54 protein-coding genes, 1 tRNA gene and 5 pseudogenes (1 of these 60 cut by a window edge) are annotated in these 57671 nt (G+C 38.5%); 30 read left to right on the top strand and 30 right to left on the bottom strand.

Annotated features, from left to right (window positions below; all coding sequences use genetic code 11):
* Positions 1-90: the 3' end of a phosphohistidine phosphatase SixA gene (gene sixA, locus BTO22_RS08960; RefSeq protein WP_105055181.1), read on the top strand. 381 nt of this gene lie to the left of the window's left edge; only the last 90 of its 471 coding nucleotides appear in the window; its start codon lies beyond the left edge, outside the window; it ends in the stop codon at positions 88-90.
* Between the two features lie 78 nt (positions 91-168).
* On the opposite strand, the gene smrB is transcribed toward sixA, so the two are convergent.
* The gene (gene smrB / locus BTO22_RS08955; protein WP_060991522.1) at positions 169-702 is read right to left on the bottom strand and encodes an endonuclease SmrB; all 534 of its coding nucleotides are present in this window, start codon (positions 700-702) and stop codon (positions 169-171) included.
* Positions 703-754: 52 nt separating this feature from the next.
* On the opposite strand from smrB, the gene prmB reads away from it, so the two are divergent.
* Positions 755-1687, top strand: a complete 933-nt coding sequence (prmB, locus tag BTO22_RS08950) for a 50S ribosomal protein L3 N(5)-glutamine methyltransferase (RefSeq protein WP_105055180.1) — start codon at positions 755-757, stop codon at positions 1685-1687.
* Between the two features lie 611 nt (positions 1688-2298).
* Positions 2299-3384 (top strand): chorismate synthase, encoded by a 1086-nt coding sequence (gene aroC, locus BTO22_RS08940; protein WP_105055178.1) that lies wholly within the window; start codon positions 2299-2301, stop codon positions 3382-3384.
* 184 nt (positions 3385-3568) lie between these two features.
* Here aroC and BTO22_RS08935 read toward each other — a convergent pair whose 3' ends face one another.
* Both BTO22_RS08935 and BTO22_RS08930 read right to left on the bottom strand, forming a co-directional pair.
* Positions 3569-4207, bottom strand: a complete 639-nt coding sequence (locus tag BTO22_RS08935; RefSeq protein WP_105055177.1) for a trimeric intracellular cation channel family protein — start codon at positions 4205-4207, stop codon at positions 3569-3571.
* A gap of 111 nt (positions 4208-4318) precedes the next feature.
* Positions 4319-4846 carry an MgtC/SapB family protein gene (locus BTO22_RS08930; RefSeq protein WP_105055176.1) on the bottom strand — a complete coding sequence of 176 codons (528 nt, stop codon included), beginning with the start codon at positions 4844-4846 and terminating at the stop codon, positions 4319-4321.
* Positions 4847-5018: 172 nt separating this feature from the next.
* On the opposite strand from BTO22_RS08930, the gene BTO22_RS08925 reads away from it, so the two are divergent.
* Positions 5019-5549, top strand: coding sequence for an elongation factor P hydroxylase (locus BTO22_RS08925; RefSeq protein ID WP_105055175.1), 531 nt, complete (start codon positions 5019-5021; stop codon positions 5547-5549).
* Between the two features lie 7 nt (positions 5550-5556).
* Positions 5557-5817 (top strand): YfcL family protein, encoded by a 261-nt coding sequence (locus BTO22_RS08920; RefSeq protein ID WP_105055174.1) that lies wholly within the window; start codon positions 5557-5559, stop codon positions 5815-5817.
* Between the two features lie 81 nt (positions 5818-5898).
* Here the strand turns inward: BTO22_RS08920 and BTO22_RS08915 are convergent, their stop codons facing one another.
* On the bottom strand, positions 5899-6324 hold the full coding sequence (locus BTO22_RS08915) for an HIT domain-containing protein (protein WP_105055173.1): 426 nt from the start codon (positions 6322-6324) through the stop codon (positions 5899-5901).
* Between the two features lie 78 nt (positions 6325-6402).
* On the opposite strand from BTO22_RS08915, the gene lpxM reads away from it, so the two are divergent.
* Positions 6403-7344: a lauroyl-Kdo(2)-lipid IV(A) myristoyltransferase gene (lpxM, locus tag BTO22_RS08910; RefSeq protein ID WP_105055172.1), complete on the top strand. Its 942-nt coding sequence runs from the start codon at positions 6403-6405 to the stop codon at positions 7342-7344.
* A gap of 222 nt (positions 7345-7566) precedes the next feature.
* Positions 7567-8979 carry a H(+)/Cl(-) exchange transporter ClcA gene (clcA, locus tag BTO22_RS08905; RefSeq protein ID WP_105055171.1) on the top strand — a complete coding sequence of 471 codons (1413 nt, stop codon included), beginning with the start codon at positions 7567-7569 and terminating at the stop codon, positions 8977-8979.
* Here clcA and BTO22_RS08900 read toward each other — a convergent pair.
* Together BTO22_RS08900 and rlmA are read right to left on the bottom strand one after the other, a co-directional pair.
* Positions 8956-9558: an outer membrane beta-barrel protein gene (locus BTO22_RS08900; protein WP_181044584.1), complete on the bottom strand. Its 603-nt coding sequence runs from the start codon at positions 9556-9558 to the stop codon at positions 8956-8958. The two genes, clcA and BTO22_RS08900, sit on opposite strands and share 24 nt — an antisense overlap.
* 265 nt (positions 9559-9823) lie before the next feature.
* Positions 9824-10633 (bottom strand): 23S rRNA (guanine(745)-N(1))-methyltransferase, encoded by an 810-nt coding sequence (gene rlmA / locus BTO22_RS08895; RefSeq protein WP_105055169.1) that lies wholly within the window; start codon positions 10631-10633, stop codon positions 9824-9826.
* A gap of 499 nt (positions 10634-11132) precedes the next feature.
* Here rlmA and BTO22_RS08890 point away from each other — a divergent pair, with 499 nt between their 5' ends.
* The gene (locus tag BTO22_RS08890) at positions 11133-12182 is read left to right on the top strand and encodes a porin (protein WP_105055168.1); all 1050 of its coding nucleotides are present in this window, start codon (positions 11133-11135) and stop codon (positions 12180-12182) included.
* 216 nt (positions 12183-12398) lie between these two features.
* On the opposite strand, the gene BTO22_RS08885 is transcribed toward BTO22_RS08890, so the two are convergent.
* The gene (locus tag BTO22_RS08885) at positions 12399-12899 is read right to left on the bottom strand and encodes a YfbU family protein (protein ID WP_105055167.1); all 501 of its coding nucleotides are present in this window, start codon (positions 12897-12899) and stop codon (positions 12399-12401) included.
* A gap of 103 nt (positions 12900-13002) precedes the next feature.
* On the bottom strand, positions 13003-14757 hold the full coding sequence (locus tag BTO22_RS08880; RefSeq protein ID WP_105055166.1) for a formate--tetrahydrofolate ligase: 1755 nt from the start codon (positions 14755-14757) through the stop codon (positions 13003-13005).
* 316 nt (positions 14758-15073) lie between these two features.
* Here BTO22_RS08880 and BTO22_RS08875 point away from each other — a divergent pair.
* The 3 genes and pseudogenes from BTO22_RS08875 to BTO22_RS08865 all read left to right on the top strand — a co-directional run bounded on the left by BTO22_RS08875 (position 15074) and on the right by BTO22_RS08865 (position 17184).
* A pseudogene (locus BTO22_RS08875) lies at positions 15074-15749 on the top strand (response regulator).
* A gap of 39 nt (positions 15750-15788) precedes the next feature.
* Complete coding sequence (ybaK, locus tag BTO22_RS08870; protein ID WP_105055165.1) at positions 15789-16259, top strand: Cys-tRNA(Pro) deacylase; 471 nt, start codon at positions 15789-15791, stop codon at positions 16257-16259.
* Positions 16260-16293: 34 nt separating this feature from the next.
* Positions 16294-17184 carry a patatin-like phospholipase family protein gene (locus tag BTO22_RS08865; protein ID WP_181044583.1) on the top strand — a complete coding sequence of 297 codons (891 nt, stop codon included), beginning with the start codon at positions 16294-16296 and terminating at the stop codon, positions 17182-17184.
* 185 nt (positions 17185-17369) lie between these two features.
* Here BTO22_RS08865 and BTO22_RS08860 read toward each other — a convergent pair whose 3' ends face one another.
* The 5 genes and pseudogenes from BTO22_RS08860 to BTO22_RS08840 all read right to left on the bottom strand — a co-directional run bounded on the left by BTO22_RS08860 (position 17370) and on the right by BTO22_RS08840 (position 22401).
* Positions 17370-18566, bottom strand: coding sequence for a DEAD/DEAH box helicase (locus BTO22_RS08860; RefSeq protein WP_105055164.1), 1197 nt, complete (start codon positions 18564-18566; stop codon positions 17370-17372).
* A gap of 125 nt (positions 18567-18691) precedes the next feature.
* Complete coding sequence (locus BTO22_RS08855) at positions 18692-19579, bottom strand: tripartite tricarboxylate transporter permease (protein ID WP_105055163.1); 888 nt, start codon at positions 19577-19579, stop codon at positions 18692-18694.
* Positions 19580-19595: 16 nt separating this feature from the next.
* A pseudogene (locus BTO22_RS20070) lies at positions 19596-19802 on the bottom strand (tripartite tricarboxylate transporter TctB family protein); the annotation flags it as partial.
* Positions 19795-20015 (bottom strand): annotated as a pseudogene (locus BTO22_RS08845) (tripartite tricarboxylate transporter substrate binding protein); the annotation flags it as partial. The pseudogenes BTO22_RS20070 and BTO22_RS08845, both read right to left, overlap by 8 nt.
* A gap of 292 nt (positions 20016-20307) precedes the next feature.
* Entirely contained in the window at positions 20308-22401 is a 2094-nt protein-coding gene (locus tag BTO22_RS08840) for a methyl-accepting chemotaxis protein (protein WP_105055162.1), read from the bottom strand.
* 269 nt (positions 22402-22670) lie between these two features.
* Between BTO22_RS08840 and BTO22_RS08835 the strand changes: the two are divergent.
* Positions 22671-23100 (top strand): annotated as a pseudogene (locus BTO22_RS08835) (hypothetical protein).
* A 61-nt stretch (positions 23101-23161) separates the two neighbouring features.
* Here the strand turns inward: BTO22_RS08835 and BTO22_RS08830 are convergent.
* Positions 23162-23356, bottom strand: coding sequence for a hypothetical protein (locus tag BTO22_RS08830; protein ID WP_181044582.1), 195 nt, complete (start codon positions 23354-23356; stop codon positions 23162-23164).
* A gap of 165 nt (positions 23357-23521) precedes the next feature.
* Here BTO22_RS08830 and BTO22_RS08825 point away from each other — a divergent pair, with 165 nt between their 5' ends.
* Positions 23522-24379, top strand: coding sequence for an AraC family transcriptional regulator (locus BTO22_RS08825; RefSeq protein WP_105055160.1), 858 nt, complete (start codon positions 23522-23524; stop codon positions 24377-24379).
* Positions 24380-24445: 66 nt separating this feature from the next.
* On the opposite strand, the gene purB is transcribed toward BTO22_RS08825, so the two are convergent.
* The 4 genes and pseudogenes from purB to BTO22_RS08805 all read right to left on the bottom strand — a co-directional run.
* Positions 24446-25816, bottom strand: coding sequence for an adenylosuccinate lyase (purB, locus tag BTO22_RS08820; protein WP_105055159.1), 1371 nt, complete (start codon positions 25814-25816; stop codon positions 24446-24448).
* A gap of 71 nt (positions 25817-25887) precedes the next feature.
* The gene (gene hflD / locus BTO22_RS08815; RefSeq protein ID WP_060991496.1) at positions 25888-26505 is read right to left on the bottom strand and encodes a high frequency lysogenization protein HflD; all 618 of its coding nucleotides are present in this window, start codon (positions 26503-26505) and stop codon (positions 25888-25890) included.
* 11 nt (positions 26506-26516) lie between these two features.
* Positions 26517-27641, bottom strand: a complete 1125-nt coding sequence (gene mnmA / locus BTO22_RS08810) for a tRNA 2-thiouridine(34) synthase MnmA (protein WP_061002951.1) — start codon at positions 27639-27641, stop codon at positions 26517-26519.
* 117 nt (positions 27642-27758) lie between these two features.
* Positions 27759-28316 (bottom strand): annotated as a pseudogene (locus BTO22_RS08805) (sigma 54-interacting transcriptional regulator); the annotation flags it as partial.
* On the opposite strand from BTO22_RS08805, the gene BTO22_RS08800 reads away from it, so the two are divergent.
* The 3 genes from BTO22_RS08800 to BTO22_RS08790 all read left to right on the top strand — a co-directional run bounded on the left by BTO22_RS08800 (position 28243) and on the right by BTO22_RS08790 (position 29729).
* On the top strand, positions 28243-29001 hold the full coding sequence (locus tag BTO22_RS08800; RefSeq protein ID WP_374954014.1) for a ferredoxin--NADP reductase: 759 nt from the start codon (positions 28243-28245) through the stop codon (positions 28999-29001). The pseudogene BTO22_RS08805 and the gene BTO22_RS08800 sit on opposite strands and share 74 nt — an antisense overlap.
* Before the next feature lie 58 nt (positions 29002-29059).
* Positions 29060-29395: a DUF1971 domain-containing protein gene (locus BTO22_RS08795; protein WP_105055156.1), complete on the top strand. Its 336-nt coding sequence runs from the start codon at positions 29060-29062 to the stop codon at positions 29393-29395.
* A 61-nt stretch (positions 29396-29456) separates the two neighbouring features.
* Positions 29457-29729 (top strand): hypothetical protein, encoded by a 273-nt coding sequence (locus tag BTO22_RS08790; protein WP_105055155.1) that lies wholly within the window; start codon positions 29457-29459, stop codon positions 29727-29729.
* A gap of 90 nt (positions 29730-29819) precedes the next feature.
* Here the strand turns inward: BTO22_RS08790 and BTO22_RS08785 are convergent, their stop codons facing one another.
* Together BTO22_RS08785 and BTO22_RS08780 are read right to left on the bottom strand one after the other, a co-directional pair.
* On the bottom strand, positions 29820-29993 hold the full coding sequence (locus BTO22_RS08785; protein WP_105055154.1) for a hypothetical protein: 174 nt from the start codon (positions 29991-29993) through the stop codon (positions 29820-29822).
* A gap of 100 nt (positions 29994-30093) precedes the next feature.
* On the bottom strand, positions 30094-30714 hold the full coding sequence (locus BTO22_RS08780; protein WP_105055153.1) for a pseudouridine synthase: 621 nt from the start codon (positions 30712-30714) through the stop codon (positions 30094-30096).
* Between the two features lie 170 nt (positions 30715-30884).
* Between BTO22_RS08780 and BTO22_RS08775 the strand changes: the two genes are divergently transcribed.
* Positions 30885-33113 carry an NADP-dependent isocitrate dehydrogenase gene (locus tag BTO22_RS08775; RefSeq protein ID WP_105055152.1) on the top strand — a complete coding sequence of 743 codons (2229 nt, stop codon included), beginning with the start codon at positions 30885-30887 and terminating at the stop codon, positions 33111-33113.
* Between the two features lie 100 nt (positions 33114-33213).
* Here BTO22_RS08775 and BTO22_RS08770 read toward each other — a convergent pair whose 3' ends face one another.
* The 4 genes from BTO22_RS08770 to folD form a co-directional block, all read right to left on the bottom strand.
* Positions 33214-34731: a SpoVR family protein gene (locus BTO22_RS08770; protein ID WP_105055151.1), complete on the bottom strand. Its 1518-nt coding sequence runs from the start codon at positions 34729-34731 to the stop codon at positions 33214-33216.
* Positions 34732-34739: 8 nt separating this feature from the next.
* Positions 34740-36008 (bottom strand): YeaH/YhbH family protein, encoded by a 1269-nt coding sequence (locus tag BTO22_RS08765; protein ID WP_105055150.1) that lies wholly within the window; start codon positions 36006-36008, stop codon positions 34740-34742.
* Between the two features lie 77 nt (positions 36009-36085).
* Positions 36086-38020 carry a PrkA family serine protein kinase gene (locus BTO22_RS08760; RefSeq protein ID WP_105055149.1) on the bottom strand — a complete coding sequence of 645 codons (1935 nt, stop codon included), beginning with the start codon at positions 38018-38020 and terminating at the stop codon, positions 36086-36088.
* Between the two features lie 188 nt (positions 38021-38208).
* Complete coding sequence (gene folD / locus BTO22_RS08755; RefSeq protein ID WP_105055148.1) at positions 38209-39066, bottom strand: bifunctional methylenetetrahydrofolate dehydrogenase/methenyltetrahydrofolate cyclohydrolase FolD; 858 nt, start codon at positions 39064-39066, stop codon at positions 38209-38211.
* Between the two features lie 264 nt (positions 39067-39330).
* Between folD and BTO22_RS08750 the strand changes: the two genes are divergently transcribed.
* A tRNA-Arg gene (locus BTO22_RS08750) sits at positions 39331-39407 on the top strand.
* Positions 39408-39516: 109 nt separating this feature from the next.
* Positions 39517-40974: a protein adenylyltransferase SelO gene (locus BTO22_RS08745; protein WP_105055147.1), complete on the top strand. Its 1458-nt coding sequence runs from the start codon at positions 39517-39519 to the stop codon at positions 40972-40974.
* A gap of 50 nt (positions 40975-41024) precedes the next feature.
* Here the strand turns inward: BTO22_RS08745 and BTO22_RS08740 are convergent, their stop codons facing one another.
* Together BTO22_RS08740 and cspD are read right to left on the bottom strand one after the other, a co-directional pair.
* Entirely contained in the window at positions 41025-41561 is a 537-nt protein-coding gene (locus BTO22_RS08740; RefSeq protein WP_105055146.1) for a DUF4136 domain-containing protein, read from the bottom strand.
* A 118-nt stretch (positions 41562-41679) separates the two neighbouring features.
* The gene (gene cspD / locus BTO22_RS08735) at positions 41680-41901 is read right to left on the bottom strand and encodes a cold shock domain-containing protein CspD (RefSeq protein WP_105055145.1); all 222 of its coding nucleotides are present in this window, start codon (positions 41899-41901) and stop codon (positions 41680-41682) included.
* Between the two features lie 396 nt (positions 41902-42297).
* Here cspD and clpS point away from each other — a divergent pair, with 396 nt between their 5' ends.
* Together clpS and clpA are read left to right on the top strand one after the other, a co-directional pair.
* On the top strand, positions 42298-42618 hold the full coding sequence (clpS, locus tag BTO22_RS08730; protein WP_105055144.1) for an ATP-dependent Clp protease adapter ClpS: 321 nt from the start codon (positions 42298-42300) through the stop codon (positions 42616-42618).
* Positions 42619-42660: 42 nt separating this feature from the next.
* Positions 42661-44913 carry an ATP-dependent Clp protease ATP-binding subunit ClpA gene (clpA, locus tag BTO22_RS08725; RefSeq protein WP_105055143.1) on the top strand — a complete coding sequence of 751 codons (2253 nt, stop codon included), beginning with the start codon at positions 42661-42663 and terminating at the stop codon, positions 44911-44913.
* 94 nt (positions 44914-45007) lie between these two features.
* Here clpA and infA read toward each other — a convergent pair whose 3' ends face one another.
* From infA to aat, 3 genes are all read right to left on the bottom strand, one after another.
* Positions 45008-45226 (bottom strand): translation initiation factor IF-1, encoded by a 219-nt coding sequence (gene infA, locus BTO22_RS08720; protein WP_005420180.1) that lies wholly within the window; start codon positions 45224-45226, stop codon positions 45008-45010.
* 89 nt (positions 45227-45315) lie between these two features.
* On the bottom strand, positions 45316-46008 hold the full coding sequence (locus tag BTO22_RS08715; protein ID WP_105055142.1) for an arginyltransferase: 693 nt from the start codon (positions 46006-46008) through the stop codon (positions 45316-45318).
* Between the two features lie 2 nt (positions 46009-46010).
* Complete coding sequence (aat, locus tag BTO22_RS08710) at positions 46011-46724, bottom strand: leucyl/phenylalanyl-tRNA--protein transferase (RefSeq protein WP_105055141.1); 714 nt, start codon at positions 46722-46724, stop codon at positions 46011-46013.
* A 196-nt stretch (positions 46725-46920) separates the two neighbouring features.
* On the opposite strand from aat, the gene aroA reads away from it, so the two are divergent.
* The 7 genes from aroA to pyrF all read left to right on the top strand — a co-directional run bounded on the left by aroA (position 46921) and on the right by pyrF (position 53509).
* A complete protein-coding gene (gene aroA / locus BTO22_RS08705; RefSeq protein ID WP_105055140.1) occupies positions 46921-48201 on the top strand; it encodes a 3-phosphoshikimate 1-carboxyvinyltransferase in 1281 nt (426 codons plus the stop codon).
* Positions 48202-48356: 155 nt separating this feature from the next.
* Positions 48357-49031 carry a (d)CMP kinase gene (gene cmk, locus BTO22_RS08700; protein WP_061036600.1) on the top strand — a complete coding sequence of 225 codons (675 nt, stop codon included), beginning with the start codon at positions 48357-48359 and terminating at the stop codon, positions 49029-49031.
* Positions 49032-49126: 95 nt separating this feature from the next.
* On the top strand, positions 49127-50800 hold the full coding sequence (gene rpsA / locus BTO22_RS08695) for a 30S ribosomal protein S1 (protein ID WP_060991473.1): 1674 nt from the start codon (positions 49127-49129) through the stop codon (positions 50798-50800).
* Positions 50801-50857: 57 nt separating this feature from the next.
* Positions 50858-51139 (top strand): integration host factor subunit beta, encoded by a 282-nt coding sequence (ihfB, locus tag BTO22_RS08690; protein WP_045102545.1) that lies wholly within the window; start codon positions 50858-50860, stop codon positions 51137-51139.
* 134 nt (positions 51140-51273) lie between these two features.
* A complete protein-coding gene (locus BTO22_RS08685) occupies positions 51274-51558 on the top strand; it encodes a LapA family protein (RefSeq protein ID WP_061036601.1) in 285 nt (94 codons plus the stop codon).
* A 7-nt stretch (positions 51559-51565) separates the two neighbouring features.
* The gene (gene lapB, locus BTO22_RS08680) at positions 51566-52735 is read left to right on the top strand and encodes a lipopolysaccharide assembly protein LapB (RefSeq protein WP_061036602.1); all 1170 of its coding nucleotides are present in this window, start codon (positions 51566-51568) and stop codon (positions 52733-52735) included.
* A gap of 69 nt (positions 52736-52804) precedes the next feature.
* Entirely contained in the window at positions 52805-53509 is a 705-nt protein-coding gene (pyrF, locus tag BTO22_RS08675) for an orotidine-5'-phosphate decarboxylase (protein WP_061036603.1), read from the top strand.
* 112 nt (positions 53510-53621) lie between these two features.
* Here pyrF and metG read toward each other — a convergent pair whose 3' ends face one another.
* Positions 53622-55682, bottom strand: coding sequence for a methionine--tRNA ligase (gene metG / locus BTO22_RS08670; protein WP_105055139.1), 2061 nt, complete (start codon positions 55680-55682; stop codon positions 53622-53624).
* A gap of 132 nt (positions 55683-55814) precedes the next feature.
* Between metG and apbC the strand changes: the two genes are divergently transcribed.
* Both apbC and udk read left to right on the top strand, forming a co-directional pair.
* Entirely contained in the window at positions 55815-56882 is a 1068-nt protein-coding gene (gene apbC / locus BTO22_RS08665; RefSeq protein ID WP_061036605.1) for an iron-sulfur cluster carrier protein ApbC, read from the top strand.
* Positions 56883-56986: 104 nt separating this feature from the next.
* The gene (gene udk / locus BTO22_RS08660; RefSeq protein ID WP_060991467.1) at positions 56987-57634 is read left to right on the top strand and encodes a uridine kinase; all 648 of its coding nucleotides are present in this window, start codon (positions 56987-56989) and stop codon (positions 57632-57634) included.
* Positions 57635-57671: the final 37 nt, after the last annotated feature.

Raw genomic sequence — 57671 nt, 5'->3', positions numbered from 1 at the left:
CCGCCAATGTTCCCTACTTCTGCTATTTCTTGTGTTGAATTTTCTCATGCAACAGGAAAAAGTGAGCTTTTGTGGTTGCAGCAACCGTAGAATAAAGTATTAGAACAGTAAGGCTTAATAAAAAAGATCCCTACATGCTTTTTGCACTTATTTGGGATCTTTTTGTTTTTATCGATCAGGAATTGAAAGCAGAACTAAAATAGCACCAGCGCCACCAAATTCTAATGGGGCTTGATGGAAGGCCATTACATCAGGATGTTGAGCTAACCATAAAGGCACTTTTTGTTTAAGGATGTGCTTTCCAATACCGTGCATAACACTCGCACATGAAATGTTCTCTTTTAAACAATAGGCGATCATTGACCCCAATTCGCGCTTTGCTTCATCTTGTTTCATTCCATGCATATCTAAAAAGACATCAGGGACATAAACACCACGACGCAGACGCTTTACTTCGTATTTTGATACATCATCGCGGGCATAACGAACGGGTCCTTCTGTATTCAGAAGTGGTACAAATTCGTCAGAAAAGAAAAACTCTTCATTTTTCCCTTCTTTTAATGATTTTCTTTGCTGTTGTTGCTCGCTAAAGTTCTTACTCGGTTGATGGATTATGGTATCCTGTTGCAACTTTTTAGAGCCTTGTACTGCTTCACGGAACAGCGAAAGTTCGTCATCTGATAGGTGGTCGTTTTTGCTCATTTTAAGATTCCAATAATTAACAGCAGTATTATAACTTGTTTTGGGGGCAATTTTGGATAAGATTTTTGTAGAAGAGGCCGTTTCTGAGCTTCATACGTTACAAGATATGTTACGTTGGACGGTAAGCCGCTTTAATGCTGCGGGTCTTTTTTATGGTCACGGCACAGATAACGCATGGGATGAAGCTGTTCAATTAGTTCTTCCTACTCTGTATTTACCTATTGATGTTCCTGCGCACGTTCGTGAATCTCGTTTAACCTCAACAGAGCGTTTGCGTATTGTTGAGCGTGTCGTTCGTCGTATTAATGAGCGCATTCCTACTGCTTATTTAACCAATAAAGCATGGTTCTGTGGTCTTGAGTTCTTTGTTGATGAGCGTGTTCTTGTACCTCGTTCACCAATTGCTGAATTAATTGAAACGCAATTTGAACCGTGGTTAAAAGAAGAACCAACTCGTATTATGGATCTTTGTACAGGCAGTGGTTGTATTGCGATTGCTTGTGCTCATGCATTCCCAAATGCAGAAGTAGATGCGATTGATATCTCAACTGACGCCTTAATGGTTGCAGAGCAAAACGTACAAGATCATGGCATGGAGCAGCAAGTGTTCCCTATGCGTTCAGATCTTCTGCGTGATATCCCTAAAGATCAGTATAACTTTATTGTTTCTAACCCACCTTATGTGGATGAAGAAGACATGAATAGCTTACCTGAAGAGTTTGAGCATGAGCCTGAATTAGGTTTAGCAGCTGGATCTGATGGTTTGAAATTAGTTCGTCGTATTCTTGCTAATGCACCTGATTATCTTACAGATGAAGGTTTCTTGATCTGTGAAGTAGGTAACTCTATGGTTCATATGATGGAGCAATACCCAGAAATTCCATTTACTTGGATTGAGTTTGCTGAAGGTGGACATGGTGTATTCATGTTAACTAAACAGCAGCTTCTTGATTGTGCTGAAGAGTTTTCTCTTTACCGCGATTAAGCTAGAAATACTTAATTATGATAAAAAGCCTAATGTTCGCATTGGGCTTTTTTTATGCGTTTTTACTTTGTGACATGGCAAAATCAAGACGATTACGAAGAGTTTGTTGCTTTTCGCTGATGTTATTTTTACGCAATGCTTTTTTTACTAGACGAAGTAGTTTCATTTTCTTCTCTTAATCGTTAATGATATTAAGTAATTAGCAGGAATGATGCCAATTATTTTTTGCTATCCTTTCGTTAAAAACTTCATCCATGAATTGTTTATTTTATCAACATCTTTGTATTTATTTTAAGTTTTTGGCTCATTAATGAATCAAGTGTTAATTATACGTTGTAGCATCGATGTCAGTAAAGGGATATTCCTAAAATTGAGAGTCTTATCAATTAATATTACTTTTTGGATCAAAGTCACAAATTGCCGCTTTTGTTTTTTAAAACCATAATTATGGCAAAGAAAATTAGGAGTAAGAAAAAGGTGCATCCACTAATTTAGAGAGAAAGCATTGCTAGGGGCTTTACTCTTACTGAGATTCAAGACAATATGGTTTTATTGAAAACTGATTATTAGTCAGTTAATAGTGGCGAATCAATTTATTTACAGAGGAAGTAATGGCTGGAAACTCTATTGGACAACATTTTCGAGTAACAACATTTGGTGAAAGCCATGGTTTGGCATTAGGTTGCATTGTTGATGGCTGCCCTCCAGGGTTAGAATTAACAGAGGCAGATCTACAAATCGATTTAGATCGCCGTAAACCAGGAACATCAAAATATACAACTCAACGCCGTGAAGCGGATGAAGTTAAAATTCTATCGGGTGTTTTTGAAGGTAAAACGACAGGCACTTCAATTGGTTTATTGATTGAAAATACCGATCAACGCTCTAAAGACTATTCTGAAATTAAAGATAAGTTCCGTCCGGGACATGCAGATTATACTTACCATCAGAAATATGGACAACGCGATTATCGTGGTGGCGGTCGCTCATCAGCTCGTGAAACCGCGATGCGTGTAGCGGCAGGTGCTGTAGCAAAGAAATACTTAAAACAAGAGTTTGGTATTGAGATCCGCGCTTACTTATCACAAATGGGTGATGTTGCCATTGATTCTGTTGATTGGAATGAAATTGAAAACAACGCCTTCTTCTGTCCTGATGCGAGTAAAGTTGACGCCTTTGATGAGCTTATTCGTAAGCTAAAGAAAGAGGGTGATTCTATTGGTGCTAAAATTACCGTCGTAGCACAAGGTGTTCCGGTTGGTTTAGGTGAACCTGTATTTGATCGTTTAGACGCAGATGTTGCTCATGCTTTAATGGGAATCAACGCGGTTAAAGGCGTTGAGATTGGCGATGGCTTTGAAGTGGTTCAACAACGTGGTTCTGAGCATCGTGATCCATTAACACCTGAAGGTTTTAGTTCAAACCATGCGGGTGGTATTTTAGGTGGTATTTCATCTGGCCAAGATATTGTGGCTCACATTGCGTTAAAACCAACTTCTAGTATTACTGTTCCGGGTGAAACGATTACTCGTAGCGGTGAAAAAACAGAGCTAATTACGAAAGGACGTCATGATCCTTGTGTTGGTATCCGTGCGGTTCCGATTGCAGAAGCGATGTTAGCGATTGTGGTTATGGATCATCTAGTTCGTCATCGTGGACAGAACTTTGGCGTACAAACAGAAACGCCTAAGATTTAGTGGTAGGAGATAGGGACTAGTTTTTAGGGACGAGTTAAGAGCGGAAGAACCTTCCTCTACTATTAATAGACATAAATAAAAAGAGCCAGATTGAAGTTACATTCGATCTGGCTCTTTCTGTTTGTATTTGATATTTAGCTCTTCCTAGCCCCTAAGATCTCGTCCCTAGCCTCTTTAACGTTTATCACTTCTTAACGCTTTCAGGCTGATCTTCGGTAATATCTAAATGAAACACTGGTAAGCACCAACCAAATTTTACTGCTGCCATACGAGCAGAGAAACCGATAATAATGGTAGCGATAGTTGCGATCAATTCGCTGACATTAAAGTGTAATAATCCGATGTATAGAACAGAGGATAATAGTGATATAGACGCATACAGTTCTTTGTGCAATACCATTGGCATTTGGCGACAGAATAAATCACGTAATAAACCACCAAACACACCAGTGACGATAGCGGCAACCACACAAATTAATGGATGTAACCCCATATCTAATGCGACTTGAGAGCCGATAATACTAAAAACAATAAGACCAATTGCATCTAATAATACAAAGAAACGATGGTTTTTTGCTACCCATGGGCCAATCCATGTGGTTAATACGCCTGCTATGCAAGTGATAACAAGAAAATGTGGATTCTTCACCCAACCAACTGGATAGTGACCCAGCAAGATGTCACGCACAGTACCGCCACCAATTGCTGTTGCACTGGCCACCAGCATAACACCAAACCAATCCATTTTTTTCTTACCAGCGGCTAATGCACCTGTCATTGCTTCAGCTGTAATCCCAATAATATAAAGAATTGTTAATAACATTTTCTAATACCATACCGTGTCGTGTTGGTGAAATAATAAGGCAGGGATTTTATGAGATTAAATCAATAATGACGAATGAAAAAAACTATTCTGATTCTTTTCGGATTAGTTTTATTTATGCCTATTGTCGAGGTTTTGAGATCTTGGTTTGTGGGTTCTTATATTAAGGAATTTTTGATGTACGCCTCGACGAAGACTTTTAAACGTATTCTCAAGCTTATCAATACCTAATAAAACAAATAAAGCGAGTAAAGTAATTATGATTGATTGTTGAATGTAACCCAGTGCTATCATCATTCCTAATGCGGCTAAAACCCAAATGATGGCGGCAGAGGTAACGCCGTGGATTTTTTCATCGAGAGTCATCATTACTCCGGCACCAAGAAAGCCAATACCGGTAATGATTTGTCCAAGAACTCGTGCATGGTCAAGGGAATTAACAGATAAAGACATAGCCATCGCTAAGAAAAAATAAGTACCTGAAATAATTAAAATAGAGGTTCTTATTCCTACTGGTTTCCCTCTGGTTTGCCTTTCAATACCAATTAATAAACCGTTAAAAGCACAAGCTGAAATAGCAGTCCAAGAAAAAGGGCCTAAATCAAGTAATTGAGCAAGTTGCAAAGTGATGTCATTCACGGGTGGTGAAGATCCAGTAGAAGGAAAGAGATAATTATTGAGAATATCAGTGCACACTTTTTACAGATAATGAATAATTTTGAAACAGAGGATAAAAATTATTTATCTAGATAGGTCTTTGTCTTTGCTTCAGGTAGAATGTCGCCCTCTTTATTATTGCTAAGCTTTTCGTATGCCTCATCAATACTCAGATTTAATTTCTATATTTAATGCTACTTTTCTTGAGTCTTTTAATACTAAACTCGTATTAGGTGGCGATGAACCTATTTACTTACCTGCAGATAGTGAGTTTGATTATCATCGAATTATTTTTGCTCGTGGTTTTTATCAATCAGGTATGCATGAAATTGCGCATTGGTGTGTTGCTGGCCCTGAACGTCGGTTATTAGAAGATTTTGGTTATTGGTATGAACCAGACGGTCGAACTGAACAGGTTCAATCTGAGTTTGAGAAGGTGGAGATCCGTCCTCAAGCGTACGAATGGATCCTATCATTAAGTGCTGGTTTAAAATTTAATGTTAGTTGTGACAACTTAAATGGTGATTTCGAGCCAGATCGTTTAGCATTCATGGCTAAAGTAAATAATGAAGTGATGGGTATTTTAGATAATGGATTACCTCCACGTGTAGAAATGTTGTCAAATGCATTGCGTGAGTTTTATCAAATAGCCCCTCTAACGAAAGAACAATTTATTGTCCAATAGGAAAAAGATGATCATTGAATTTGAAGAAAAAATGCTTGAACTGATTGATGCTCGTATTGAAACAGCGTCGGATGATGAGCTATTTGCTGGCGGCTATTTAAGAGGCCACATTTCATTATCTGTTGCTAAGTGTGAAGAAGAAGGCATTGCTGATATTGAAGTTTTGAAAGTACGTATCAATGAAAGTCTTGACGCTGCAAAGTCAGAGTTATCTCCTGCAGATCGCATTATTGTTGCCGATCTATGGGATGAACTGCAAAACGCTTAGAATTAGCAGTATCAAATTAGAAGAAAGGCAGGTCGATTGAGTCCTGCCTTTTTTATATCATCATTTTTTATTCGTTGTTAACTAACGTTTAAAGCCCGATATAGCATCTAGTTTGTCACGAAGCGAATACACCAATGAGGTTTGAGCCGATTGCTCTCTTATTACACCATTTGTATTTCCCCATACTGGTCCCGGCCAAGCGCAATCTGTAGTAAAGCGAGCAATGTGGTGGATGTGAAGTTGAGGAACTAAATTCCCTAATGCACCAATGTTAATTTTATCTGGTGCAAAGTTATCTTCTAACAGTTGAGCTACCGCACTTGATTCTTGAATAAACTGAATTTGTTGTGCTTCTGTCATATGGTGTATTTCTTTTAATTCATTAATTCTTGGTACTAAAATTAACCAAGGGCCGATCTCTTCTTTAATCATTAATACTTTACATAAAGGAAGGTCACCTAAAATGATGCAGTCTTGTTCTAAACGGGGGGGTAATTGAAAAGCCATTCGTATTTCCTTGGTTTCTATCAGCAATGCTTTGTTATATCATAATCGGCTTATAATGAAGAATAAGTGAATCTATTCATGAGTGAAAAAGTCGATAAAAATGTATATAACCCAACTTTTCAGTGGGCGTTTCTCCATCCTAGATATTGGCTTACATGGTTAGGGGTTGGTTTCGCTGTTATTTTGGCGTTTGTTCCTTTTCGAGTACGTGACAAGTTAGCAGCAAAGATAGTTAAATTGGTACTTAAAAAGCCAAGTGGTGGGATTAAACGCGCTAAATTGAACATTGCGACTTGTTTTCCTGAGAAGTCAGAGCAAGAGCAACAAAAGTTACTAGAAGATACCTATATTACAGGGGCCCAAGTTATGCTTGGGTTCTCTGAGTTAATTGTTCGCAGTCGCAAACATAATGAAAATAGAGGTATTTTTGTTGGTGGCGAGAATTTATTCCCTCTTTTAGAGCAAAAAGAGAATATTATTATTCTTGCTCCCCATGCGTGGGCGATTGATTTTCCTGCGATCTTACTTGCGTCTCGTGGTTACCATGTGACGACTATGATGAAACCTCAGAAGAACCCAATTACTGATTGGCTAATGCATGTTCAGCGTATGCAGTATGGTGGTAAAATTTATGCTCGTAGTGCAGGAATTAAACCGTTAATTAAAGCAATTAGAGAAGGTTATTTAGCCTATTATTTACCAGATGAGGATCATGGACCACAAAATAGTGTATTCGTGCCTTTCTTTGCGACTCAAAAAGCGACATTAAAAGGTTTTGGTAAATTGGCTCGTTTATCAAAAGCGAAAGTGGTTCCAATGTTGCCATCTTATAATGCAGAAACAGGGCAGTTTGAAATTATTACTCTACCTGCGATTGCTGATTTTCCATCTGGTGATGAAGAAACCGATGCTCGTGCAATGAATATTGCAATTGAGCAGTTGGTTACTGAGCGTCCAGAGCAATATATGTGGGTACTTAATTTACTGCGCTCTCGTCCAGATGGTAGCCGTCTTTATTAAGATTGATAAAATGTAATTTTTATAAAGCTCACTTCACTTTGAAATGGGCTTTTTTTGTGTCTATTTATTTTTTTGATTTATATCAAACTTCGATCTTGGTCATTTAATCAATCTAAGTTTTTGTAAATGGTTAGGGTCTATTCAGATGCAGAGCGTATAATTATTTATGATCTCTGTTCTGTAACGCTCATAATGCTCTTTAGTGCTAAGTTGATACGATAAATGCCAAAATCACCCAATTTTCGTTTCTTTCAAGGTGGGATGTTAAAGCATCGCACAACACCTAAATTTTTAACTACACAAACTGATTACTATGCACTGCTTTTTCTATCTGCTTTAGTTGGTGGTATTGCGGGTTCTGTTGTGGCTTTATTTGAAGCTTCAATCCGTTTGATTTCAGAACAACGTCTACATTTCATTCATAGCTTTCCTTATTCAGAATATCTAGCTCCAGTTGCCGCTGTACTCGCAGGGGCTGCAATGGCCGCTTTGGGTTTTTGGCTTACGTTTAAGTTTGCACCAGAAACAGCGGGTAGTGGTATTCCTCATATTGAAGGGGCATTGGATGGTACTCAGGAAATTCGTTGGGCGAGGGTGCTACCTGTTAAATTTATTGCAGGGACGCTAACTATTGCTTCAGGAATGGTACTTGGTCGTGAAGGGCCATCAATTCAAATTGGTGGTACTGTAGGGCGAATGATTGCAAGTAAAGGAAAACGATTTAGTCATTCTTCTCATATATTAACAGCAGCTGGTGCAGCAGCAGGTTTAGCCGCTGCATTTAATGCACCTTTAGCGGGGATCTTGTTTGTAGTTGAAGAGATGCGACCTCAATTTAGATATAACATTACATCTATTAAGTGTGTGACATTAGCGACTGCCGTTGCAACCATTGTTATGCGTTCCTTACATGGGCAAGAAGCATTTTTAACTATTCCAAGCTTTGAGGTTCCTCCACTTCGTTCTCTAATATTATTTGCGATTCTGGGTATTATATTTGGCATTATTGGGGTTAACTTTAATAAATGGATTCTAAAAGGAACAAGTAAAGTAAAACAAATTCATCAGAATAAGTTGTCTCGTATCGTATTGATGGGCGCGGCGTTTGGTGGCACTTTTGCTTTGCTGCATTTAGTTATTCCAGAATTATCTGGTAGTGGCATGGAAATCATTACTGAGATGTTTTATAGCCCAATGGCTTGGGTGCTTATGGTTGGTTTCTTTGTTTTACGAGTCGTGGTGACGGTCGCCTGTTTCTCATCGGGAGCACCGGGCGGTATTTTTGCTCCGATGTTGGCATTAGGTACTTTACTTGGTCTATCTTATGGTGTCGTAATGTCAACTTGGTTCCCTGGCTGGATATCAAGCCCTGGAGTCTATGCGATTGCCGGGATGGGGGCGTTATTTGCTGCAACAGTGAGAGCGCCTGTGACTGGTGTAATTCTTGTTGTAGAGATGACCAATAATTATCAATTGATATTGCCTTTACTTGTTACAACACTAGGCGCTACTTTTATTGCTCAGGCGTTAGGTGGACAACCTTTATATTCTGCTTTATTGAAGCAATCTTCACTTAAAGACAAAGAGTTGAGGACAGATCGCCAAGCCCCTTTAAAAGATGTAACTCAAGATTAGTTGAGTTGATAAAAGGTCGATAGCAACGCCATCAGAAATTACTCTCCCCATGGTGTAACTTGCTGCTATATTTAATGAATATGGCAGTGAGTATCCAATTTCAACGCCATAAGATAATCCGACTTCCTTTATTGATTTTTCACCAGAGATTGTTGTTTGTAAGGTTGTTCCGTTTGTATTCGTTTGAGATAAACTATCAACCATTAAATCTAAAGAATATTGATGAACGCCAAGGATACTTGCTAAATAGAAATCAGAATCAAAAAGATAAGATTGATATTTTAAGTTCATGCCTATAGAACTCGCATCTATTTCTACATTATCATAGCCAAAATTATCGGTTAAATGATGTTCATAGCTCCCTATCTTGCTGTACTCTAACTCAACAACGAGATTGTAATTTGGCGCTAATACAAACGGATAACCGATCTTTATGAACGCTCCCTTTTCTAAATCAATTTCAGCCCCATTTAATGTTAATGATGATTTTTCTAATCCAGAGGATAGGTAAACATTATCCAGCTTAGCGAAACTATAATTAGAAATAAGCAGCAACGTACAAATAAGTAAACACTTCATAAGATTCATCCATATTGATTAATATGTAAGTATCAGACCAGACAATATCTCTCCTCGTTGTTCTCTCGGAGTTCGATAAAATGGTGCTTTATCGGTGTATTGTGATCTACATCAAGTTTTACGCTGCGTTTTTATATTGTAGGCAGGAATGGACGAAAAGTGAGAGCAAGATAGAAGGGGGATTGGTGTTTTTTATAAAAATGCCAAATAACTTGTTATTAATTAAATAGTTATCTGGCGTCTTATTTTTGATACTTTCTGCTGTTTACTTTTTATAAACTCTAATCATAAAGTCTGCTTTGCAGTTAAAAGAAGCTTTATTTTTAAGTTCAGTTTTGAACTCAGCTGTTGCTTTCCATGCAAAAGGTGTCATGTCTAATAAGTGTAATGCTTCTTGACCATTTAAATGCATATCGTAAGTTAATTTCTTCTCTTCAATAAGCTTAAAGCCTGTGAGTTCCTCTGCTGTTTCATCATGTAAGCGAACATCACCATATACACCTTCACGTAATTCATACAAGTGATGACTTGCTGGCGTTACCGTAAATAAGTATCCACATTCTTTAATTGTGCGGTGGAGTTCTTCTGCTTTACATGGTGCATAAATACGCACGATGCCATCTAAGCTTTCGTCAGAAAAGGGTAAACGGTGACTAGAAGCAACGCTAAATTGGCAATTAAGATAGCGTTTAGCTGCATATTTAACTGCTACCTTTGAAATATCAAGCCCAAAGACGGTTGCGCCTTCGCCACTTAATTGTTCTGCAATTTTAGAGGTGTAGTAACCTTCTCCACAACCAATATCTAATAGATTGGCTGAGCTATCGGTTACGTAATGCTGACATAAATCTGCAACTTGTTGTTGCATCGGTTGGTAATGTCCTGCTTCTAGAAATGCACGTCTTGCTTGCATCATTTCTTTATTATCGCCTGGATTTTTAGAACGTTTATGATGAGCAGGCATCAGGTTTACATAACCTTCTTTCGCGTTATCAAACTGATGGTTGTTTTCACAACGATATTGGTTGCTAGTAAGGTGCAACTCGGATTGACATAAAGGGCATTGATAAGACATAACCAGACCTGAAATTAGATTAGGGCTGCAGTGTACTTCTTCATTTCTAGAATAAAAAGACCCGCCAATAAAAAATCTACTCGTCTATTTATTTTTTATCTCAAAATTAATAATGTGATTCACTTCAAATCTTCCTTCTAATAGAAGCTAACAAGACCTTTTTTGTTATCAATTTGTAGTGATCAATATCACCTAAATTGTTAATTATAGACTCGAAAAATGTGATCTTGAGTATTTCTAGGTGTAAAAAGGTAAATTTAAAATTTGATGTAAATGCAATAACATTATGATTTTAATATTTTTATACTTTTTTATAAAGGCTGTTTTTGAACTTGGTCAAACTATGAATGAGCTTTATTTTTTAGAGCGAATTAATAGGGCATGATTTGTCTCAACGGATTCAGATAAACATGTATGGATTACAAGTATTCTTGAGTTTGGCGTCTAAACAAGTAGAACAGCTAAACCAAAATAAGTTCAAAAATATAGGGCGTATAACATGAAAAAGACACTTTTAGCACTAGCAGTACCAGCACTTTTAATGGCAGGTTCAGCTTCAGCAGCAACGGTATACACAGCAGAAGATGGTTCGACAGTTGATGTGTATAGCCGTTTAGGTTTCAATATTACAGATCGTAATGATGATGGCGATTCTGTTGGTAATTTTGATGCTCGTATCGGTTTGGGTGGTTCTCAAGTTGTTAATGATCAAGTATCTGTTATTGGTTGGGCTGAATATCAAGTAAACGCAGCTGAAGCTCGCGGTAATGGTGATTGGTCTCCTCGATACGTATGGGCTGGTATTGATGCATCAGAAGCAGGTAAGGTGACATTTGGTCGTGTAGCCTCTGGCGTTATCATGCTTTCTGATATTGGTGATGTATTTGCCGCGTCTGATGTGGTTCTGGGTCGTCAATCACAGTTAGTTGATAATTCATCTTCTCAAACTTTCCGTCAAGATGGCACAATCCAATATCAAAACAGTTTTGGTGCGTTTGATATGTCGGTTGCATACATTCTTGGTAACACAGATTCAGATCAAGATGGTTCTTACAATGCAGTAGGTCGTTATACGTTTGATTTAGGTGATGCTGGTACATTAGCGCCTGTATTAGCATATCAAGCAAACAGTACTGGTGATAATGCGGCAAACCCTGATGCTGATTACACATTCTGGGGTGCAGGTCTTCAGTACAAATTAAACGCTTTGACACTTGGTGCAATGTATAACCAAGATGAAATTGAAGGCGTTTACTCTGATAAGTCGACAGATAAGAGCTATGAATTAACAGCTGTATACGATATCAATGATGATTGGACTGCACGTATGGGCTACCGTTCATTAGAAAACAGCGGCGGTGATGAAGCGGAATACAAAGATACAACGTTTGAAGTTCAATACCACTTAACGGCTCGCTCTTCTATCTATACAAGTTACGTAATGCGTGATGGTGACAACGGTAATGCAACGACAGCTGGTGCAGTAATGACTGATTGGAACAATGCTGAAGAAGATTACTACCACCTAGGTCTTCGCTATGAATTCTAATCTGACCAATAATGTTGATATTGCTGTTAATCTATAAGGGTGGATTCTTAGTTAACTATCAATCAGGTTAGAAAATCAAAATCCTCACTGATCCGTCAGTGGGGATTTTTTCTTTTAGATAGACATGAAACACTTGAATTGTAGGCATAAAAAATCCCCGACAGAGTGCGAGGATTTTAAATAGATTATTTATGCTTACTCTGATTTATATAGAAATTAAGCGTTAAAGATTTGCGCCATTTCAGTTGAGCATAAGTGATATTGGCGTGGACAGTTGCGCCATGTTGTTAGCATACGACGATATTTATCAGTCATAGGCATCTGGCTGTTGAAGTGATGGTCTGCTTTATCAAACTGAGAGTATAAACCTTCAGAATTTGTTAAGAAGCGAACGTAATTCACTTGCTGTGCTTCTGTTGCAATATCAAAGCCTAAAAATTGAAGACGACGGGCATCAACTTTTGCTTGGCATTCAGGCACTAACATATTGTAAGACTCTTGCATTGCGTGATACATCTCCATGAAGTCGATGATTTCACGACATTCTGTTTCTGTTATACAACCAAAGTCTTTATCTAATTCACGAATTTGCAGTTCATAACCACGTTCAACAATCAGTTGTTGGCGTTTATATTTTTCTGCATTTGCAGGATCCATTTGTGACATTAAGTAGTACTGATTTGAAAGAATCAAGCGTTGAGCATTAGTCATATCCATCAGGATAACCTCAAAAATTATAAGTAAATTTGTATAAAAAGTTGAAGCTAGATTAACAGTAAATGTAGCACATAGAATATGATCTATATTAAGTTATGTGATCTTAGCTTAGTCCTGTTATGTTTCCATCTGTATCAATGTCTAAATTCATAAATGCAGGTTTTTCTGGTAAACCAGGCATCGTCATTACGTTGCCACATAGTGCATAAATAAAGCCAGCTCCTGCACACAATTTTAATTCGCGTATTGGCACGATAAAGTCGGTTGGTGCACCTTTGATATTACCGTCAGTAGAGATAGATGCTGGTGTTTTTGCCATACATACAGACAATGATTGGTAACCTAGTTTTTCAAACTGCTCCAATTGTTGCTGTGCTTTTTCAGATAATTCAATACGTTCTGCACCGTATCCTTGAATGGCAACCGCGGTTAATTTATCAAATAAGCTCATTTCTGGGGTATATAAAGGGGTAAATGTTGTGTTCTTTTCACAAGCTAAGACGACTTTTTTAGCTAGCTCTAATGCACCTTCACCACCTTTAACAAAGGCTTCACTGATCGCAACGTCAACATTCATGTGATTCGATAATGTTGAAACCCAATCTTTTAAGAAACTTAATTCTTCTTGGGTGTCTTCTGGGAATCGATTGATAGCAACAACAACAGGTAAACCGTATTTAGCACAATTAGCAATGTGCCATTGTAGGTTAGTCAATCCAGCATTTAGTGCGTCTTGGTTTGGTATGAATAGAGCCTTTGGTAAAGCTTGTCCTGGAGATAGTGGGAATAATCCAGAGTTTGCTTTAATACCGCGTAACGTCGCAACAAGTACGGCACAATCAGGCGCTTTTCCTGATAAAGGAGCTTTAATATTACAGGCTTTCTCTAGGCCCATATCTGAGCCAAAACCACCTTCGGTCACTGTATAATTTGTTAATTTTAATGCGATGTTATCGGCAATAATCGACGAGTTACCGTGAGCGATGTTAGCAAAAGGACCTGAGTGAACAAAGGTAGGTACGCCTTCTAATGTTTGCATCAGAGTCGGATTAATTGCAAACTTCATCGTGACAGTCATTGCACCAGCAACTTGCAGGTCTTCAGTTGTTACGGGGTCTCCATCAAAGTTATAAGCAACCACAATTCGCCCAATACGTTGACGTAAATCTTGAAGATCGGCCGCTAAGGCTAGAATCGCCATGAGCTCAGAAGCGGCGGTAATATCAAAGCCATCCTCACGTTGGTAGCCGTTAATCGTTTTTCCGTCTTCATTTTTGCCAATAGTGACCATACGAAGTGCACGATCGTTATGGTCCATTACACGCTTCCACACCACTTGAGATGGGTCAATTCGTAAAGCGGGTAAATCATTCTTTTGAGCGAATTCTTCATAACCTAAACGTTGTTCGTGATAGATACGAGCATCAATAGCAGCAGAAGCTAGGTTGTGTGCAGCAGTAATCGCGTGAATGTCACCAGTTAAGTGAAGGTTTAACTCTTCCATTGGTGCTACTTGACTGTAACCACCACCAGCAGCTCCGCCTTTTACCCCAAATACAGGCCCCATTGACGGTTGACGAATGCATGCGCTAACTGATTTTCCTAATTTAGCAAGACCTTGTGCTAAACCAATAGTTGTTACTGTTTTTCCTTCACCAAGAGGGGTCGGGGTAATTGCACTAACAAGGATTAATTTACCATTTGGTTTGTTTTCAAGGTGTTTTAAAGCATCGATATTGACCTTTGCCTTGTAACGACCTTGTGGGGTAATGTCACCATCATGCAGCCCTAAGCTTGACGCAATCGTTTTCATTCTTGTAAGTGTCGCAGTTTGGCAGATCTCAATATCGCTTTTCATAATAACGGGAACCTTTAGGAAAGAGTTAAAACATCAGAAAAGAAGCGCTTGTTTTATACCACATAAATGGGGGGATACAGAATCAATTCCCTAAAAATAGTCTTTATTTGACAAGAATCGTTATCAGCTGTGATCAAAGAGTATGAACAAGGTTTAAGAATAGGTTAACGACTTGTGATATGTTTATTGGTGAATTTACCGTTAGAAGTAAACAAGGTAAAGGTACGTTGATGACCATTTACTTACCAAAAGAGTTGCACTAATACCTAGTTAAATAGGAATAAAGCGACCTAAAAAATAAACAAAAGGATATTGTGTGAGCAGTCAAATCAGTATTGTGATTGTCGAGGACGACATAGGAATTGCAGAAATACACCGACGTAATTTAGATAAAATTAACGCGGTAGAGGTGATTGGCATTGCTGCCAGTAAAGGAAGAGGCAATGATCTTATTTGATGTGTTAAGCCCTGATTTAGTCTTGTTGGATATTTATCTTCCTGATGGAAATGGTCTTGATATATTACGAGAGTTACGTCAGAAAGAATCGTCACCCGATGTCATTTTAATTACCGCCGATAGAGATGTGAATACGCTACAAGAAGCGATGCGCGGTGGTGTGATAGATTATTTATTAAAGCCTGTGATCTTTAGTCGATTAGAAGAATCAATAAATAAGTATTTAAGTTAAAAGCAACAATTAATAAATCGAGTTGATATTGATCAATCCATGGTTGATGCGATGTTGAATTCCACTGGAACAGCTACCATATCAAGGTTACCAAAAGGTATTGATGGCGTGACGTTAGAAAAAGTTCGTCAATTGTTTATTAATGAAAAACAACTAACGGTAGATTAAGCTGGTGAGTTAATTGGCGCAAGTCGAACCACAGCTCGTCGTTATTTAGAATATTTGATTAGCTCTGGAGAATTGAGTGCAGACTTGTCTTATGGCAATGTTGGGCGACCAGAGCGAACCTATTTTAAAACATAGTATTGTGAAAAGTAGGATTGTTTATAAAGGTAATGCACTATGACACCAGCAACGAAATTATTAAAGAAAGCAAAAATAGAACATCAGGTGCTTGAGTATCATCATGATCCTAAAGCTCAAGCGTATGGATTAGAAGCCGCAGAGAAATTAAATTTACCTCATGAAGAGGTATTTAAAACCTTAGTAGTTCAAGTTGATGAAAAAGAGTTGGTTGTCGGTATTATTCCTGTAGCGGATCATTTAAGTATGAAATTAATTGCTAAAGCTGCCGGTGGAAAAAAAGCGAAAATGGCGGATCCTACTCTAGTGCAAAAAACGACAGGGTATGTGATGGGCGGAGTAAGTCCAATTGGACAAAAGAAGCGCTTAAAAACGGTAATTGATATCAGTGCTGAATTACATAAAACCATATATGTCAGTGGTGGTAAAAGAGGTTTGGATATAGGGCTTGCACCAAAAGATTTACAACAAGTATTAAACGCACAATTTATGGATATTAAAGCAGAATAATAGTCGCGCGGGTTGGTATTATTTGGCAGGGAGAATGGCTGTGAGTAAAAAAACAGTATCACTGGTTTTAGGCAGTGGTGGAGCAAGGGGGCTTGCTCATATTGGTGTTATTCGTTGGTTAGAAGAGCATGATTTTGAGATTGTCTCTGTATCTGGCTGCTCGATTGGTACTGTTATTGGTGGTGTGTATGCAGCCGGAAAACTCGATGAATTTGAAGCGTGGATGCGAACCATAACAAAATTAGACATTGTCTCTTTAATGGATTTTAACTGGGGTAAAGGTGGGCTAATTAAAGGTGAGAAAGTCATGAATCGTCTGGGGCATATTCTAGGTGATTTGAAAATTGAAGATCTTGTTATTCCTTATACAGCTGTTGCCGCAGATATCAGTAATGAAAAAGAAGTCTGGTTACAGAAAGGTTCATTATTACAAGCGATTAGAGCATCTATTTCGTTACCTTTATATTTAATGCCGATAGAATTTAATGGTAAAACATTAATTGACGGTGGGGTATTAAACCCTGTCCCTATTGCCCCTACGTTTGGAGACCATTCAGATATTACCTTAGCGGTAAACCTTGCTGGTGAACTCACGCATAAACTCGATGATTTTAAAGAAGTTAACGTTGATATATCAGACAGTGAATCAGAAGAGGAAACGTCTTTTCATCGAAAGATCAGTGATTATTTTGGTTCCTTGACGGCAAAAACTTCGAGAATTGATTTAGGTATGTACGATATTGCAAATCAAGCATTTGATGCGATGCAAAGTACCATTGCAAGGCAAAAGCTTGCGGCTTATCCGCCTGACATTACTGTTGAAATTGCAAGAGATGCATGCGGAACGTTTGAATTTGAACGCACTGCAGAGATGATTGATTTAGGGTATGAAAGAGCAGAACATGTATTAAAACATCTGTTATAAATCTTCTTAATCAACATATAGACACAAAAATGCCCATACTTAATAGTAAGTATGGGCGTTTTTAATTTGGTGGTCTAATACCAATCGTAGTAAATAATTGCGCTTTGTTCTCAAGCATTTTTCCTGCGCTATTTCTGACCACTTACTTACTTACTTACTGTGATTGGTATAACTAAAAGCTGCGATTAAAATTTTGGAGCAGGCTTTCTGGTAGGCTTAAAGTTCAAAATAGAAATTGGCACTTCTTTGCGTGGTGCAAAGCCTTCAATTTCTTTACGAATAATTAAGTGACCAAGACGTTTTTCAATCATGCATAAGTTTTTAAAATCGTCTTTAGAAACAAATGAAATAGCCTCACCTTTTGCACCAGCACGACCAGTACGACCGATACGGTGAACATAATCATCTGCAGGGAAAGGTAAATCATAGTTAACAACACGTGTTAGCTCGTCAATATCAATACCACGAGCAGCAATGCCAGTTGCCACTAAATATTGCAATTTGCCTTCTTTAAAGTCATTTAATACTTTTGCTCGTGCATCTTGGCTGCGGCCACTGTGAAATGCTTCAGCTTTAATGCCACGCTTTTCTAGTTGGCTAACTAATTTTGCTGCACCATGTTTTGTCTCAATAAAGATCAGAGCTTGGTCCCACTGATTTTCTGAAATTAAGTGGCTAAGTAGTGCTGATTTTCTGTCTTTATCAACGGTCGTTAGCCATTGATCAATTTGTGGTGCAGATGTCGTTTTTGGCGAAATCGTAATTTCAATTGGGTTGTTTACAGCCGTTTTCGCTAAAAAACGGACTTGATCAGACAGTGTTGCAGAGAACAACATGTTTTGGCGATCAAGAGGTAAACGTTCGATGATTTTATTGATGTCTTCAATAAAGCCCATATCGAGCATACGATCAGCTTCATCAAGAACTAAAATCTCAATTTCATCGAAATGAATTGCGCGTTGTGTGTACATATCAAGAAGACGGCCAGGAGTGGCAACTAATACATCAACCCCTTCAATCAGACGTTCTTTTTGATTTTTATAATCAACGCCACCGTACATAGCCAGTGAACTAATATCGATATGCTTACTGTATTTTTGAATATTATCTTCAACTTGGATCGCTAGCTCACGTGTCGGCGTTAAAATTAATGCACGAATACGTTTAGCACGAACCTTAGTTGGATCTTCGCTGAGGATTTCTAAAATTGGTAATACAAAACTGGCTGTTTTACCTGTACCTGTTTGCGCGGCTGCAATTAGGTTTTTTCCAGTAAGCGCAACGGGAATGGCTTTTTCTTGAATTGGAGTTGGGGCTTTATAACCCAGTTCGTCGATGGCTTTTAAAATTGGATCGCTTAACCCAAGTTTGGAAAATGGCATGTGAAATCTCAGATATATGAATAGAAGGGGATTGTAGCATGAAAAAAAGAAATGGCAGCAGAGGAAATAGACACCAATACTATCCTTAGTATTGGCGCCTATGTGTAGACGATTAAATTAATTGATTACGATTTTACCGCGAACTTAGGTCGGATAATTTTATTAACGAATGTCAGTACCATTGGAAGGATTAGTACGATGGCTGCGATTGCAGTAAAGGTAAAGGTAATTGGACGCTCCCATAAGAAACTTAACTCACCATCACTGATCATTAATGCTCGACGTAAGTTCTCTTCCATCATTCCACCCAAGATAAAGCCAAATAATAAGGGGGCGAGGGGGAAGTTAGCTAGCCGAAGCGCAATAGCGACCATCGCAATTAAGATCATGATGAAAACATCAATTGTATTAAAAGAGACTAAATAAACCCCTGTGATTGAGAAGAATAAAACCATTGGCATCAATACGGTTCTTGGTATCGCAAGCAATTTTGAGATGTATGGAATCAAGGGTAAATTTAGGATAACCAGAACGATATTACCAAAGTACATTGAGATAATAACCGACCAGACAATATCAGGGTGATCGACAAACAATCTTGGACCTGGCTGAATACCGTAAGCAATAAGGGCGCCTAGCATGATGGCTGACAGTGTACCGCCAGTGAAAGAAGAGTAAGCAGCAAGAGCCAGAGCTTTTCCAGCTTGACCTTTTTGTGCCATTGGATAACCATCAAAGGCAGTAACCACAGTTGAAGAACAGCCTGGTGCATTGATCAATATTGATGAGGTAGACCCACCAAAAACGGCGCCATAATAAACACTCGCCATTAAGATCATACCTGATGCTGGATCAAGTCCGTAGCTCATCGGGAGCATTAAGGCAATGACAGAAATAGGGCCAAGACCCGGCAACATACCGATGAATGTACCTACAAAACAGCCGATCATCACCATCATCAAGTTGGTTGGCATAATCGCTGTTGATAAGCCTGCTAAAATTCCATCTAACATAATTAAGTCCTAGGGTTTACCAAGCAAGAAAAAGATAACCAGGTTCTAGATAGATATCCAAACCTTTGGTAAGAAGTAGCCAGAATCCAGTAACGAAAGGAAACGAGGCGCCAAATAAAATGGGTTTACGACGTTCGCCTAAAAGATAGAACCCTGCCAGTAAAAATAGGCTTGTAGCTAGAACAAAACCGAGCCATATTAAACCAATGCCATACAACACCACTTAACGATCGGATCACGATAGGCGTTGAGTTGACCATTAATGTATCTGGTTGGCGCTCTGCAGTTTCAATTAAATGAGCAATAGCTTTACCGTCGCCACCACCTGGAATAATAAAATGGATTTTTCAAGTTCGGCGGCGAACGCAGATCCTGACATAGCAAAAGAGGCTGCAATCATTGACGCTGTGATCTGTTTTTTAAATGAAGTAAGCATGAGTAACATTTCCTTATGTGTCCAAATTTCTCTGTCGTTGCGATATGAAACTTGAGAGTAGGGGATGCAGCTTCTATGAGCTGTTATCTTTCAGAGATATACTGCTTTTCTTGGTTGTGGCGTAAATATTATTTCTTCGGGGTGGGTTTGACTAGATAGGGGGAAATAATGAGTATTTAGAACATAAAGGGGGTTTTGTTCATAAAGTTCATCATAGTATTTATAAGTAAAAAAGCCATGCAATAAGAAAATGCATGGCTTAAGTTTATTGTGTGTCTTGCGCTACTTTAGGTTATTGAGTCTTAAATTCACTCAGTTTCTGAGTTAATGAATGACTCTCTTTAGTGAGTGCTTCTGTATCTTTTAATGACGTATGCATATCTGAAAGAACCTCGTTAGCGGCTTCATTTATGCTGGTTACATTACGATTAATCTCTTCTGAAACCGAGCTTTGCTCTTCTGCAGCGGAAGCTATTTGATTATTCATATCATTAGTAACCAAAATAGCAGAGCTAATCTCTTTTAGATTATCTTGTGCAATCACAGTCTCTTCTTTAGTTGATAATGCCTGCTTTTGGCTATTATCCATCACTGTTACAATACTTTGAGTATTTTGTTGTAGTATCACAAGCATGTTATTAATTTCTTGAGTTGAGCTTTGTGTACGACTTGCTAGGTTACGCACTTCATCAGCAACAACTGCAAACCCACGCCCTTGCTCACCAGCGCGAGCGGCTTCAATAGCAGCGTTTAATGCCAATAAGTTTGTTTGTTCTGCAATACCACCAATTTCAGTTAGAATTTTTTGAATGTCATTGCTTGATGCAGCTAGGTTTACTACTTGCTCTTGAGCCTCATTAATGAATTGCGCCAGCTCTTCAACAGAAGCTGCAGCATTGTTCATTATTTTTTGACCTTCTTCACTGCTTACTTGAATTTGACTTGCAGCTGTTGCTGCTTGTAATGCAGACGAGGCAACCTCTTGAGCTGTTGCACTCATTTCATTAATAGCGGTCGCTAATTGAGTGACTTCACTCACTTGATTTTGTAGCTTAATTTGTGATTTCTCAGTTTCAGCCATGGTATTCATTGATGATTGAGAGACCAACTCTGCCGTATCTTTTGCATTATGAAGGGTGCCTTGAACTTTCTCGATAAAAGTATTAAACCAGAAAGCCAATTGACCAATTTCATCTTTAGATGTGACATCAATACGCTGAGTTAAATCACCATCACCTTGAGCGATATTTTCAAAACGAGACGTTAGGTTAGTTAAAGAAGCACCAATTTGTTTCGCTAAAATAAAGATGATGAAAATACCGATAATCGATGAAACTAAACCACTTAATAAACCATTAGAAAGTGCGTCATCACTTAGCTGAGTGCTTAGTGAATTAAAGTCAGTAATTTCTTTCTGCAATGTTTCTGAAGGAATAGAAACGATAACGATCCAAGGTTTCGAACCTGTATTTATTGTGGAAATAGCCGTTTTATATGGACCAATATCTTTTAAAAATGTCTTTTTTGTTATCGCGTCTTGTTGAATCTCGCTCCAATTTTGAGCAAATTCTTTTTTTACTTTTGTACCAACAAGCTCCCCATCTTGACTAAAAGATAATAAAGTACCGTTCCATGAAGAAATAGAAACGACCGCTTGAGGAATGTCTATTCCTTGAGCCGCTTTTTTACTGATTTTCTGGAAACTTTTAATTGACCAATCAAACCCAACAGAGCCAACAATTTCATTGTTGTGTCGTAATGGTAAGCTAATCGTAGTAATTAACTCTTCGTTGCCTCTTACATTGTAATAATAAGGTTCCATTACAAAGCTTTTACCCGATTCAAACGGCGCTAAATGCCATTCATCAATACGCTCACCATTATTGTTTAAAGCGGTATTGTTAAAGCTATCCATCCCTAAGGCTTCAAAGCTAGAGTCAATTGGTGAAAAGAATGGAGATAAAATACCGTTTTTATTTACCGCTTTTTGGGTCAATTCGGAATTGTCTTTGATAAAATTTTCTTTTTCCCAAACCATGTAGCCAGCAAAAACGCTTTTATTTTGAATTTTTAACGAAGCTATAAATTGTTCGATAAGAAGGCTAGCATTAGATTGGTGTTGATTTGATAATTCTAGTAATGATTGAAGTTGTTTTAAATTACTAATAACAGGAGAGAAAAGGCCATTCAGTTCGGCACTTTGTTGGTTAGCAATAGACAGTAATTTGTAATCAATATTTTCAACAAGTTGGTCAGAAACATGCTTTGTGATTTCTTTATTTACCTCATCATAAGAAACGGTTGTAAAAAACATAGCCGTACTTAATGTAATAAATATGGCAAGCCCTGCGCTAATCGCGATACGTGTTTTGATTGATTTAAACATAATGCCCCTAATGATAAAAATAGTTTTATAGAATTACTTATCGACTAAAAATAAATATTCATTAGGGTAAATAGAGCGGTTTTAGGATAAAAATTATAAAATGTTCAGATTGAGTTCATAAAGGGTAATTTATATTTATTTATAATCTTTAAGGTATATGATAAATCTCTTGATTAAGTTATTTTCTGTTAATCTGCTTTGTACCAATGCTAGTAAGTATTATTTTGATTGGCATTGTTTATATTCGTAAATTTATAGTGAGACAAAGAATGAACAAAAAATTATTGGTGCCTTTGTTGTTTAGCGTTGCTTTAGTTGGGTGTGATGACGCAAGTGAAGCGATTGATAAAGCACAAGATGCAGCAAATAAGGCTGTTGATATGGCTCAATCTAAATTAGAGATCAGTAGATCTGGATGTACTAAATATTGAACAATTCGGTGATGCTGCTGATTCAGCAACTGAGTTTGCAGAGTCAATCGATGAAGCGCTAAATGCGGATTACAGTAATCCTAAAGCATTAGTCGAAATTCAAGAGCACATTGCCAATGCTTATAGCTGTTTAGTTGAAGCATCATCAGAATCAAATGCTGAAAAACTAATGAACAAAGTAATGTCGACGATTTCAAATCAAGAAGCACAAAGCTTGATAGAGAAGGGCGTTGAAAGTGCAAAAGAAATGCAAGCGTGTGTGATGTAATTTATTATTGCTTTGTATAGTTAAGCGCCACCATAATTATATTTATGTTGGCGCTTTTTTATTAATGGGTATTTGAGATTGTTGGTAACTGTTGCAAATTTTGCTGAAGATCCATTGTGTATGTGTATTTAGATTGGTAACCAAAATATCGCCATGTAGAATCATAGCGAACACCATATCCATAAGTAATTAATGCGACCCATTCTTTACGATTACTCTCAATTGCTTGTTTGATTATTGCTCTTATTCTATTCATAACATAATCCTCTTCGTTGTGTATTTTTATAATAAGAAGAGGAAATGATAAAAAGAGCATTAACTTATCTATTAGTAATACTTTTCCATCAATGGCTATTTAAATTATCAATAAATAGTACTATTTAGGCAGGTTGTAACATTATTTAGCAGCGGAGATTCATTGATGAAAGCGAATCTTGAAAGAGTTCCTATCCGACTTGGTTCATCTTGGCGTTATAAAAAGATTGATGGTGTTGAAAAAAGCTATCATTGGCACTTTCATCATGAATATGAACTTGTTTTGTTTCGAAAAAATAATGCTCAAGGTATGGTCGGTCATTTTGAAGGAGAAATAGAAAATAATACGTTATGGTTAATTCCCCCTAAGATGCCACATGCTATTGAATTATTAGATGAAAATAATGAACGTCAGTGTGAGTCTCATATCATTTGGCTACCAAAAGATTGGGTTGAAAACATGATATTTAGTTGTACAGAATTAAGGAGAATGGCTGAATTATTAAAACGCTCTAGTAATGGACTGTGTTTTTCAAAATCCACAGCAGAAGATGTTTATCAATTAATAGGGAAGTTATTTAAAGGTTCGGTCTTTGATGATCTTGGATATTTAATGCAGATATTAGGTTGTCTATGTTCAGATAAAGAGACTAAGCAACTTCAATTATTTTCAAAACAAGAAGCGATAGATAAAGAAGGAAAAGAGAAAATTGACCTTGTTTGTAAGTATATTGATGATAACTACCAAAATACAATTACATTACTGAATGTTGCCAATCACCTTTGTGCAAGTGAAAGTACTGTCCATCGACTATTCCAATCACATTTTGGTGAAAGTTTTAGTCAATATTTGAAAAAATTCAGATTAAATCATGCGGCTAATTTACTGACTCACAGTCGTTTACCTATTGGAATTGTGGCAGAGCAGGTGGGGTATAGAAATCAAACTAATTTTAATCGCTTATTTAAGGATTATAAACACCTGACGCCAAATCAATATAGAAAGAAGTTTAGTGGTTTCTAGTTTTGATATGAAAGACATAAAAAAAGGCTGACACTATGTCAGCCTTAATAATACTTCACTGTAAAATTACAGCTTGTCAGTTAGCTCGATAGCTTGGCCGATGTAGTTTGCTGGTGTCATCTCTTTTAGACGAACTTTCTCATCTTCAGGGATTTCTAAACCGTCGATGAATGCACGCATGCCTTCGCCGTCAATACGCTTACCACGAGTCAGTTCTTTTAGTTTTTCGTATGGCTTTTCGATGCCGTAACGACGCATTACTGTTTGTACAGGTTCTGCAAGAACTTCCCAGTTTTTATCTAGCTCTGCTTCAAGTGCAGCACGGTTGATCTCTAATTTGCTAATGCCTTTTAGAGTCGACGTATATGCAATGATAGCGTAGCCACAACCAACACCTAGGTTACGAAGAACCGTTGAGTCAGTTAGATCACGCTGCCAGCGAGATACAGGCAGTTTTTGAGCTAGGTGGCTAAAGATAGCGTTAGCAAGACCTAGGTTACCTTCTGAGTTTTCAAAATCGATTGGGTTAACTTTATGCGGCATAGTTGAAGAGCCGATTTCGCCAGCAATCGTTTTTTGTTTGAAGTGACCAAGAGCAATGTAGCCCCAAACGTCACGGTCAAAATCAAGAAGGATGGTATTGAAACGTGCAATCGCATCAAATAGCTCAGCAATGTAGTCATGCGGTTCAATTTGAGTTGTGTACGGGTTCCAGTTAACGCCTAGAGATTCAGTGATGAACTCTTCGCTAAATGCGTGCCAATCAACGTCTGGGTAAGCAGAAAGGTGAGCGTTATAGTTACCAACAGCACCATTGATTTTTGCTAGGATTTCAACATTTTCGATTTGCTTGTATTGACGTTCCATACGGTACGCAACGTTAGCCATTTCTTTGCCCATAGTCGATGGAGAAGCTGGCTGACCGTGTGTACGAGACAGAAGAGGAATGTCACGATATTCGTTAGCCAATGCTTTAATTGCATCAATAACGTTACGGATCTCAGGAAGAATCACAGTATCACGAGCTTCTTTAAGCATAAGAGCGTGAGATGTGTTGTTGATGTCTTCTGAAGTACATGCAAAGTGAATGAATTCATTGATAGCGTGAAGCTCAGGAAAATCAGCTACTTTTTCTTTTAAGAAATATTCAACTGCTTTTACATCGTGGTTTGTAGTGCGTTCAATGTCTTTAATACGCATAGCGTCTTCTTCACTGAAGTTAGCTGCGATGTTATCTAAGAATTGATTCGCTTCTGCGCTTAATGTAGCCACTTCCGCAATCGATTGCGTAGCTGCTAATTTTTGAAGCCAACGAACTTCAACAACAGTGCGGTACTTCAGTAAGCCGTACTCACTAAAGATGCTGCGTAGAGAAATTGTTTTACTTCCGTAGCGACCGTCTACAGGTGAAACAGCAGTTAATGCTGACAATTCCATGTGAATCTCCTAGATATGTATAAAAGGTTAAAGGAAAAAGCCTACCTGAAACTCAAGTAGGCTTTAATTTTTTAAATTCGAGCTAAAATAATTTTTGCTTGCTCAACCATTTTCTTACGGCCAAAAATTAAGTGGCGACGTTTGCCACCTGTTTGTCGCCATAACACAGCAGAACGAATACCTGAAAGTAACAGAGAGCGCACTTTATGCTGTGTCATTGGTTGCTGTAAGATTGATGGTGTACCAGTAACTTGAATGCGAGGGCCCATAGGGCTGATCACATCTAAGTAAATGCTGGCGATGTTACTAAGCATTTGTTCGTCATGAATGTCAAAATGTTCAAGTTGACGTTCAATAGTACCAATACGTTCACCAAGCTTACTCATGCCATCTCTATGACCAGCAAGCTTACGTTCTAATGCCATTAAACTGATTAAGTAGCGAGTTAATTCACTGCCCGCAGGAGTGTTATCAAAATCTCGAACTAGACATTCCAAACCAATACGCAAATTAGCTTCATTGCCGTATACCGCAACGGTATTATTTGGATTGGTTTCTAAAATAGATTGAATCGCAGTATCAAACGCAGCTTGATCACAGTGTCCATCTTTCGCCATTTTTTGTACTAAGCTTGCCGCTTGGCAAATGCCAGCAAATGCAATGGTTCTGTCAAATAAAGTGTTCGCCACGTTTGGGCTCCTTAAATACGCTCTTCAATAATACCGCCACCTAGGCAAACTTCACCTAAGTAGAAAACTGCAGATTGACCTGGAGTTACCGCAATTTGTGCTTCATCAAAGATCACTTTAATGTTTTCATCATCGATAGGGATGATAGTACAAGGGATATCCGTTTGACGGTAACGTGTTTTTACTGTGCAGCTTAATGGTGCTTTAATCGGCGTGCGATCAACCCAATCAAGTTGAGACGCTAATAAACCTTGAGATTTCAGTAATGGGTGATCTTTGCCTTGAACAGCAATTAACACGTTACGTTTTAAATCTTTCTCACCAACGAACCATGGGTCTTCATTGCCACCGCCGCCTTTAGAACCGCCGATATGTAGACCTTTACGTTGGCCAAGCGTGTGGTACATCAACCCTTGGTGTTGTCCAATGACCTTACCGTCAGGTGTTTCAATATTACCTGGTTGTGCTGGTAAGTATTTGCCTAAAAATTCAGTGAATTTACGCTCACCGATAAAGCAGATACCAGTAGAATCTTTTTTCTTCGCTGTGATCAAATCTTGCTCTTCAGCAATGCGGCGTACTTCAGGTTTTTCAAGCTCACCAACAGGGAATAAGCTACGAGATACTTGATCTGAGCTTAATGTGTATAGGAAGTAGCTTTGATCTTTATTTGAATCCAAACCACGAAGCATTTCTGGCTTAGCACCATTGGCAATTTCTTCGGCTGTTGGGAAAGTACGACGAACGTAGTGACCCATAGCGATGAAATCTGCATCTAGTACTTCATCTGCAAATTCTAAGAAAGCTTTAAATTTGATTTCTTTATTACAAAGAATATCTGGGTTTGGCGTACGGCCCGCTTTGTATTCTTCTAGGAAATATTCAAAAACGTTGTCCCAATATTCAGCAGCAAAGTTAATGGTGTGAAGGTGAATCCCTAATTTGTCACACACGGCTTGTGCATCGGCTAAATCTTCGGCAGCGGTACAATATTCCTCGTTGTCATCTTCTTCCCAGTTTTTCATGAAAAGACCTTCAACTTGGTATCCTTGTTGCTGAAGTAGGTAGGCTGATACTGAAGAATCTACACCACCGGACATACCGACGATGACTTTCTTTTGGCTGTTGTCTGACATTCTTTAACACCACTAATAAAACTTGAGGCAGATTCTAACAGAAAGAATATGCTGGGGACAGATCCGAGACTAAAATCACATAATTATATCTGTGAAGTTAGGGTTATTTATGTTGATTTAGTCCTTTAAATTTAAGCGTTTCGCTAAACGATGTAAATTTCCCGTATCAAGCTGTAAGACTCGTGCTGTTGCTGCCCAATTTTGTTGCTGCTCTAGGTATGTTTTTTTTATTAAAGTAGCTTGAAATTCATCAGTAGCAGAACGTAAATCTGTTGTTTTTTCAAGGCTGATGCTGTCTTTTTGTTCAATCAGTTTGCTTTCAGTGTTCGTGTCTTTTTTTATCGAGAAATGCACAGGGGTGAGTATCAAATCAGAATCATTTCTTTGCGCTCTAGAAAGTACTGCAGCTCTGCTGATGACGTGTTCTAATTCTCGAATATTTCCCGGCCATGAGTAAGCATTAAGTAACTCGATGGCTTCAGGGGTAATACGTATACTTGAACCGCCTAATTTAATGCGGTTTTTTTCAGCAAAATAACCAGTAAGTAAAGTGATGTCATTATCTCTGTCTCTCAGTGGTGGCACAAAAATAGGAAACACACTGAGACGATGGTACAAGTCCGCTCTAAAGTGCCCATTTTTTACTTCTTCACTCAAGGTTTTATTTGTGGAAGCACCAATTGAAGCGTATCAAGCTGGGCAATTTACCAAGTTAGCATTACCTGATGAAAATGGTGGTTGGGTTAGAAGGGCGTATTCCATTGTGAATAACCCAAAGCAGGCTGAAGGACACCAACAGATGGAGTTTCTGATCATCGCTGATGACAGTGGAGAGTTATCTCCTCGTCTTCAATCGCTTAACTCGGGTGATGAAATTTTTGTTGGTAATGAGGCGGCAGGTTTTATGACTACGGATGAAGTCCCTCAAAATGTGGATGATTTATGGCTATTATCAACAGGAACGGCGATTGGGCCATTTATTTCAATATTAGAAACGCCTTCATTAGGTGCACGATTTAAAAATATTGTACTTGTTCACGCCGTGAGAACAGAGTCTGAATTAATTTATCAAGAACGTATTCAATCATTACTTAATCGATATGAGAAGAGGTTCCATTATGTCCCAATTATTTCTAGAGAACATGTCACCGGAACTTTATGTGGACGAATCCCGTCTTTGTTGCTCAATGGAGAGCTTGAACACAACGCCAAATGTCAGCTTAGTACAACGCATAGTTTCTTATACATTTGTGGCAATCCAAACATGGTTAAAGACACATCAAAGGCGTTACAAGAACTAGGGTTCAATAAACATCTGCGTAGAAAAATAGGGCAGTTTAGTTCGGAGAATTATTGGTAATAATAGATAACTGAATTACAAATTACGTTAGAAAACAAAAATTATTTGGAGAATTATTATGAGTCATTTACGTATCCCACAAAATTGGACAATCCAACGTTCTACCCCGTTTTTCACTAAAGACAACGTCCCTGATGCATTGCTTTCTCACCATAATACGGCTGCTGAAGTATTTGGTCAGATATGCGTTATGGAAGGTGTGGTGACTTATTATGGTTTTGCAGATTCAGAGGCTACTGAGCCTGAAGTTAAAGTCGTTATTAATGCAGGACAATTTGCAACAAGCCCTCCTCAATACTGGCATAGAGTCGAATTAAGTGATGATGCTCAATTCAACATTAATTTCTGGTCAGATCAAGATAAAAGCGGAAAGAAAATGTTTAACACGAAATAATTATGAACACTCTTTTTTTCATTTATGGCATAGTAGGCGAAATTATTAAGTGAGAAGTAAGATGACAGACCAACAAGACGATTTCATGACGGAAGAAACACTGATCGAAACCGTAAAGAATCAAATTGAAGACGGTAGCCCAATCACAGTAAAAGAGACGCTAATGCGTCTAGTTATGACGGGTAATCCTCGTGAAGATGCGATTGAAATGATGGCGTGCGCTTTGGCTGTTGAAGTGTTTGATGTGATGAAGAATGGCGCTGAATTTAACCAAAAGCGTTATAAAGAAAATTTAGAGTCATTACCAGACATGAGTTTTATGGGTGATGAATAATCGTAATAACGATTGCGTGTAATTGGTATTAGAAATAAAAAAGGGCTAATAGTATTAATACTATTAGCCCTTTTTTATATTACAGTATGCCTAGTTTGCGCAACCAATTTCACCTGTCAACATGCAGTTTTGTTGCTGTTTTTCTTGATTATCATAGTGCTCATTTGTTAATTCAACAGAGTTAATGTCTTCTCTATCTGCAGGAGCACAAGCACTTAAAAATAATACGCTAGCAATCCCTGCTACCTTGATGATTATGTTCATATTTATTCCTTTATTCTTCTCGTGTTTTCTTTATGTTAAGTTAAAAAACCTCAAACGGACAGTTGTTTTTAACTTATTTTTTACATTTGAATCTGTTGCTCTAAAGTGAGACTTCTTTCCATTCACCATGAGGGACATCCTTAATAGTCCACTCTCCCATTGAATAGCGGATTAAACGTAATGTCGGAAACCCAATATGTGCAGTCATGCGACGAACTTGGCGGTTACGTCCTTCAATAATGGTAAGTGCTATCCATGTTGTTGGAATGGCAGCACGAAATCTAACGGGAGGATTACGCTCCCATAAATCAGGAGTGTCGATAATTTCAACTTTAGCAGGGAGAGTCATACCATCTTTTAACTCAATACCTTGACGAAGTTTTTCTAAATCGTCTTCTGTTGGTGCACCTTCTACTTGTACCCAGTATGTTTTTGGGGACTTAGATTCTGGTTGTGTTAAGCGAGCTTGAAGCACACCATCATTAGTTAGAATTAATAAACCTTCACTGTCGCGATCGAGGCGACCAGCGGCATAAACGTCTTTTACTGAAATAAAATCTGCGAGAGTCTGACGATGTTGGTCATCGGTAAATTGACTCAGTACATCAAAAGGTTTATTAAAGATAAGGACTTTACGATCTTTTGGCGCAGGGCGTGGCTTTTGGGTGTTTTTTTTCTTAAAGGCCGGTTTTTTCCAATTTGGAGAACGCTTGAATGTCATGTTAACTACCTTGCAAAATTGTAAAGCTTTTGTGGTGTTTAGTTTTAAAGTTCGCCGCTTTTCGCTATAGTACGCGCGTGAAACAAGAGACTAATAAAAATAAAGTCGGTAAATTACAAAATTCATTATACGTTTTGTTGTGGGTTTTGTGGATTAAATAGGGAAATTAAATGACAACGCAAAAATCTAAGATTATCTATACCATCACTGATGAAGCGCCAGCACTGGCGACACATTCACTTCTTCCAATTATTCAAGCATTTGCAGCGTCATCGGATATTGACGTTGATACACGCGACATCTCACTTGCTGGTCGTGTAATTGCTAATTTTTCTGAGTATTTAACCGAAGAACAACGTATTAGTGATGCATTAGCAGAGCTTGGCGAATTAGCAAAAACGCCAGAAGCCAATATCATTAAACTTCCAAACATCAGTGCGTCAATTCCTCAGCTTCATGCTGTAATCAAAGAGCTTCAAGCGAAGGGCTATGCTCTTCCTAATTACCCTGAAGAAGCGAAAACAGACGAAGAAAAAGCAGTTAAAGCCGTTTACGATAAAATTAAAGGTTCTGCGGTAAACCCTGTTCTTCGCGAAGGCAACTCTGACCGTCGTGCGCCAGGTGCCGTTAAGCAATATGCTCGTAATAATCCACATTCAATGGGGGCATGGGCTTCAGATTCTAAATCACACGTTGCAAGCATGAGTGACGGTGACTTTTACTCAAGCGAAAAATCAGTAACGATTGATGGCGCAACAAACGTTACTATTGAGTTTGTTTCTGAAAATGGCGATGTTACCGTTCTTAAAGAAGGCTTATCGCTAAAAGATAAAGAGATCATTGATGGTTCTTGCCTGAGTAAAAAAGCATTAGTTGAATTCTTCGAAACTGAAATCAAAAAAGCGAAAGAAGAAGACGTATTACTTTCTTTACACATGAAAGCAACCATGATGAAAGTATCAGATCCTGTTATTTTTGGTCATGCCGTTAAGGTTTTCTATAAAGATGTATTTGCAAAACACGCAGCAACTTTTGAAAAACTGGGTGTTGATGCTAACAATGGCGTAGGCGATGTTTACACTAAAATAGCCTTACTACCAGATGCTGAAAAAGCAGCGATTGAAGGGGATCTAGCAGCGGTTTACGAATATCAACCTGAGCTTGCTATGGTTGATTCAGACCGTGGTATTACTAACCTTCACGTGCCAAGTGATGTAATTATTGATGCATCTATGCCTGCTGCATTACGTACTTCGGGTCGTATGTGGGGTCCAGATGGTCAGTTAAAAGACACTAAAGCAATGATTCCTGATCGTTGTTATGCGGGTGTTTATCAAGCTGTTATTGAATTCTGTAAAGCGAATGGTGCATTTGACCCGACAACAATGGGGTCAGTACCAAACGTAGGCCTAATGGCTCAAAAAGCAGAAGAATATGGTTCTCACGATAAGACATTTATTCTTCCTGAAGCGGGTACTGTTCGAGTGATTGATGGTACTGGTACTGCACTGATTGAACACTCGGTAGGTGAAGGCGATATCTGGCGTATGTGTCAGGCAAAAGATGCACCAATTCAAGATTGGGTTAAATTGGCAGTAAATCGTGCTCGTGCAACGGGAACTCCAGCTATTTTCTGGCTTGATGCTAATCGTGCTCATGATGCCGAACTGATTAAGAAGGTGAACACTTATCTTGCCGATCATGATACCACAGGTCTTGATATTCAAATTCTATCGCCAGTAGAAGCGACTGATTATACGTTAGCGCGTATTATCAAAGGCGAAGATACGATTTCTGTAACAGGTAATGTGTTACGTGATTACTTAACGGATTTATTCCCAATTTTAGAGCTTGGTACGTCCGCGAAAATGTTGTCTATTGTACCGCTTATGAATGGTGGTGGCTTGTTTGAAACTGGCGCAGGTGGTTCTGCCCCAAAACATGTTCAGCAGTTTGAAAAAGAAAACCACTTACGTTGGGATTCTTTAGGTGAGTTTTTAGCACTGGCAGCATCGTTTGAGCATTTAAGTGTCACGACAGGTAATACAAAAGCACAGATTCTTGCTGATACGCTTGATGCGGCAACGTCTAAGTTCCTTGAAACGAACAAATCACCATCACGTCGTGTTGGTGAATTAGATAACCGTGGTAGCCATTTCTACCTGGCAATGTATTGGGCGCAAGAACTTGCTACACAAACGAAAGATGCAGATCTTCAAGCTTACTTTGGTTCTGTAGCTGAAACATTAACGTCTAATGAAACTAAGATTGTTGATGAGCTAAATGCGGCACAAGGTGTTGCTGGTAATGTAGGTGGTTATTTCCAACCCGTCGCAGAACTTGCTGCAAAAGAGATGCGCCCAAGCGCGACATTGAATGCGGCGCTAGCTTCAATTTAATATCGAATAACGTCTTTATAATAAAGCGCGGTTAAGATGAAAAGCCTTGAAGTAGTGATACTTCAAGGCTTTTTTGTATATGTAATAGTTAGGGTAAGTATTAAATACTGGTATTGTAATAATTACGCTTTGGACAAGAAGAAATAATCTCTGCGCGATTAAATGAGATAACTTCTTCAAGTACGACATCAAATCCCCATAAACGGTGTAAATGTTTCATTACTTCAGCATGACTCTTATCTAATGGAATTCTATTGTGAGGGATGTGTCGGAGTGTTAAAGATCGGTCTCCTCTCACATCCACATTCCATACTTGAATATTAGGTTCTAAATTACTTAGATTATATTGAGCCGCTAACTTTTCTCTTATTTCTCGATAGCCTGTTTCATCGTGAATCGCGTTGACTTCAATATGCTTATTTTTATCGTTATCTAGAATTGAAAATAATTTAAATTCACGAATAAGCTTTGGCGATAAATACTGACTAATAAAGCTTTCATCTTTGAAGTTATGCATTGCAAAATGGACAGCATCAAGCCAGTCACTCCCCGCTAATTCAGGAAACCATTCTTTATCTTCATCTGTCGGTTCTTCGCAAATTCGGCGGATGTCTTGGAACATAGCAAAGCCTAACGCGTATGGATTAATGCCACTGTAATAAGGACTATTGTAAGCCGGTTGCGCTACGACATTTGTATGGCTGTGTAAGAATTCTAAAATGAATTTTTCAGAGACGAGTCCGTCATCATATAAATGGTTCAAAATAGTGTAGTGCCAGAAGGTTGCCCATCCTTCATTCATTACTTGGGTTTGTTTTTGAGGGTAAAAATACTGGCTGATTTTTCTTATGATTCTGACGACTTCTCGTTGCCATGACTCAAGTAATGGAGCGTGTTTTTCAATAAAATAAAGAATATTTTCTTGAGGCTCAGAAGGGAATCGTATTTTTTCTTCGCTGTTTTCTTCTTTTGATTTTGGTACGGTTCGCCATAGATCATTGACTTGAGATTGAAGGTAAGACTCTCTGTCTTCTTGACGGATTTTCTCTTCTGCGATAGAAATTTTCTCAGGACGTTTATAGCGATCAACACCGTAATTCATTAATGCATGGCAAGAGTCGAGGATTTTTTCTACCTCATCTGCACCGTACTTTTCTTCACACTGAGTTAGGTATTGTTGAGCAAACAGTAAGTAATCAACAATAGAGCTGGCGTCTGTCCATGTTTGGAAAAGGTAATTTCCTTTAAAAAAAGAGTTATGTCCATAACACGCATGAGCCATTACCAAGGCTTGCATTGTTATGGTGTTTTCTTCCATTAGATAGGCAATACACGGCGATGAGTTAATAACAATTTCATACGCTAAGCCCATTTGGCCGTGTTTATAATTTTGTTCTGTTTGGATAAATTTTTTACCAAAAGACCAATGATGATAGTTGATTGGCATACCTACGCTAGAGTAGGCATCCATCATTTGTTCAGCCGTGATTATCTCAATCTGATTAGGGTAAGTATCAAGGCGGTAGTGTTGTGCGACCTTTTTTATCTCTACATGATATTGCTCTAATATTTGAAAGGTCCAATCTGGCCCATCAGGTAGCATAGCTTTCCTTTTCATAGTGCCTCCTAAGCCAGTTGTTTTTGAAACAACTCTCTGAAAATAGGATAAATATCTTCAACTGAGCGAATGTTTTTCATCGCAAAATTATCAAATCCTTGGGTAAGTTTTTCATACTCAGTCCACAAGGTTTGATGGTGACGTTTGGTTATTTCAATGTAAGAGTAATACTGACAATAAGGGAGAATCGATGAGGTAAGTAACTCTTTACATTTTGGTGAGTCATCAGCCCAGTTATCTCCATCAGATGCTTGAGCGGCATAGATATTCCATTCATTGACAGGGAATCGTTCCGCAATCACTTCTTTCATTAATCTTAACGCACTAGAAACCATGGTTCCTCCCGTTTCTTGGGAGTAGAAAAAGTCGTGTTCGTTTACTTCTTTAGCTTGGGTGTGATGTCGAATAAAAACTACTTCAACATTCTCATAGGTACGGGTAAGGAAAAGATAAAGCAGTACATAAAAACGTTTAGCGATATCTTTTGTTGCTTGATCCATTGAACCAGAGACATCCATTAAACAGAACATGACTGCCTGACTTGATGGAATAGGGGTACGTTCGTAATTTTTATAACGTAAGTCAAAAGAATCAATATACGGGACGTGTTTAATTTTTTCTCTTAGCTCTTCTATTTCTTTCTTCATTTTACGAACAGAAAGAGGCTGGGCAGGTTCACTGTTTTTTATTTCTTCTAATTCTTTTTCAAGTTCATTAAGTAGACGTTTCTTTCCCGCTGTCATTGCGGTTCTACGAGCAAGAGATTGCTGTAGTGAGCGAACAATATCAATGTTAGATGGAATACCTGCGGTTTGAAAACCTGCTCGATGGGTTTCCCATTCGGTGATTTTTTGAACTTGATTCTTTTCTAAATTAGGCAGTTCAAGTTCTTCAAATAGGATATCCAGATATTCATCTTTGGAGATTTGGAAACTAAATTCATCTTCGCCTTCTCCATCTGCACTAGCATCACCGTCACCAGCTCCGCCGCCACTGCCACCTTGTGGGCGTTCAATTTTATCGCCTCTAATGAATTGGTCATTACCTGGAAGGATCCGTTCTCTTATTCCTCCCTGGCCCTGATGAAAAACAGGCTCAGATATATCTCCCTTAGGAATAGAGATACTTTCACCGCCTTCTATATTTGTAACTGAACGTTGATTAACGGCATCAGAAACGGCGCGTTTAATCTGTTCTTGATGACGGCGAATAAAGCGCTGTCTATTAACGGTACTTTTCTTTTTCCCGTTTAATCTTCTATCGATAAATTGAGCCATTAGTTACCCCTTATTTTGCTAGGGGCAGCTCATTAAGTAATGAGCTGCAACATAATCTCGAAAATAAAAGAGTTTTATTATGAAGATTTACGTACACGTAAGTACCATTCCGCCAGTAAGCGAACTTGTTTTTTGGTGTAGCCTTTTTCCATCATTCGAGCGACAAAATCGTCGTGTTTTTTCTGATCATCAGTGGATGTTTTGCCGTTAAATGAAATAACAGGTAGCAGGTCTTCGGTATTTGAGAACATTTTTTTCTCAATAACAACACGTAGCTTCTCATAGCTTGTCCATGTTGGGTTTTGACCATTGTTATTCGCTTTGGCTCGCAGAACAAAGTTTACAATTTCGTTTCGGAAATCTTTTGGATTACTAATCCCTGCGGTCTTCTCTATTTTTTCTAGTTCATCATTAAGGGCTGAACGGTCAAACAATTGACCTGTATCTGGGTCTCGATATTCTTGATCTTGGATCCAGAAATCAGCGTAGACTACATAGCGATCAAAGATATTTTGGCCATATTCAGAGTAAGACTCGAGATAAGCGGTTTGAATTTCTTTACCGATAAACTCAACATACTTAGGCACTAAGAAGCCTTTGACAAATTCGGTGTATTTGTCGGCAATGTCTTGAGCAAATTGTTCTCGCTCAATTTGTTGTTCAATAACATAGAAAAGATGAACAGGGTTTGCTGCAACTTCCGCTTGATCAAAGTTAAATACGCGAGAAAGGATTTTAAAGGCAAATCGAGTTGATAAGCCTGACATTCCTTCATCAACACCTGCGAAATCTTTATATTCCTGATAGCTTTTGGCTTTTGGGTCGGTATCTTTTAATGTTTCACCATCATAAACGCGCATTTTAGAGAACAGTGATGAATTTTCTGGATCTTTAAGGCGAGACAATATCGAAAATTGAGCCAAAATATCTAAGGTACTAGGGGCGCAAGGGGCATGATAAAGTTCACTATGCTCAAGCAGTTTTTGGTAAATTCTAACTTCTTCTGAAACACGTAAACAATAAGGGACTTTTACGATATAAACCCTATCTAAAAAGGCTTCATTGTTTTTATTATTTCGGAAAGACTGCCATTCTGATTCATTTGAGTGAGCTAAAATCATGCCATCAAAAGGCAGAGCTGATAATCCTTCTGTGCCGTTGAAATTACCTTCTTGTGTTGCCGTTAGTAGAGGATGAAGCACTTTGATTGGTGCTTTAAACATCTCTACAAACTCCATTAAACCTTGGTTGGCTTTACATAAGGAGCCTGAATAACTATAAGCATCAGGGTCATCTTGGGCAAAATGCTCTAATTGACGAATGTCTACTTTACCAACAAGAGATGAAATATCTTGATTGTTCTCGTCTCCTGGTTCTGTTTTTGCTATCCCTATTTGGTCGAGAATTGATGGGTGCACTTTGATGACTTTAAATTTGGTAATGTCGCCACCGAATTCATGTAATCGTTTTGCTGCCCACGGAGACATTATTGAACGTAGGTTGCGAGGCTCAATACCGTATTCTTTTTTTAGTAACTCGCCATCTTCTGTGACATCAAATAAGCAGAAGGGGTGATCGTTGACAGGGCTTCGTTCTCCATTAGCACTTAATACATAAATAGGTAATTTCTGCATTAAGCTTTTTAGTTTTTCAGCTAATGATGATTTACCGCCACCTACTGGGCCTAATAGGTAAAGCACTTGTTTGCGCTCTTCTAGGCCTTGAGCGGCATGTTTAAGGTAAGAAACAATTTGTTCAATTGGCTCCTCCATACCATAGAAGTCTTTAAAGGTCTCATAGCGAGAGATGACACGATTAGAAAAAATACGACTCAGCTGAGGATCAATTGCAGTGTCGATTACTTCTGGTTCGCCAATAGCGATAAGAAGTCTTTCTGCTGCATTTGCGTAAGCACTTTTGTCGTTACTACATAATGACAAGAAATCCTGCAGTGATATTTCTTCATCTTTTGCTGCTTCATAACGGGCTTGATAGTGGTCAAAAATACTCATATCCATTTCCTCTTGTCGTCCATAGTTCCAAATCGTTCTCATCTAAGGTTAGTAACTAAACCCTTATTTTGTCCAAGAAAAAACTGAAAATAGAATAAAAATTAAGTGAGAAATGTGGCAGCGCGCAGGTATAAAAAAGGCGAACCTTTAAAAAGCTCGCCTATTGATATTTTTATTATTTGATTTGTTTATTTACAGTGGTATTGCTCGCAAGCCAGTAATGTATTTTCAATTAGGCTAGCAACAGTCATTGGGCCAACACCTCCAGGTACTGGAGTGATATAGCTTGCTTTTGTTTTTGCAACATCATACTCAACGTCACCAATAAGTTTGCCGCTATCTAAGCGATTAATACCTACATCGACCACGACAGCACCTTCTTTTATCCACTCTCCAGGTATGAAGTTAGGTTTACCTACTGCAACTACAACCAGATCGGCTTGACGAATATGATGCTCAAGATCTTTGGTGAATCGATGACAAGTGGTGGTGGTACAGCCTGCAAGTAGTAATTCTAATGTCATTGGTCTCCCAACAATATTAGATGCACCAACAACAACGGCATGCATACCACGAACTTGAATATTGTAACGGTCAAGAAGAGTAATAATGCCTTTTGGTGTGCATGAGCGTAATTTTGGAATTCGCTGAGATAAACGACCTACATTATATGGGTGGAAACCATCAACATCTTTTTCAGGGTCAATGTGTTCTAAGATTTTAGTACTATCCATTCCAGCAGGAAGAGGAAGTTGAACTAAAATACCATCAATTTCAGCATCTTGATTCAATGTGTCAATAATAGACAGTAATTCAGCTTCTGTTGTCGTTGTTGGTAAATCATAAGATTTTGAAATAAAGCCGACTTCTTCACACGCGCGACGCTTACTGCCGACATAAACTTGAGAAGCGGGATCTTGTCCTACTAATACTACGGCTAGCCCTGGAGCACGTAATCCGGCTTCTACACGAGCTTTAACGCGAGCCCCAACTTCTGAGCGAACAGTTTGGGAGATAAGTTTTCCATCGATAATTTGAGCGGTCATAGTGTTCCTTTAGCGGTCTAATACTGATTGACCTGCGTATTGTCGCAGAAACAAAAAGTAATTGCTATAACGCAAACGATTGCTTTCTGGTGTTTAATATACTTGTATATTGTATTGGTATTCATTTTCCGTCTAAAAGATGATTTTAAGCCAGAGTTTAGATCAAACAATGCACGATCTGTCCTTTTTTTCAGCATTCGGTAAGATAATGATAAGAAAAGGATTGATCTGAGTTCGGATATTCGTATAATCCTACCCCATAGAGCGCCCTTAGCTCAGCTGGATAGAGCACCTCCCTTCTAAGGAGGTGGTCGAAGGTTCGAATCCTTCAGGGCGTACCAAATTGAAAAAGCCGCATTAACCTTATGGTTAGTGCGGCTTTTTTCATTTCTGTCATATCATTTATCAATATGCTAGCGTTACATTATTGTTCGTTAATGGAATGCACAAATGTCTTTTTGGAACGCTTTTTTAATTACAACCCGTTATTCTGAATTACCTTCCTGTTTCTTTACTCATGTCACCCCAAGTCCGCTGGATAATAGTCGTTGGGTTATGTGGAATAAAAGGCTGGCTGAGCAGTTTGGATTACCGTTGAACCCTGATAATAAACCTGAGTTGTTATCGACATTTTCAGGCGAAAACCTTCCTTCTGTTTTTTATCCTTTAGCGATGAAATATGCAGGACATCAATTTGGTAGCTACAACCCTGATCTAGGAGATGGTCGAGGACTTTTGCTAGGTGAAATTACTGATAAATTAGGGGTAAGTTTTGAACTTCATTTAAAAGGGGCAGGGCGCACGCCTTATTCTCGTACTGGCGATGGGCGTGCTGTATTACGTTCGACTATCAGAGAATATTTGTGTAGCGAAGCAATGTCTGGATTGAGTATTCCAACCACCCAAGCTTTGGGTATGATGACGAGTGATACTGCTGTTTTTCGTGAAGGGTATGAAACGGGAGCATTATTAATTAGAGCGACAGAGTCTCATGTTCGATTTGGTCATTTTGAGCATTTGTTTTATAGCAATTTACTTGCAGAGCAAAAATTACTCGCAGACAAAGTGATTGAATGGCACTTTCCTAATTGTCTTGAGTCAGATAAACCTTATGTAGCTATGTTTAATGAGATTGTTGACCGTACTGCCTTTATGATTGCACAGTGGCAGGCGGTAGGGTTTGCTCATGGGGTAATGAATACTGATAATATGTCGATTATAGGTCAAACATTTGATTATGGTCCTTTTGGTTTTCTTGATGATTATGAGCCAAATTATATTTGTAATCATTCTGACTATCAGGGGCGTTATGCCTTTAACCAGCAACCTAGAATTGGCTTATGGAATTTATCAGCTTTAGCACATTCTCTTTCTCCATTAATGGAGAAATCGGATTTAGAATATTCTTTAGCTCAATATGAAACACAACTTCATGGTTACTTTAGCCAGTTAATGAGAGATAAGTTAGGGCTTTATTCTAAACAAGAAGGGGATAGTCGATTATTTGAATCAATGTTTGAGTTGTTGTCGCAAAATGCAGTGGATTACACTCGATTTATGCGTTCACTTTCTTATTTGGATAGTAAAGAAAAACAAACTGTCGTAGACCTGTTTGTTGATCGAGAAGCGGCAACCTTGTGGGTAGATCTATACTTAACTCGTTGTGGATTGGAAGAGGACAGTACAGACTCCCGTTGTGAGCGAATGAGAAGTGTCAATCCTAAGTTCATACTGAGAAATTATTTGGCGCAGCAGGCCATTGATAAAGCTCAACAGGGCGATTTTAGTGAGTTAGAAATATTATCGTTATTACTAGAAAAGCCATTTGATGAGCATACAGAGTTTGAAAAATATGCACAATTACCTCCCGAATGGGGTAAGAAAATGGAGATTAGTTGCTCCTCATAAAAATAATAAAGCAGCTAATTTGGCTGCTTTATTATTTTTATGGCAGATATTTATTTTTTTAGATTGTGTAGCATAAATTCAGTCAGTTCATCTAAAGACATTACATTATCAGAATTGGTATAACCTTGCGCTAACACTGACCACTGTTGGTATGGTTCATTTGGTAAAAAGATTGCAATGAAAACACTGGCTTTTTTGGTGCCGTTGTCATTAACACCGATTGGTTGTATTCCTGTTAATAGCCCTGTTTTCTCTAAAATATCTTGATCTTGAATGTTCTCTTCTAGCCCTAAACCGTAGCCAACATAGAAATCAACATTCGTAGAGTCTTTGACAAATTGAAATCCTCTTTTCTCTAATGATGCTCTGAGTGATTGAGAGAATCGTTGTTCAGTATCTCTATTATTTAATTCTTTATTCAAATAATTGGCACTGATAGTTGGGTGCCAAGAGAAAGTATTCTTTCCATTAAGAGCGATATTAATATCGCCAGTTGTAACTAAGTTTACGGTATTTTTCTCTTGATGTGTTTCAGACACGCAGCCTGATAGAGTAAATAATAGAATAAGTGAGATAATATATTTCAAATTAGTTACCTAGATAAATGAAGTGAAGTCTTTGGAGCGTTTCTTAATCAATAGGTTCAAAAAAGGTGAGTATCCATGCTCACCTTTAATATTATTTAATAGCCATAATTGAGTAATATTATTTTACAACTTCACCTTCGAGTGGTTTTATTTCACTTGCATGAAATCCCTTAGGACCTTCATGGATTTCGTAGGTGACAGCTTGTCCGGCTTTTAGTGTACGGTAGCCATCCATCTCTATTGTGGAATAATGCGCAAAAATATCTCCATCTTCTCCCTCAGGACAAATGAAGCCAAAACCTTTAGCGTTATTGAACCATTTTACTGTACCTGTTGCCATGCTATACATCCCTCTGCATTTTAATTACCTAGCACAATGGTTATTAATTAATCATTTATTTGTTCAATTGATAACCACTACAAACACACTCTATTAAATATAAAATATGAGTCAAGTGCAAATTTGTTACTTTTATAACAAATTTGTTTAATGTCACACTTAAGGTTAACATTATTATCAGTAATATCAGATTGATAAATAAAGTGGAGATAAAGAAAAAAAGACCCTATCCTTTACTTTAATATCGTTGTTTTTCTACTCGATTTAATCAAAATTAAGTGATAAAGATATGAAAATCGCATCTTTTGTTTGATGTAACCTTGTGTCTAGATTAGTCTGAATAGTAGAGGATACATTGAAGTATCAGATTCTTTTTTTGCTAATTTAGTTGTCGATATGAGTAAACTATATGAATGGATTTCTCCTGATTCAGATGTTTTGGAGCAAGAGAAAACAGAGTTAAGACCACCATCTATGTATAAAGTGGTTTTAAATAATGATGATTACACTCCAATGGAGTTTGTTGTCGAAATTTTAGATAAATTTTTTTCCATGGATTTGGAAAAAGCGACACAATTAATGCTAACAGTGCATTATGAAGGGAAAGCAGTATGTGGGGTTTTTACTGCTGAAGTTGCTGAAACTAAAGTTGCGCAAGTGAATGCATATTCGCGTGATAATGAGCACCCACTACTGTGTACAATGGAACAAGCGTAAGTTTGTTCGTTACACCATATTTTGGTGTTTTGGGAGGTTCCTATGCTAAATAAAGAATTAGAAGCGAGTTTAAATAGTGCGTTTGTTCGAGCACGAGAAAAGCGCCATGAGTTTATGACAGTAGAGCATTTATTATTTGCTCTATTAGAAAACCCATCCGCTCATGAAGCTCTTTTAGCTTGTCATGCAGATTTACCTGCGTTGGCAACTGAAATTGATGAATTCATTACACAAACCACACCGCTTATTCCTGCTGACGACGAAAGTCGAGAAACTCAGCCAACATTAAGCTTTCAACGTGTTCTTCAACGTGCAGTTTTTCATGTCCAATCATCTGGCCGTAATGAAGTCACTGGAGCTAATGTTCTTGTTGCTATTTTTAGTGAACAAGAATCACATGCCGCGTACCTCCTTAAAAAGAATGACATTAGTCGGTTAGATATTGTTAACTTTATTTCACATGGTGCGCCTGAGCATCGTGAGGAGAATTCAGATCCGAATAATGTTGAAGCCGCAGTAGAGGCAAGCCCAGAAGATAAATTAGAAAGCTTTGCTATTAACTTAAACCAAGTGGCTAAAAATGGCGGGATTGACCCATTAATTGGACGCGATGAAGAGCTTGAGCGTACGGTTCAGGTATTGTGTCGTCGCCGTAAAAATAATCCGCTATTAGTCGGTGAAGCAGGAGTGGGTAAAACCGCAATTGCTGAAGGTCTTGCATGGCGAATTGTTGAAGGTCAAGTTCCTGATGTTATTAAAGACTGTATTATTTATTCTTTAGATATTGGTTCATTGCTTGCCGGTACTAAATATCGTGGTGATTTTGAGAAACGATTTAAAGCTATCTTAAAACAGCTTGAAAAAGAAGAACATGCAATCTTATTTATTGATGAAATTCATACTATTATCGGTGCGGGTGCCGCTTCAGGCGGTCAAGTTGATGCCGCTAATTTAATTAAACCTCTATTAAGTAGCGGAAAATTACGCTGTATTGGCTCAACTACTTATCAAGAACACAGTACGATTTTTGAAAAGGAGCGTGCATTAGCTCGTCGTTTCCAAAAAATTGATGTTTTGGAACCGTCAATTGATGACACAACTAAAATATTAATAGGCTTGAAAAGTAAATACGAAGAGCATCATGAAGTCCGTTATACCAATAAAGCCCTTCGTGCTGCGGTAGAGCTATCAGCAAAATACATTAATGAGCGTCATTTACCAGATAAGGCAATTGATGTTATCGATGAGGCGGGAGCTCGTTGTCGTTTAACGCCAGTAAGTCGTCGTAAAAAGACAATTAATGTCGCAGATATCGAAGCTATGGTTGCAAAAATGGCTCGTATTCCTGAAAAATCAGTATCTTCTAGCGATAAAGATGTACTGAAGAAATTAGACTCAAAGCTAAAAATGTTGGTATTTGGTCAAGATCACAGTATCGATGCACTATGTGAAGCTATCAAACTTAGCCGAGCAGGGTTAGGTGCAGATAATAAGCCTGTGGGCTCTTTCTTGTTTGCTGGCCCTACCGGGGTAGGTAAAACAGAAGTTACTGTTCAGTTAGCGAAAGCTCTGGGTATTGAGCTTCTTCGTTTTGATATGTCTGAATATGGTGAGCAACATACGGTTAGCCGATTAATTGGTGCTCCTCCGGGTTATGTTGGTTATGAGCAAGGCGGGTTATTAACTGACGCTGTAATTAAACACCCTCATTCTGTTGTATTACTTGATGAGCTTGAAAAAGCGCATCCAGATGTCTTTAACTTGCTTCTTCAAGTCATGGATAACGGTACACTGACAGATAATAATGGTCGAAAAGCGGATTTCCGAAATGTAATTTTTGTAATGACGACCAATGCTGGTGTTCATGAAACAGTGAAAAAATCGATTGGTTTGATTCAACAAGATCATACAACTGATGCGATGGCTGCAATTAAGAAAATCTTTACACCAGAGTTTAGAAACCGTTTAGATAATATCATTTGGTTCGAACATTTGAGTAAAGATGTTATTTCGTTAGTAGTAGAAAAATTCATAGTAGAGCTACAAGTTCAGTTAGATGCTCGTGGCGTCTCAATGGAAGTGTCACAAGGCGCAAAAGATTGGCTTGCTGATAAAGGGTATGATAAATCTATGGGCGCTCGACCGATGGCTCGTGTTGTTCAAGAGAACCTTAAAAAACCAATGGCAAATGAATTGTTATTTGGAGAATTAGTAAATGGTGGCACAGTTCGCGTTAAATTAACTAAAGGTGAATTAGCCTTTGAGTTTACGAGTGAAACTGAAGCGGTTCATTAATTAATCAGTAGATAATAAAAAACCCAGTCAATGACTGGGTTTTTTTATATTATTTTAAAGCAAATTAAAAAGTTAACGTGCTAAAAATGACAAATTAACGAGCACGGAAGACGATACGGCCTTTAGATAAATCGTAAGGAGTCATTTCAACTGTTACTTTGTCACCAGTAAGAATACGGATGTAGTTTTTACGCATTTTACCTGAGATATGAGCAGTAACAACGTGACCGTTTTCTAATTCTACGCGAAACATTGTGTTTGGTAGTGTATCTAGAACCGTGCCTTGCAGCTCAATTGCGTCTTCTTTTGCCATTGAATCCTCTTTATATAGATAGCTTTGGCTGATTTTTAAGCGGCCAATAATGCCCTTAAAAATGATGTATGTAAAGTTTGGTGGGCATTTTACCCCTGCCAGACCATATTTACTAGCTTTTGGTTAGGTTTATATCGATCTTTATATTTCATTGCTGGACAATCGTCTATTTGGTAACCAGGGTAGAGCCAGTTTTTTTGCAATTGTTTACATAATTTTAGTTGAATTAGAATAGAGACGGTTCCTAGAGATAACGGATGCTCTGGCTCAAAAAACGTATACATAGCACTGATTGAGTCAACTAAGATATCGGTTACAGCAATTGCGATAAGGACATTGTTTTCGTAAATATGAAGAAAATGACTAGGTAACCATTCTGCTTGAGAAAATTCAAAAAATTGTTCCTGATTTGCAGGAAACATACTGCCTGATTGGTGGCGAGCGGTTATATATCGTTCATATAATGCGAACCATTCATCATCCATCTCTGTTTTTATTTCCCAAGTAAACGTAGATAATTTATTTAAAATTCGTTTTTGGCTTTTACTTGGTACGAATTCACTTGCGCTAATTCTTAAAGGTTGGCAAGCATTGCAAGCTTCACACATTGGTTTATATACCGTTGAACCACTGCGTCTAAATCCCAAGCGAATTAATGCTTGATAACCAATAGGGGAATGAAGTTCTGTATCCATAACAACACCGAGGCGCTCTTGTTGTCCAGGTAGATAGCTACAAGGCCCCCCTGGTGTTAACCCAACTTGAAGAGAAAATTGACTCATGATTAAACATTATTCCCAATAGATTGTGGAAGGTAACAATTTGGACTTACTGTTTTGTTAGTGAGTTTATTTAACTTTATTTTGAAATCTTTTCTTTTCATTTCGATTGCTCCTAAGCTTTCAAGATGAGGATTCATCATTTGGCAGTCAATCAACTGCCCATCAGAAGCCACAAAATGCTCACAAAATTGCCACAGTGCTATTTTTGATGCATTTGTTTTTAATGAGAACATAGATTCACCACAAAAAACTTGACCGATTTGAAGGCCGTATAATCCGCCAATAAGTGTATTGTCAGACCATACTTCGACAGAGTGACAATATCCTAATTTTGCTAGCTGTTTATAAGCTTGGATCATTTCAGGCATAATCCACGTTTCATCTGACCCTCGTGTTGATGCGCATAATTCAATCACTTGACCTGTCGATTTATTGATGGTGATTTTATAATTTGATTTACGAAAGAATTTTTTTAGGCTTTTTGATGGCAAGAATTGCTCAGGTAGGAAAACTCCTCGAATGCTAGGACTCCACCATAAGATAGGGTCACCAGCACTATACCAAGGAAAAATACCTCGTTGATAAGCGTTTAATAGTCGAGATGCAGTCAGATCTCCCCCCATAGCGAGTAAACCATCAGGTTCGGTTAATGCACTTTCAATATGAGGAAAGTGGCTTGTTTCATTTGAATCGAGTTGTGATAGGTAAATAGTCATAAGTAAAAGAAATAGGATTCACTATTTTTAAGTAAAGAGACAACATTGCCTCTGGTACAACGCTTTGGTTTTCGTTACTCTGAAAGTATGAAGAATAACAAAAAATAACAATGAAAGCTGAAACAGCTATGCAATAACTGAATGAAATAGCAGGCATAGCATTCTTATTTATTTGTACAGGAATTTTTACATAAACATGGAAAGCTTAACTCTTCAACCAATTTCAAAAATTGATGGCCAAATTAATCTACCAGGCTCAAAAAGTGTTTCTAATCGTGCGTTATTATTAGCTGCGTTAGCGTCTGGAAAAACAAAACTAACTAATTTACTTGATAGTGATGATATTCGTCACATGCTTAATGCACTAAAAGCACTTGGTGTTGAATATATACTATCTGAAGATAAAACGGTCTGTGAAGTCACTGGTTTAGGTCGTGCTTTTGAACCTCAAGAAGCATTGGAACTTTTTCTTGGCAACGCAGGTACGGCAATGCGCCCATTAGCGGCAGCATTGTGTCTAGGTCGAGGTGAATTTGTACTTACTGGTGAGCCTCGAATGAAAGAGCGTCCTATTGGACATCTTGTAACGGCATTGAAAGCTGCAGGTGCTGACGTAGAATATTTAGAAAATGAAAACTACCCGCCGTTAAAGATTAAAGGAACAGGCCTTAAAGGAGGGACGGTTGAGATTGATGGTTCTATCTCAAGTCAGTTTTTAACTGCTTTTTTAATGGCAGCTCCATTATCAACACAAGAGACAACGATTAATATAGTGGGTGATTTAGTTTCTAAACCATACATTGATATCACTCTAGATATTATGGCTACGTTTGGAGTTGAAATTGAGAATCAAAATTATCAGACATTCGTTGTTCCAGCTAATCAAACGTATGTTGCACCCGGGGATTTTCTTGTTGAAGGCGATGCCTCTTCTGCGTCTTATTTTCTTGCAGCAGCTGCAATAAAAGGCGGTGAAGTAAAAGTGACGGGCATTGGTAAAAAGAGCATTCAAGGTGATGTTCAATTTGCAGATGCACTAGCAGCAATGGGAGCTGATATCGAATGGGGTGATGATTATGTTATTGCTAGAAAAGGAGAATTAAAAGCGGTTGATATGGACTTTAACCATATTCCTGATGCTGCAATGACAATTGCCACTGCTGCTCTTTTTGCACAAGGCACAACATCCATTCGTAATGTCTATAATTGGCGTGTAAAAGAAACTGATCGTTTAACAGCGATGGCGACTGAATTAAGAAAAGTCGGAGCTAAAGTAGAAGAGGGGGAAGATTATATTACGATCACACCACCAGAGAAATTAGAACATGCAGCTATCGATACTTATGATGATCACCGTATGGCAATGTGTTTTTCTTTAGTTGCTTTGAGTGATACACCGGTAACAATTAATGATCCAGGCTGTACGTCAAAAACCTTCCCAGACTATTTTGATAAAATGAAAGAGCTTAGTGTGTAATTTATAGCGTAAAAGCAATTAAATTTACATTGATGTAAGCCCTGTGTAAAAAACACAGGGCTTTTTTAGTTTTTAATAAACTAAAGTATATAAATAATCTGACTTGGGTATAATGCGCCCGTAGAAACCAATCACAATAATTAATGGAGAACTCCATGACTACTCATTCACCAGTCGTTACTGTTGATGGTCCAAGTGGCGCAGGTAAAGGTACCTTGTGCATGTTGCTTGCTGAAAAGCTAGGTTATAATTTATTAGATTCTGGTGCTATATACCGTGTATTAGCATTAGCTGCAATTCACCATGGTGTTGATTTAGAGTCAGAAGATGCACTTGTACCTTTAGCTGCAAACTTAGATGTGCAGTTCAAAGCGGAAGGTGAATTAGTTAAAGTGATTCTTGAAGGTGAAGATGTATCTTCTGAACTTCGTAAAGAAGAGACGGGAATGGCTGCGTCAAAAGTAGCAGCGTTACCGCAAGTTCGTGAAGCGTTACTGCGCCGTCAACGAGCATTTTCTGCGTTACCAGGTCTTATTGCTGATGGTCGTGACATGGGGACTGTTGTGTTCCCTACCGCAGAAGTTAAGATATTTTTAGATGCAAGTGCCGAAGAACGAGCGAATCGCCGAATGAAGCAGTTGCAACAGAAGGGGTTAGATGTTAGATTTGACCGTCTTTTAGGCGAAATTCAAGAACGTGATGATCGAGACCGCAATAGAGCAGTCGCGCCATTACGTCCCGCTGAAGACGCTTTAGTATTAGATTCAACGTCAATGAACATTGATGAAGTTGTCGCGCAAGCTATTGCTTTTATTGAATCTAAGCTATAATTGAAACTTAGTTAGTTGCAAGGATGATAACTAACCTTACTATCAACCCCATGCGGTAGGATACCCATGGACGTTTAATATTGAAGATCAAATTAATGACTGAATCTTTTGCTCAACTCTTTGAAGAGTTTCTATCTGAAACTGAATTCCAACAAGGCAGCATCGTTAAAGGTACTGTAGTAGCTATCGAGAACGGTTTCGTTCTTGTTGACGCTGGCCTTAAGTCTGAAGCAGCTATCCCAGCTGAACAATTCAAGAACGCTGCTGGCGAACTTGAAGTTGAAGTTGGTTCTGAAGTAGACGTTGCTCTTGACGCTGTTGAAGACGGTTTCGGTGAAACTCAACTTTCTCGTGAGAAAGCGAAGCGTCACGAAGCTTGGATTCAACTTGAAAAAGCATACGAAGATGCTGAAACAGTTATGGGTGTTATTAACGGTAAAGTTAAAGGCGGCTTCACAGTTGAACTTAACGGTATCCGTGCATTCCTACCTGGTTCTCTTGTTGATGTACGTCCAGTACGTGACACTTTGCACCTTGAAGGCAAAGAGCTAGAGTTCAAAGTAATCAAACTTGACCAAAAGCGTAACAACGTTGTTGTTTCACGTCGTGCTGTTATCGAATCTGAAAACAGTGTTGAGCGTGACGAGTTACTTGCTTCTCTACAAGAAGGCATGGAAGTTAAAGGTATCGTTAAGAACCTTACTGACTACGGTGCATTCGTTGATCTAGGTGGCGTTGACGGTCTACTACACATCACAGATATGGCTTGGAAGCGTGTTAAGCACCCATCTGAGATCGTAAATGTTGGTGACGAGATCAATGTTAAAGTTCTTAAGTTCGATCGTGAGCGCACTCGTGTTTCTCTAGGTCTTAAGCAACTTGGCGAAGATCCATGGGTAGCTATCGCTAAGCGTTACCCAGAAGGTCACAAACTTTCTGGTCGTGTTACTAACCTAACTGACTACGGCTGCTTCGTTGAAATCGAAGAAGGCGTTGAAGGTCTAGTACACGTTTCTGAAATGGATTGGACTAACAAGAACATCCACCCTTCTAAAGTTGTGAACGTAGGCGACGAAGTTGAGGTTATGGTTCTTGAGATTGACGAAGAACGTCGTCGTATCTCTCTAGGTCTTAAGCAATGTAAAGCTAACCCATGGCAGACATTCGCTGAAGCGCAAGCTAAAGGCGACCACGTTACTGGTAAGATCAAATCTATCACTGACTTTGGTATCTTCATCGGTCTTGACGGCGGCATCGACGGTCTAGTTCACCTATCTGACATTTCTTGGAATGCTACAGGTGAAGACGCGGTACGTGAGTACAAGAAAGGCGACGAAATTTCTGCTGTTGTTCTAGCAGTAGATGCAGAGCGTGAGCGTATTTCTCTAGGTGTTAAACAAATGGAAGAAGACCCATTTAACAACTACCTAGCAGACAACAAGAAAGGTACTTTAGTAAACGGTACTGTTTCAGCTGTTGACGCTAAAGGCGCTACAATCACTCTTGCAGATAGCGTAGAAGGTTACATCCGTACTTCTGAGCTATCTCGTGACCGTGTTGAAGATGCATCTCTAATCCTAAGCGTTGGCGATAGCGTTGAAGCGAAGTTCACTGGTGTAGACCGTAAGAACCGCGTAGTTAACCTATCTATCAAAGCTAAAGATGAAGCTGACGAGCAAGAAGCAATGGCTTCACTGAACACTAAGTCTGAAGACGGTGGTTTCGGTAACGCAATGGCTGACGCTTTCAAAGCAGCTAAAGGCGAATAAGTAAATTTAAAGGGAGCGTAATGCTCCCTTTTCTTTCGATAACGTAGGAGGTCATTTATGACAAAATCTGAACTGATTGAACAACTGTGTAGTAAAAAGCCTCAACTTTCTGCTAAGCAGGTTGAAGATACAGTCAAGGAAATCCTTGAACAGATGGCAACAACGCTAGAAGGCGGTGATCGTATAGAGATTCGTGGTTTTGGTAGTTTTTCTCTACACTATCGAGAGCCACGTTTAGGTCGTAATCCGAAAACTGGCGATAAGGTTGAATTAGACGGTAAGTTTGTTCCTCACTTTAAACCGGGTAAAGAACTGCGTGAACGTGTGAATTTCAGCTAATGTAAATTAGTATATAAAAACGGCATACTTTTGAGTATGCCGTTTTTTTATGTTCATTTTCAGTGCATTTAGGTGTATCTTTAGAGCAGTAAAATAATATATTGTTAGAAATTCATTAACCGGAGGGAAGCCCAGTGAAAATTGTAATTGCTGTTTTATTAATTGCTTTATTTCTGATATCACTTGCTGTTGGCGCACAGAATCAGGTTGTAGTTAATTTTAATTATTTATTAGCACAAGGTGATTTCCAGCTATCGACCTTGCTTGGTATTTTCTTTGCAACTGGTTTTGGCCTAGGTTGGTTAATTTGTGGCAGTATGTATTTAAAAGTCAGCATGACGCAACGTCGTCTGCGTAAACGCCTTGAAAAGAAAACCATAGAGTTAGATAAATTACGCTTAGACTCAACAAAAGGGTAATGACTTAATGTTAGAGCTGCTATTCCTATTATTACCTATTGCTGCCGGATATGGCTGGTATATGGGTAATAGGAGTGCGAGACAACAACGTCAAAGAGATACCAATCACCTGTCACGTCAATATGTGACGGGGTTAAATCTATTGCTTTCAGATCAGTCAGATAAAGCGGTAGATCACTTCATTGAACTACTTCAAGTTGACAGCGATACGATAGATACTCACCTTGCATTAGGCAACTTGTTTAGAAGTCGAGGTGAAGTTGATCGTGCGATTAAAATTCACCAAAATCTCATTGCTCGTCCAAATTTAACGTTAGATCAGCGTAATATTGCTCTTCAGCAACTGGCTAAAGACTATATGGTTGCGGGTATTCTAGATCGAGCGGAAAAGATTTTTGAACAACTTCTTGATGAGCCAGATCACAGAGAGGCGGCATTGCTTCAACTTGTTGCTATTCATCAGCAGACCCGAGAATGGGAACAAGCGATCAATTTTTCAAATAGCTTAGTCAAAATGGGTAAAAAGAAATTAAAGCCAGATATTGCTCATTATTATTGTGAATTAGCGATGCAAGAATTATCAGATAGCCATATTAATAAAGCTAAGCAGAATTTGAAAAAAGCGTTATCTATTGATAATCAATGTGTTCGCGCCTCTATTATGATGGCGAAGTTATTAATGGAAGAAGATAACTTTAAGGGCGCAGTAAGTCAATTAGAGTCCGTTTTAGATCAAGATATTGAATTTATTAGTGAAGCATTACCTTTACTCGCTGAATGCTACGAAAAGCTGGATCGAGAAGGGGCGTTGCTAAACTTCTTAAAAGAAGCCATTTCAAAAGGGGCTGGTGCAAGTGCTGAGCTGATGTTATCAAACCTGATAGCAAAACATGAAGGTACGGCATTAGCTCAAGGCTATATGACTAAACAGCTGCTTAAAAACCCAACGATGAAAGGTTTTTATCGTTTGATGGGTTATCACGTAGATGAAGCTGAAGATGGTAGAGCAAAAGCAAGCTTAGCAAGTTTACAAAACTTGGTAGGAGAACAGTTAAAAATGAAGCCAAACTATCGTTGCAGTAAGTGTGGATTTTCTGCTCATCGATTATTTTGGCAATGCCCATCTTGTAAAGGGTGGGGTGTTATTAAACCTATTAAAGGTTTAGATGGTGAATAATTAAGAGGCGCAATTTGTGCCTCTTTTTTTTAATAAAATGTAAGTAGATTAATTTCCCAAGGAGAGAAAATGAAAGACCAAAAGGTGATTGTTGCATTGGATTATGATAATCAAACAGACGCATTAGCATTTGTTGATAAAATTGATCCTAGCTCTTGCCGACTAAAAGTAGGCAAAGAGATGTTTACTTTATTTGGCCCTGAGTTTGTTAAAGAGCTTCATAAGCGTGGTTTTTCTGTTTTTCTAGATTTAAAGTTTCATGATATTCCTAATACGTGTTCAAAAGCAGTGCGTGCGGCTGCTGAAATGGGTGTTTGGATGGTTAACGTTCATGCGAGTGGTGGTGAGCATATGATGACAGCATCACGTGAAATCTTAGAACCGTATGGTAAAGATCGTCCACTACTTATCGGTGTTACTGTCTTAACTAGCATGGAGCAACAAGACTTAGCGGGTATTGGTTTAGATATTGCACCACAAGAACAAGTAAAACGTCTTGCTGCATTGACTAAAAATAGTGGTTTAGATGGTGTTGTGTGTTCAGCACAAGAAGCATCAATATTAAAAGTAGACCTAGGCAAAGAATTTAAATTAGTGACTCCTGGCATTCGTCCAGCAGGCTCTGCGGTGGGTGATCAAAAACGTATTATGACACCAGTAGATGCGATTACTTCAGGTTCTGATTATTTAGTGATTGGTCGCCCAATTACACAAGCTGAGAATCCATCACAAGTATTAAATGAGATTAACCTTTCTTTAGCGTCTGTTTTATAAGTTTGTAACTTGATAGGTGAAAGATTTTTAATTTGTAATCACCTATAAATAGATAAAAAAATAGAGACCATTTGGTCTCTATTTTTGCTTGTAATTATCTTTTAAAAAAGAATTACATTACACGCATACCAGGTTGAGCACCTTCGTGTGGTTCAAGAATCCAAAGATTTTTACCACCAGGTCCTGCAGCTAGGATCATGCCTTCAGACATACCAAACTTCATCTTACGAGGTTTAAGGTTAGCAACCATAACAGTTAGCTTGCCTTCTAGTTCTTCAGGTTTGTATGCTGATTTAATTCCAGAGAATACTTGGCGAGTTTCACCGCCGATGTCCAATTGGAATTTAAGTAGTTTGTTTGCTTTTGGAACTTCTTCACAAGAGATAATACGAGCAATACGCATATCAACCGCTTCGAACGCATCGAATTCAATCTCATCTGCGATTGGATCTTTATCTAGTTCAGTTTGGCTTGCTTTTTCTTTGTCCGCTTCTGCTTTCTCTTTTGCTGCCATTTCAATTGCTGCATCTGCTTTTGATGCTTCAACCATTGCTTCTACTTTTTTAGGATCAATACGAGCAAATAGTGCTTTGAACTTAGTAATCTCATGAGACGTTAGTGGTTGTGCAATGCCTTCCCACGTCAGCGTTTCATTTAAGAAAGCTTCAGTACGTGCAGCAAGCTCTGGCATTACTGGTTTTAAGTAAGCCATTAATACGCGGAATAGGTTAATACCAACAGAAGCGACTTCTTGTAGCTCTTGTTCTTTACCTTCTTCCTTCGCGAGAACCCAAGGTGCTTTTTCGTCAATGTACTGGTTTGCTTTATCAGCAAGCGCGGTAATTTCACGAATAGCACGACTAAATTCACGAGTTTCGTATAGCTCAGCAATGCGACCTTCAGCAGCAACGAATTCGTTGTAAAGCTCAGGAGTAACAAAGTTATCAGAAAGTTTGCCATCAAAACGTTTAGTAATGAAACCAGCGTTACGAGAAGCTAGGTTAACAATCTTATTTACGACATCAGAGTTTACACGTTGAGTGAAATCTTCAAGGTTTAAATCAAGATCATCAATACGGCTGTTAAGTTTAGCGGCGTAGTAATAACGTAAACACTCAGGATCTAAGTGATTTAAGTAAGTACCTGCTTTAATGAATGTGCCTTTTGATTTAGACATTTTTGCGCCATTTACTGTTACGTAACCATGAACAAATACATTGTTTGGCTTACGGAAACCCGAACCTTCTAGCATTGCAGGCCAGAATAGGCTGTGGAAGTAAACAATGTCTTTACCAATGAAGTGATAAAGCTCTGTGGTGCTGTCTTTTTTCCAGTACTCATCAAAGTTTAGATCGTCACGCTTATTACAAAGGTTTTTGAATGAACCCATGTAGCCAATTGGGGCATCTAACCAAACGTAGAAGAACTTGTTAGTTTCACCTGGAATTTCAAAACCAAAATAAGGCGCATCACGAGAGATGTCCCACTGTTGTAAACCAGATTCAAACCATTCTTGCATTTTATTTGCAGTTTCAGTTTGAAGAGAGCCAGAGCGAGTCCACTCTTTTAACATGCTTTCAAACTGAGGTAAGTCAAAGAAGAAATGCTCAGAGTCTTTCATTACCGGTGTTGCACCAGAAACCGCTGATTTAGGGTTGATTAAATCAGTAGGGCTGTAGGTTTCACCACAATTATCACAGTTGTCACCGTATTGATCTTCTGACTTACATTTCGGGCAAGTTCCCTTCACGAAACGGTCAGGTAAGAACATCTCTTTTTCTGGATCAAATAATTGAGAGATAGTACGGCTAGTAATAAAACCGTTCTTTTTTAGCTCTAAATAGATATGAGAAGCTAATTCACGGTTTTCATCACTGTGTGTGCTGTGATAGTTATCAAAGCTGATGTCGAAGCCTGCGAAATCTTTTTGATGCTCTTCGCTAACTGCTGCAATCATTTCTTCAGGAGTGATACCCATCTGTTGAGCTTTAAGCATGATTGGTGTGCCGTGAGCATCATCTGCACAAATAAAGTTAACGTCGTTGCCACGTAAACGTTGGTAACGAACCCAGATATCCGCTTGGATATGCTCAAGCATGTGGCCTAAGTGGATTGAACCGTTTGCATACGGTAGGGCACATGTAACCAGAATTTTTCTCGGATCTGTAGCCATATCTTCTCTTTCGCTTAATGTGATGGGTGAAAATTTTAAGAGATAAATAGTACCTGATGCGAGCCTGAATGCATAGAGGATCAAGGGTTCAATTAGTGATAGGATGAGTAAAAATAACTGAGGAGTGACAAGATGGCATTTACAACGATGGCAGAGATTAAAAATTGGCTCAATGATTTTACACATCCACAGCTTTGTGAAAGCTGGGCGGAGATCCCTAATATGGTCTCAATCTCTGCCGCGGGGGTTATTACTGTAATATTGCCTTTTGTTTCTCACTCAGTGGAACGAAATTTACTTCTTTGGGTGGCAGAGCAAAAAGAACAACTTAACCTTTCTTCTTTAGAGTTAGTGGTGGCATTTAAAGTCGCAACATTAAAAACAGATAAGCAAGCGGTTAAAGGCGTTAAAAATATTATAGCAGTCAGCTCTGGCAAGGGTGGGGTTGGTAAATCAACAACTGCGGTTAATTTAGCATTGGCTCTCCAATATTTAGGTGCGAGAGTTGGGATTTTAGATGCAGATATTTATGGTCCCTCAGTTCCGTTAATGCTGGGTGTTGAAGATAAGAAACCAAACATTGTTGATAATAATCGAATGATGCCAGTTGAAGCTCACTGTCTTTATAGTAACTCGATTGGTTATTTGGTTGATAAATCAGAAGCGGCAGTATGGCGTGGTCCAATGGCTTCTAAAGCTTTGTCACAATTAGTCAATGAAACTTTGTGGCCTGATTTGGATTATTTAGTCATTGATATGCCACCAGGCACAGGTGATATTCAACTTACTTTGTCACAACAGATCCCAACGACAGGGGCGGTTATCGTAACAACACCACAGGATTTAGCGTTAACGGACGCTATAAAAGGGGTCAATATGTTTACTAAAGTAGATATTCCTGTGATTGGTGTGGTCGAAAATATGAGCGTACATATTTGTTCTAATTGTGGTTATGAGGAAGCAATTTTCGGCACGGGTGGTGCTGCATTAATGGCACAGCATTATTCTATTCCGTTATTAGGGCAGCTTCCCTTGCATATTGATATTCGTAGTGAGACTGATTCTGGCACCCCAAGTGTTGCGTCTGACTCTTCCAGTGCACACAGTCAACTTTATATTGAATTAGCGGAACAAGTTTCAAGCCGTTTATATTGGCAGGGTAAGGTCGTGGTTGACCAAATAATGTTCAAGTCATTGTAGCTTCACAGTTATATGTAATTTTCGGTGGAAAGTGTGGAGAGTAATCCTTATAATCAGGCGGTTTTATTTTAATAACCGTATCTCGCACACTTTAGGTATCTTTTATGTCAGAGAACAGTAATCATCACTGTATTATCGTAGGTATTGCAGGCGCATCAGCTTCAGGTAAGAGCTTGATCGCTTCGACTATTTATAACGAACTACGAGCAAAAGTTGGCGACCACCAAATTGGCGTAATAACTGAAGACAGTTACTACAAGGACCAAAGCCACCTGACCATGGAAGAAAGAGTCAAAACGAATTACGATCACCCAAATGCACTTGATCACCAATTATTGAGTGAGCATCTTGAGCAGTTAATGCGTGGTGAAGCGGTTAATATTCCGACTTACAGCTACACAGAACATACTCGTACAACTGATGTTGAAGTAATGACTCCAAAGAAAGTAATCATTCTTGAAGGTATTTTATTACTAACAGATCCTCGTTTACGTAATTTAATGCATGCAAGTGTGTTCATGGATACGCCTTTAGATATTTGTTTATTACGTCGTGCTAAGCGTGATGTAGAAGAACGTGGCCGTACAATGGAATCTGTATTTGAACAATATCAGAAAACAGTACGTCCAATGTTTATGCAGTTTATTGACCCATCGAAGCAACATGCTGACATTATCGTTCCACGTGGTGGCAAAAACCGTATCGCTATTGATGTATTAAAAGCACATATTTCTCGTTTATTGAAAGCATAATAAAACGAAATTATATAAATAGGCCGACGTTATCGTT

The sequence above is a fragment of the Aliivibrio sifiae genome, assembly GCF_002954705.1.
Taxonomy (GTDB): domain Bacteria; phylum Pseudomonadota; class Gammaproteobacteria; order Enterobacterales; family Vibrionaceae; genus Aliivibrio; species Aliivibrio sifiae_A.
The sequence above is the reverse complement of the archived record's forward strand: the minus strand, read 5'-3'. Positions and strand labels throughout refer to the sequence as shown.

Excerpts from the sequence above, each read along its gene's own strand:
- aroC (WP_105055178.1), top strand. The coding sequence starts at position 2,299 with ATGGCTGGAAACTCTATTGGACAACATTTTCGAGTAACAACATTTGGT.
- BTO22_RS08775 (WP_105055152.1), top strand. The coding sequence starts at position 30,885 with ATGACAACGCAAAAATCTAAGATTATCTATACCATCACTGATGAAGCG.
- BTO22_RS08760 (WP_105055149.1), bottom strand. The coding sequence starts at position 38,020 with ATGAGTATTTTTGACCACTATCAAGCCCGTTATGAAGCAGCAAAAGAT.
- BTO22_RS08925 (WP_105055175.1), top strand. The coding sequence starts at position 5,019 with ATGCCTCATCAATACTCAGATTTAATTTCTATATTTAATGCTACTTTT.
- infA (WP_005420180.1), bottom strand. The coding sequence starts at position 45,226 with ATGGCAAAAGAAGACGCAATTGAGCTGCAAGGCACGGTTCTAGATACA.
- ihfB (WP_045102545.1), top strand. The coding sequence starts at position 50,858 with ATGACAAAATCTGAACTGATTGAACAACTGTGTAGTAAAAAGCCTCAA.
- BTO22_RS08780 (WP_105055153.1), bottom strand. The coding sequence starts at position 30,714 with ATGACATTCAAGCGTTCTCCAAATTGGAAAAAACCGGCCTTTAAGAAA.
- BTO22_RS08890 (WP_105055168.1), top strand. The coding sequence starts at position 11,133 with ATGAAAAAGACACTTTTAGCACTAGCAGTACCAGCACTTTTAATGGCA.
- cspD (WP_105055145.1), bottom strand. The coding sequence starts at position 41,901 with ATGGCAACAGGTACAGTAAAATGGTTCAATAACGCTAAAGGTTTTGGC.
- BTO22_RS08715 (WP_105055142.1), bottom strand. The coding sequence starts at position 46,008 with ATGAGTCAATTTTCTCTTCAAGTTGGGTTAACACCAGGGGGGCCTTGT.
- BTO22_RS08935 (WP_105055177.1), bottom strand. The coding sequence starts at position 4,207 with ATGTTATTAACAATTCTTTATATTATTGGGATTACAGCTGAAGCAATG.
- BTO22_RS08855 (WP_105055163.1), bottom strand. The coding sequence starts at position 19,579 with ATGTTAGATGGAATTTTAGCAGGCTTATCAACAGCGATTATGCCAACC.
- metG (WP_105055139.1), bottom strand. The coding sequence starts at position 55,682 with ATGGCTACAGATCCGAGAAAAATTCTGGTTACATGTGCCCTACCGTAT.
- BTO22_RS08765 (WP_105055150.1), bottom strand. The coding sequence starts at position 36,008 with ATGGCTCAATTTATCGATAGAAGATTAAACGGGAAAAAGAAAAGTACC.
- pyrF (WP_061036603.1), top strand. The coding sequence starts at position 52,805 with ATGAAAGACCAAAAGGTGATTGTTGCATTGGATTATGATAATCAAACA.
- BTO22_RS08825 (WP_105055160.1), top strand. The coding sequence starts at position 23,522 with ATGAAAGCGAATCTTGAAAGAGTTCCTATCCGACTTGGTTCATCTTGG.
- BTO22_RS08880 (WP_105055166.1), bottom strand. The coding sequence starts at position 14,757 with ATGAAAAGCGATATTGAGATCTGCCAAACTGCGACACTTACAAGAATG.
- BTO22_RS08830 (WP_181044582.1), bottom strand. The coding sequence starts at position 23,356 with ATGAATAGAATAAGAGCAATAATCAAACAAGCAATTGAGAGTAATCGT.
- aroA (WP_105055140.1), top strand. The coding sequence starts at position 46,921 with ATGGAAAGCTTAACTCTTCAACCAATTTCAAAAATTGATGGCCAAATT.
- rpsA (WP_060991473.1), top strand. The coding sequence starts at position 49,127 with ATGACTGAATCTTTTGCTCAACTCTTTGAAGAGTTTCTATCTGAAACT.
- BTO22_RS08790 (WP_105055155.1), top strand. The coding sequence starts at position 29,457 with ATGACAGACCAACAAGACGATTTCATGACGGAAGAAACACTGATCGAA.
- purB (WP_105055159.1), bottom strand. The coding sequence starts at position 25,816 with ATGGAATTGTCAGCATTAACTGCTGTTTCACCTGTAGACGGTCGCTAC.
- BTO22_RS08770 (WP_105055151.1), bottom strand. The coding sequence starts at position 34,731 with ATGAAAAGGAAAGCTATGCTACCTGATGGGCCAGATTGGACCTTTCAA.
- smrB (WP_060991522.1), bottom strand. The coding sequence starts at position 702 with ATGAGCAAAAACGACCACCTATCAGATGACGAACTTTCGCTGTTCCGT.
- ybaK (WP_105055165.1), top strand. The coding sequence starts at position 15,789 with ATGACACCAGCAACGAAATTATTAAAGAAAGCAAAAATAGAACATCAG.
- BTO22_RS08865 (WP_181044583.1), top strand. The coding sequence starts at position 16,294 with ATGGCTGTGAGTAAAAAAACAGTATCACTGGTTTTAGGCAGTGGTGGA.
- BTO22_RS08885 (WP_105055167.1), bottom strand. The coding sequence starts at position 12,899 with ATGGATATGACTAATGCTCAACGCTTGATTCTTTCAAATCAGTACTAC.
- mnmA (WP_061002951.1), bottom strand. The coding sequence starts at position 27,641 with ATGTCAGACAACAGCCAAAAGAAAGTCATCGTCGGTATGTCCGGTGGT.
- clcA (WP_105055171.1), top strand. The coding sequence starts at position 7,567 with ATGCCAAAATCACCCAATTTTCGTTTCTTTCAAGGTGGGATGTTAAAG.
- folD (WP_105055148.1), bottom strand. The coding sequence starts at position 39,066 with ATGACCGCTCAAATTATCGATGGAAAACTTATCTCCCAAACTGTTCGC.
- BTO22_RS08900 (WP_181044584.1), bottom strand. The coding sequence starts at position 9,558 with ATGAAGTGTTTACTTATTTGTACGTTGCTGCTTATTTCTAATTATAGT.
- BTO22_RS08745 (WP_105055147.1), top strand. The coding sequence starts at position 39,517 with ATGTCTTTTTGGAACGCTTTTTTAATTACAACCCGTTATTCTGAATTA.
- BTO22_RS08795 (WP_105055156.1), top strand. The coding sequence starts at position 29,060 with ATGAGTCATTTACGTATCCCACAAAATTGGACAATCCAACGTTCTACC.
- clpS (WP_105055144.1), top strand. The coding sequence starts at position 42,298 with ATGAGTAAACTATATGAATGGATTTCTCCTGATTCAGATGTTTTGGAG.
- BTO22_RS08860 (WP_105055164.1), bottom strand. The coding sequence starts at position 18,566 with ATGCCATTTTCCAAACTTGGGTTAAGCGATCCAATTTTAAAAGCCATC.
- BTO22_RS08920 (WP_105055174.1), top strand. The coding sequence starts at position 5,557 with ATGATCATTGAATTTGAAGAAAAAATGCTTGAACTGATTGATGCTCGT.
- aat (WP_105055141.1), bottom strand. The coding sequence starts at position 46,724 with ATGACTATTTACCTATCACAACTCGATTCAAATGAAACAAGCCACTTT.
- clpA (WP_105055143.1), top strand. The coding sequence starts at position 42,661 with ATGCTAAATAAAGAATTAGAAGCGAGTTTAAATAGTGCGTTTGTTCGA.
- lpxM (WP_105055172.1), top strand. The coding sequence starts at position 6,403 with ATGAGTGAAAAAGTCGATAAAAATGTATATAACCCAACTTTTCAGTGG.
- lapB (WP_061036602.1), top strand. The coding sequence starts at position 51,566 with ATGTTAGAGCTGCTATTCCTATTATTACCTATTGCTGCCGGATATGGC.
- cmk (WP_061036600.1), top strand. The coding sequence starts at position 48,357 with ATGACTACTCATTCACCAGTCGTTACTGTTGATGGTCCAAGTGGCGCA.
- rlmA (WP_105055169.1), bottom strand. The coding sequence starts at position 10,633 with ATGTCTTATCAATGCCCTTTATGTCAATCCGAGTTGCACCTTACTAGC.
- BTO22_RS08915 (WP_105055173.1), bottom strand. The coding sequence starts at position 6,324 with ATGGCTTTTCAATTACCCCCCCGTTTAGAACAAGACTGCATCATTTTA.
- BTO22_RS08785 (WP_105055154.1), bottom strand. The coding sequence starts at position 29,993 with ATGAACATAATCATCAAGGTAGCAGGGATTGCTAGCGTATTATTTTTA.
- BTO22_RS08840 (WP_105055162.1), bottom strand. The coding sequence starts at position 22,401 with ATGTTTAAATCAATCAAAACACGTATCGCGATTAGCGCAGGGCTTGCC.
- udk (WP_060991467.1), top strand. The coding sequence starts at position 56,987 with ATGTCAGAGAACAGTAATCATCACTGTATTATCGTAGGTATTGCAGGC.
- apbC (WP_061036605.1), top strand. The coding sequence starts at position 55,815 with ATGGCATTTACAACGATGGCAGAGATTAAAAATTGGCTCAATGATTTT.